At 34.4% G+C, this 57,671-nt stretch carries 48 protein-coding genes (2 of these 48 running past the window's edge); 15 read left to right on the top strand and 33 right to left on the bottom strand.

Features of this window, described 5'->3' with window-relative positions; translation table 11 throughout:
• On the top strand, positions 1 to 135 hold the 3' portion of the coding sequence (locus FYJ58_RS05045) for a DUF362 domain-containing protein (protein WP_154518172.1). It extends 33 nt beyond the left edge of the window; the window shows 135 of its 168 coding nt (coding positions 34–168); the start codon falls outside the window, past its left edge; it ends in the stop codon at positions 133 to 135.
• Between the two features lie 134 nt (positions 136 to 269).
• Here FYJ58_RS05045 and FYJ58_RS05040 read toward each other — a convergent pair whose 3' ends face one another.
• From FYJ58_RS05040 to FYJ58_RS05030, 3 genes are all read right to left on the bottom strand, one after another.
• The gene (locus FYJ58_RS05040; protein WP_154518169.1) at positions 270 to 1,658 is read right to left on the bottom strand and encodes a hypothetical protein; all 1,389 of its coding nucleotides are present in this window, start codon (positions 1,656 to 1,658) and stop codon (positions 270 to 272) included.
• 209 nt (positions 1,659 to 1,867) lie between these two features.
• Positions 1,868 to 3,217 (bottom strand): glucose-6-phosphate isomerase, encoded by a 1,350-nt coding sequence (locus FYJ58_RS05035; protein WP_154518166.1) that lies wholly within the window; start codon positions 3,215 to 3,217, stop codon positions 1,868 to 1,870.
• Positions 3,218 to 3,302: 85 nt separating this feature from the next.
• A complete protein-coding gene (locus FYJ58_RS05030) occupies positions 3,303 to 3,995 on the bottom strand; it encodes a hypothetical protein (RefSeq protein ID WP_154518163.1) in 693 nt (230 codons plus the stop codon).
• A gap of 372 nt (positions 3,996 to 4,367) precedes the next feature.
• Between FYJ58_RS05030 and FYJ58_RS05025 the strand changes: the two genes are divergently transcribed.
• Both FYJ58_RS05025 and FYJ58_RS05020 read left to right on the top strand, forming a co-directional pair.
• Positions 4,368 to 4,610, top strand: a complete 243-nt coding sequence (locus FYJ58_RS05025; protein WP_154518160.1) for a TIGR03905 family TSCPD domain-containing protein — start codon at positions 4,368 to 4,370, stop codon at positions 4,608 to 4,610.
• Between the two features lie 4 nt (positions 4,611 to 4,614).
• The gene (locus FYJ58_RS05020; RefSeq protein WP_154518157.1) at positions 4,615 to 5,679 is read left to right on the top strand and encodes an undecaprenyldiphospho-muramoylpentapeptide beta-N-acetylglucosaminyltransferase; all 1,065 of its coding nucleotides are present in this window, start codon (positions 4,615 to 4,617) and stop codon (positions 5,677 to 5,679) included.
• Positions 5,680 to 5,780: 101 nt separating this feature from the next.
• Here the strand turns inward: FYJ58_RS05020 and FYJ58_RS05015 are convergent, their stop codons facing one another.
• Positions 5,781 to 7,028 (bottom strand): adenosylhomocysteinase, encoded by a 1,248-nt coding sequence (locus FYJ58_RS05015; RefSeq protein ID WP_154518154.1) that lies wholly within the window; start codon positions 7,026 to 7,028, stop codon positions 5,781 to 5,783.
• Between the two features lie 29 nt (positions 7,029 to 7,057).
• Positions 7,058 to 8,359, bottom strand: a complete 1,302-nt coding sequence (locus FYJ58_RS05010; protein ID WP_154518151.1) for an amidohydrolase — start codon at positions 8,357 to 8,359, stop codon at positions 7,058 to 7,060.
• A gap of 178 nt (positions 8,360 to 8,537) precedes the next feature.
• On the opposite strand from FYJ58_RS05010, the gene FYJ58_RS05005 reads away from it, so the two are divergent.
• The 3 genes from FYJ58_RS05005 (at position 8,538) to FYJ58_RS04995 (ending at position 12,040) form a co-directional block, all read left to right on the top strand.
• Positions 8,538 to 10,571, top strand: a complete 2,034-nt coding sequence (locus FYJ58_RS05005) for a methyl-accepting chemotaxis protein (protein ID WP_154518148.1) — start codon at positions 8,538 to 8,540, stop codon at positions 10,569 to 10,571.
• A 30-nt stretch (positions 10,572 to 10,601) separates the two neighbouring features.
• On the top strand, positions 10,602 to 11,666 hold the full coding sequence (locus FYJ58_RS05000) for a PTS transporter subunit IIC (RefSeq protein WP_154518145.1): 1,065 nt from the start codon (positions 10,602 to 10,604) through the stop codon (positions 11,664 to 11,666).
• Between the two features lie 104 nt (positions 11,667 to 11,770).
• Positions 11,771 to 12,040: a hypothetical protein gene (locus tag FYJ58_RS04995; RefSeq protein ID WP_154518142.1), complete on the top strand. Its 270-nt coding sequence runs from the start codon at positions 11,771 to 11,773 to the stop codon at positions 12,038 to 12,040.
• A gap of 68 nt (positions 12,041 to 12,108) precedes the next feature.
• Here FYJ58_RS04995 and FYJ58_RS04990 read toward each other — a convergent pair whose 3' ends face one another.
• Positions 12,109 to 12,753: a MerR family transcriptional regulator gene (locus FYJ58_RS04990; RefSeq protein ID WP_154518139.1), complete on the bottom strand. Its 645-nt coding sequence runs from the start codon at positions 12,751 to 12,753 to the stop codon at positions 12,109 to 12,111.
• Between the two features lie 255 nt (positions 12,754 to 13,008).
• Between FYJ58_RS04990 and FYJ58_RS04985 the strand changes: the two genes are divergently transcribed.
• Positions 13,009 to 13,668, top strand: coding sequence for a rhomboid family intramembrane serine protease (locus tag FYJ58_RS04985; protein ID WP_235912557.1), 660 nt, complete (start codon positions 13,009 to 13,011; stop codon positions 13,666 to 13,668).
• A 45-nt stretch (positions 13,669 to 13,713) separates the two neighbouring features.
• Entirely contained in the window at positions 13,714 to 14,709 is a 996-nt protein-coding gene (locus tag FYJ58_RS04980) for an SCP2 sterol-binding domain-containing protein (protein ID WP_328597800.1), read from the top strand.
• Here FYJ58_RS04980 and FYJ58_RS04975 read toward each other — a convergent pair.
• Positions 14,706 to 15,470, bottom strand: a complete 765-nt coding sequence (locus tag FYJ58_RS04975; protein WP_154518136.1) for a sensor histidine kinase — start codon at positions 15,468 to 15,470, stop codon at positions 14,706 to 14,708. The two genes, FYJ58_RS04980 and FYJ58_RS04975, sit on opposite strands and share 4 nt — an antisense overlap.
• A 244-nt stretch (positions 15,471 to 15,714) precedes the next feature.
• Between FYJ58_RS04975 and FYJ58_RS04970 the strand changes: the two genes are divergently transcribed.
• Positions 15,715 to 16,134, top strand: coding sequence for an HIT family protein (locus FYJ58_RS04970; RefSeq protein ID WP_154518133.1), 420 nt, complete (start codon positions 15,715 to 15,717; stop codon positions 16,132 to 16,134).
• Positions 16,135 to 16,500: 366 nt separating this feature from the next.
• Here the strand turns inward: FYJ58_RS04970 and FYJ58_RS04965 are convergent, their stop codons facing one another.
• From FYJ58_RS04965 to malQ, 5 genes are all read right to left on the bottom strand, one after another.
• Positions 16,501 to 17,166 carry an RloB family protein gene (locus FYJ58_RS04965; RefSeq protein WP_235912556.1) on the bottom strand — a complete coding sequence of 222 codons (666 nt, stop codon included), beginning with the start codon at positions 17,164 to 17,166 and terminating at the stop codon, positions 16,501 to 16,503.
• Positions 17,141 to 18,493: an AAA family ATPase gene (locus FYJ58_RS04960; RefSeq protein ID WP_154518130.1), complete on the bottom strand. Its 1,353-nt coding sequence runs from the start codon at positions 18,491 to 18,493 to the stop codon at positions 17,141 to 17,143. Before FYJ58_RS04960 ends, FYJ58_RS04965 begins: the two co-directional genes overlap by 26 nt.
• Before the next feature lie 614 nt (positions 18,494 to 19,107).
• Entirely contained in the window at positions 19,108 to 22,485 is a 3,378-nt protein-coding gene (locus FYJ58_RS04950; protein WP_154518127.1) for an Ig-like domain-containing protein, read from the bottom strand.
• Positions 22,486 to 23,084: 599 nt separating this feature from the next.
• Entirely contained in the window at positions 23,085 to 25,340 is a 2,256-nt protein-coding gene (locus FYJ58_RS04945; RefSeq protein WP_154518124.1) for a glycogen/starch/alpha-glucan phosphorylase, read from the bottom strand.
• Between the two features lie 50 nt (positions 25,341 to 25,390).
• Entirely contained in the window at positions 25,391 to 26,893 is a 1,503-nt protein-coding gene (malQ, locus tag FYJ58_RS04940; RefSeq protein WP_154518121.1) for a 4-alpha-glucanotransferase, read from the bottom strand.
• A gap of 232 nt (positions 26,894 to 27,125) precedes the next feature.
• Here malQ and FYJ58_RS04935 point away from each other — a divergent pair, with 232 nt between their 5' ends.
• A complete protein-coding gene (locus tag FYJ58_RS04935; RefSeq protein ID WP_154518118.1) occupies positions 27,126 to 28,124 on the top strand; it encodes a LacI family DNA-binding transcriptional regulator in 999 nt (332 codons plus the stop codon).
• A gap of 114 nt (positions 28,125 to 28,238) precedes the next feature.
• Here FYJ58_RS04935 and FYJ58_RS04930 read toward each other — a convergent pair whose 3' ends face one another.
• The 5 genes from FYJ58_RS04930 to FYJ58_RS04910 form a co-directional block, all read right to left on the bottom strand.
• Positions 28,239 to 28,718, bottom strand: coding sequence for a flagellar export chaperone FliS (locus tag FYJ58_RS04930; protein WP_205839159.1), 480 nt, complete (start codon positions 28,716 to 28,718; stop codon positions 28,239 to 28,241).
• Between the two features lie 252 nt (positions 28,719 to 28,970).
• Positions 28,971 to 30,368, bottom strand: a complete 1,398-nt coding sequence (locus FYJ58_RS15145) for a flagellin N-terminal helical domain-containing protein (protein WP_154518112.1) — start codon at positions 30,366 to 30,368, stop codon at positions 28,971 to 28,973.
• Between the two features lie 24 nt (positions 30,369 to 30,392).
• Positions 30,393 to 33,686 carry a DUF6240 domain-containing protein gene (locus FYJ58_RS04920; RefSeq protein WP_154518109.1) on the bottom strand — a complete coding sequence of 1,098 codons (3,294 nt, stop codon included), beginning with the start codon at positions 33,684 to 33,686 and terminating at the stop codon, positions 30,393 to 30,395.
• Between the two features lie 247 nt (positions 33,687 to 33,933).
• A complete protein-coding gene (dtd, locus tag FYJ58_RS04915) occupies positions 33,934 to 34,392 on the bottom strand; it encodes a D-aminoacyl-tRNA deacylase (protein ID WP_154518106.1) in 459 nt (152 codons plus the stop codon).
• 21 nt (positions 34,393 to 34,413) lie between these two features.
• On the bottom strand, positions 34,414 to 35,373 hold the full coding sequence (locus tag FYJ58_RS04910; protein WP_154518103.1) for an MraY family glycosyltransferase: 960 nt from the start codon (positions 35,371 to 35,373) through the stop codon (positions 34,414 to 34,416).
• 188 nt (positions 35,374 to 35,561) lie between these two features.
• Between FYJ58_RS04910 and FYJ58_RS04905 the strand changes: the two genes are divergently transcribed.
• The 4 genes from FYJ58_RS04905 to FYJ58_RS04890 all read left to right on the top strand — a co-directional run bounded on the left by FYJ58_RS04905 (position 35,562) and on the right by FYJ58_RS04890 (position 39,395).
• Positions 35,562 to 36,899 carry an L-aspartate oxidase gene (locus FYJ58_RS04905; RefSeq protein WP_154518100.1) on the top strand — a complete coding sequence of 446 codons (1,338 nt, stop codon included), beginning with the start codon at positions 35,562 to 35,564 and terminating at the stop codon, positions 36,897 to 36,899.
• Positions 36,865 to 37,737 (top strand): carboxylating nicotinate-nucleotide diphosphorylase, encoded by an 873-nt coding sequence (gene nadC, locus FYJ58_RS04900; RefSeq protein WP_334296399.1) that lies wholly within the window; start codon positions 36,865 to 36,867, stop codon positions 37,735 to 37,737. The genes FYJ58_RS04905 and nadC overlap by 35 nt, the downstream gene beginning before the upstream one ends.
• Before the next feature lie 121 nt (positions 37,738 to 37,858).
• Complete coding sequence (locus tag FYJ58_RS04895; protein WP_154518096.1) at positions 37,859 to 38,371, top strand: transcription repressor NadR; 513 nt, start codon at positions 37,859 to 37,861, stop codon at positions 38,369 to 38,371.
• Between the two features lie 94 nt (positions 38,372 to 38,465).
• Positions 38,466 to 39,395 carry an alpha/beta fold hydrolase gene (locus tag FYJ58_RS04890; protein ID WP_154518093.1) on the top strand — a complete coding sequence of 310 codons (930 nt, stop codon included), beginning with the start codon at positions 38,466 to 38,468 and terminating at the stop codon, positions 39,393 to 39,395.
• Positions 39,396 to 39,629: 234 nt separating this feature from the next.
• On the opposite strand, the gene glgB is transcribed toward FYJ58_RS04890, so the two are convergent.
• The 15 genes from glgB to FYJ58_RS04815 all read right to left on the bottom strand — a co-directional run bounded on the left by glgB (position 39,630) and on the right by FYJ58_RS04815 (position 55,912).
• Positions 39,630 to 41,858 carry a 1,4-alpha-glucan branching protein GlgB gene (gene glgB, locus FYJ58_RS04885; RefSeq protein WP_235912555.1) on the bottom strand — a complete coding sequence of 743 codons (2,229 nt, stop codon included), beginning with the start codon at positions 41,856 to 41,858 and terminating at the stop codon, positions 39,630 to 39,632.
• Between the two features lie 11 nt (positions 41,859 to 41,869).
• Complete coding sequence (locus FYJ58_RS04880) at positions 41,870 to 43,252, bottom strand: alpha-amylase family glycosyl hydrolase (protein ID WP_154518090.1); 1,383 nt, start codon at positions 43,250 to 43,252, stop codon at positions 41,870 to 41,872.
• 143 nt (positions 43,253 to 43,395) lie between these two features.
• Entirely contained in the window at positions 43,396 to 44,805 is a 1,410-nt protein-coding gene (locus FYJ58_RS04875; protein ID WP_154518087.1) for a Sapep family Mn(2+)-dependent dipeptidase, read from the bottom strand.
• Between the two features lie 31 nt (positions 44,806 to 44,836).
• Positions 44,837 to 45,562, bottom strand: a complete 726-nt coding sequence (locus tag FYJ58_RS04870; protein WP_154518084.1) for an MBL fold metallo-hydrolase — start codon at positions 45,560 to 45,562, stop codon at positions 44,837 to 44,839.
• A gap of 63 nt (positions 45,563 to 45,625) precedes the next feature.
• On the bottom strand, positions 45,626 to 46,552 hold the full coding sequence (locus FYJ58_RS04865; protein ID WP_154518081.1) for a S1 RNA-binding domain-containing protein: 927 nt from the start codon (positions 46,550 to 46,552) through the stop codon (positions 45,626 to 45,628).
• Between the two features lie 117 nt (positions 46,553 to 46,669).
• Positions 46,670 to 47,386: a GTP pyrophosphokinase gene (locus tag FYJ58_RS04860; protein WP_154518078.1), complete on the bottom strand. Its 717-nt coding sequence runs from the start codon at positions 47,384 to 47,386 to the stop codon at positions 46,670 to 46,672.
• Between the two features lie 128 nt (positions 47,387 to 47,514).
• Complete coding sequence (locus FYJ58_RS04855; protein WP_154518075.1) at positions 47,515 to 48,834, bottom strand: DUF6382 domain-containing protein; 1,320 nt, start codon at positions 48,832 to 48,834, stop codon at positions 47,515 to 47,517.
• Positions 48,835 to 48,918: 84 nt separating this feature from the next.
• Complete coding sequence (locus FYJ58_RS04850) at positions 48,919 to 49,458, bottom strand: TadE/TadG family type IV pilus assembly protein (RefSeq protein WP_154518072.1); 540 nt, start codon at positions 49,456 to 49,458, stop codon at positions 48,919 to 48,921.
• Positions 49,459 to 49,499: 41 nt separating this feature from the next.
• Complete coding sequence (locus FYJ58_RS04845; protein ID WP_268892662.1) at positions 49,500 to 49,934, bottom strand: prepilin peptidase; 435 nt, start codon at positions 49,932 to 49,934, stop codon at positions 49,500 to 49,502.
• Positions 49,935 to 49,948: 14 nt separating this feature from the next.
• Positions 49,949 to 50,722: a hypothetical protein gene (locus FYJ58_RS04840; protein WP_205839157.1), complete on the bottom strand. Its 774-nt coding sequence runs from the start codon at positions 50,720 to 50,722 to the stop codon at positions 49,949 to 49,951.
• A 146-nt stretch (positions 50,723 to 50,868) separates the two neighbouring features.
• Positions 50,869 to 53,193, bottom strand: coding sequence for a DUF5702 domain-containing protein (locus FYJ58_RS04835; RefSeq protein WP_154518064.1), 2,325 nt, complete (start codon positions 53,191 to 53,193; stop codon positions 50,869 to 50,871).
• A gap of 79 nt (positions 53,194 to 53,272) precedes the next feature.
• Positions 53,273 to 53,446: a Flp1 family type IVb pilin gene (locus FYJ58_RS04830; protein WP_154518061.1), complete on the bottom strand. Its 174-nt coding sequence runs from the start codon at positions 53,444 to 53,446 to the stop codon at positions 53,273 to 53,275.
• A 53-nt stretch (positions 53,447 to 53,499) separates the two neighbouring features.
• Positions 53,500 to 54,789 carry a type II secretion system F family protein gene (locus FYJ58_RS15140; protein ID WP_154518058.1) on the bottom strand — a complete coding sequence of 430 codons (1,290 nt, stop codon included), beginning with the start codon at positions 54,787 to 54,789 and terminating at the stop codon, positions 53,500 to 53,502.
• A 14-nt stretch (positions 54,790 to 54,803) separates the two neighbouring features.
• Positions 54,804 to 55,319 (bottom strand): type II secretion system F family protein, encoded by a 516-nt coding sequence (locus FYJ58_RS14710; RefSeq protein ID WP_205839156.1) that lies wholly within the window; start codon positions 55,317 to 55,319, stop codon positions 54,804 to 54,806.
• Between the two features lie 164 nt (positions 55,320 to 55,483).
• Positions 55,484 to 55,912 (bottom strand): ATPase, T2SS/T4P/T4SS family, encoded by a 429-nt coding sequence (locus FYJ58_RS04815; RefSeq protein ID WP_154518052.1) that lies wholly within the window; start codon positions 55,910 to 55,912, stop codon positions 55,484 to 55,486.
• A gap of 447 nt (positions 55,913 to 56,359) precedes the next feature.
• Here FYJ58_RS04815 and FYJ58_RS04810 point away from each other — a divergent pair, with 447 nt between their 5' ends.
• Complete coding sequence (locus FYJ58_RS04810; protein WP_235912554.1) at positions 56,360 to 56,839, top strand: hypothetical protein; 480 nt, start codon at positions 56,360 to 56,362, stop codon at positions 56,837 to 56,839.
• A gap of 164 nt (positions 56,840 to 57,003) precedes the next feature.
• Here the strand turns inward: FYJ58_RS04810 and FYJ58_RS14705 are convergent, their stop codons facing one another.
• A protein-coding gene (locus tag FYJ58_RS14705) for a glycoside hydrolase family protein (protein WP_235912553.1) crosses the window boundary here: on the bottom strand, positions 57,004 to 57,671 show its 3' portion. 10 nt of this gene lie beyond the right edge of the window; only the last 668 of its 678 coding nucleotides appear in the window; its start codon lies beyond the right edge, outside the window — the gene reads right to left on this strand; it ends in the stop codon at positions 57,004 to 57,006.

Below are 57,671 nucleotides of genomic sequence, written 5' to 3'. Positions count from 1 at the left end.
TGTGGAACATGTGAAGCTGAATGTCCAGTAGGCGCTATCTCTGAAGGAGATGGAAAATACGAAATCGACGCAGATGCTTGCTTAGATTGTGGCGCTTGTGCTGCTGCATGTCCAACAGGTGCAATCGAAGGTTAATTACATACAAAGGACTATCATAAACTCTAAGTTTACGATAGTCCTTTTGTATGTTTATACTTATAATGCTAGCTGATACCTACGGATGACTACGCACTTTGTGCAAGCACAATCGCATTTTAGACTTTTGACACTTACATTATAATATTATTTTTTTTCATATTAGAAAGAATCTGTGTTTTAATCTCTTTCACTTTCTTAAACTGATCAAAAAAGTCCAACTTTTCCTGCTGTTCTTTTGTCAGCTTCTCACCTGATGGCAATACATAGAAAGAAAAACATTCTGCAAAATCTTCTGCACAGCTTGTAGATGCATATGTATCAATAAATTGATTACTATGTCTAAAATAAAATAATTGACTACTTGTATTAATATCTCTGTCAATTGCAAAATCCTTCCAATACTTATTGTAGAATTGATTTAGATAAGAATTTTTCTTCGTTATCATGGAAGGTTCTCTATAAAGATCAAAGTCATCGATCATAGAATCTTCATCCATATTTTCATTTGCATAAGTAACTTGTGTATCATTCAAAGACAGATAATGCCCATATTCATGAATTACTGTATTTGCAAACTCAACTTTATCATCCATATCAGCCGGATCAATGCTGATTTTCCATGTTTTCCCTTTTTCGTCTATATTCTGCACAAATGCAAGAACACCATACTTGCCATCTGTTGAAATATCAAACTCTTTAAAGTTCTTTAACATAGAATCCGGAATAATCTTTCTTAATTCCTTCCATGCCTGTTTATATTTTGTAATCTGCTTTTTGGTCAGTTTTTTAATCCCTGTACCGGTTGGGTCCTGATACTTTAATGTCATATTAGAAGTATTAATTGTAAACTGTGCCACAGTTCCATTATCTGCTGTAAAAATATTAAGTAATACAGCCTCCGCTTTTAGCTCTTTATATTTCGAAAGAATTTCATAAATATCATCCGCGGTCTGTTCAATATCTCCATCCGTTTTAATATAGTTTTCATATAATTTTTTTACTTTCTGGTAATCCTTTTTTGATAAAACAGATTTGAGATTTTCAATAATTGGGTTTTGAACAGAAGGAGTTTGAACATAAGCATCTTCTAATTCTTCTGCTATTTTTTTTGCATCTGGAAAATATTTTATTGTCAATTGATTTAAATAGTCATTTAAACGAGTCATATATATGTTTTCTAGCTTACTTGGATTGTATACTTTTTCTTCTCGGCGCATTTTTTCAAGGCTCACAATTTTAGCAAGCATATCATATGCTTTTTTACGTTCCTCCGCAGATACTTTCTTGTCCAAAGTCCCCAAAAGGCTTGTTAATCTTTGATTTACATTTTCTTCTGTTAATCCGGGAACAAGATATCCTACATTTCTTTGAATGTCAAAATTTTTATCCGTTGTGCTTTGAACATATAACTGCGTACTTTCAGCCTTTGCCCTTTGTGGAAGTATTCCCCCTGCTAACGATATAATTGTCAGTGCTGTTACTGCTGTTTTTATTAAAATTTTTTTTCTTTCTAAATACATCTACTCGCTCCTTCTATTTTTTAATTTCTTTTATAATTTTTAATTACAGTTTGTTATTATAGCGCAATTAATCCTTAATTTTCTTAAAAAACATTAAAGACTACCTTAATTTTCCTTATCTTATAAGGATCTTACTAATAAAACCATTTTATATGCAAAACTACCATGCAGTTAAAACACCCTGCATGGTAGTTCCAATCACTTTTATTTTATAATCTCTTTAATAATTCTTCACGCTCAGCTTCAAATCCTGGTTTTCCAAGCAGTGCAAACATATTTCGTTTATAACTTTCAACCCCCGGCTGATTAAATGGATTAACTCCAAGCATATAGCCACTTACGCCACAGGCGAACTCAAAGAAATAGAATAACTGACCTAAGCTATATTCGGATTGATCTGGAATTTTTATAAGAAGGTTTGGAACGTCACCATCCGTATGCGCAAGTAATGTACCTTTCATTGCACTTTTATTAATAAAATCCATATCTTTTCCAGCAAGATAATTAAGACCATCTAAGTCTACTGCCTCTTCTTCAATCACAATGTCACAAACCGGCTTTTCCAATTCCAGAACGGTTTCAAACATAATTCTAGAACCATCCTGAATAAATTGCCCCATCGAATGAAGATCTGTTGTCAAGTCAACTGCAGCCGGGAAAATACCTTTTTTATCCTTTCCTTCACTCTCGCCATACAATTGTTTCCACCACTCTCCAATATAGTGGAAAGAAGGCTCATAATTGGCAAAAATCTCTACTTCTTTTCCCTTCCGATTTAAAATATTACGAATTGCTGCATATTTCAAAGCATCATTTTCTTCAAAAGAACGATTCAGACACATGTCCCTCATCGTGGCAGCACCATCCATTAATGCCTTAATATCAGCCCCACTTACAGCAATAGGAAGTAAACCGACCGCTGTCAATACAGAAAAACGTCCGCCTACATCATCCGGAACAACAAATGTTTCATATCCTTCTTCGGTTGCAAGATTTTTTAATGCTCCCTTCGCTTTATCTGTTGTTGCATAAATTCTTTTTGCCGCTTCCTCTTTTCCATATTTTTTCTCTAACAAGTTCTTAAATACACGGAATGCAATCGCCGGCTCCGTTGTAGTACCTGACTTACTAATTACATTAACAGAAAAATCACGTTCTCCAATTACCTCAATTAAATGGCTTAAATATGTACTGCTGATACTATTTCCTGCATAATAAATCTCCGGCGTTTTACGAATCTCTTTCGATACACGGTTGTAAAAACTATGTCTTAAAAAACTCACTGCTGCTCTCGCTCCAAGATAAGAGCCGCCAATTCCGATTACAACCAAAACTTCAGAGTCATTTTTTATCTTATCTGCTGCCTTTTGAATTCGTTCAAATTCTTCTTTGTCATAATTAACGGGTAAATCAATCCATCCCAGGAAATCATGACCTGCCCCGGTTTTCTCTACTAAAGTTTTTTTAGCAGATTCTGCACTTGTTTGTATCATGCTCAGCTCATCATCTGCAATAAACCTGCTCGCAAGCGAATAATCAAATACTACATTTTTATCCATAACCCATTGCTCCTTTTCATATTTATTTCTCTTACTTTTAATCATTCTTATTTTATCAAAAGGAGCTTTTTTTCGCAATATTTATTTATGCCAAATACTCCCTCAGGACTTCTTCTAAAATCCGTTCCTTTTCTGCATCCGATTCTGCCTCTATTGTCTTAATTGCCTCGTCAGACTCATCTTCCGAATCTTCTGTTTTATTAAAATAAGCATTTCGATATTGCTCTAATTCTTCCGGACTAAAATATTCATTTTCCAGTTTTGCCTTTAAATAATTTTCCAGGTAGTCACTTATATTAGTCGCTAAAATATCTTTCTTTTTATTTAAATCTAACATAACTTGAAAAGCTATCAACATAGTTGACACACTAATCCCCAACCCCAATGTGAATAAAATCATATCTTTTCCACAATCATAATAGTACCCTAAAAACGTGAAAATTATAGTAATTGCAAGACAGGCTGCAATAGCTTGTCCACATATTCTCTCCCATGTGTATAACAATATCCCACAAAATTTATGCCTATAAACATATTTATCCACAAAACTATCCACATTATGCACACCAATTTTTAATTTGTAACAAGTTTCAAAGCGAAGACACATCGACTTCATTAACTTATGTTTTGAATTTCCCATATCTGCTGAAGCTTTTATTAATCTTCTGTATAACAAGCTGCTTAAAAGCGACGATAAAACCCCAATCGTGCCAAGCACCGTCATTGCATAAACCATTACATCATTTTTTACCAATTCTTTAAAAATGTCATATATCATTTTCCTTTCCCCTCTTTCCAAGATTTGTCATACAATATAGCACAAGATTTATTATTTTTAAAGGTTTTTAGCAAAAAAATCGTTAGACAAAAACCTACATTTTTTATAAAAACAAGATTCATTTTTTTATTAAATGAAAAAAATCATCCGAAAAATCAAGGAACGATATCATCGAATTATTTGTCGAACCCTTAAAACTTTTATTCAAAATTCGAAAAATCAATAGCATGATGTTGGGGTCAAAGTCATGCTTTTTCATGCTAGCATGAAAAGCATGACCTTTTGACCCTGGTATCATAGCATTGAAAAAAAATACCGGATAGTATAAAATGAGGATACGCATAAAATAGAAAAAGAAAGGATTGAATTACTATGACTTATAAAACAAAAGGAGTATGTTCAAGAGAAATCCATTTTGAATTAGATGGTGATACAGTGAAATCAGTAGAATTTGTTGGAGGCTGTGCCGGCAATACTGCAGGAATCGCAAATTTAGTCTGTGGCATGAAAGTAGAAGATGTAATTAAACGTCTAGAGGGTGTACAATGTGGATTTAAAGGCACTTCATGTCCTGACCAGCTTGCAAAAGCATTAAAAGAAACATTGGAGGCTTAGTAACATGAAGCGAATCGTCTTAACCGGCGGTGGAACTGCCGGACACGTTACACCAAATATAGCCCTTCTTCCACGACTTCGAGAAGAAGGTTACGAAGTACATTATATCGGTTCCTATGATGGAATTGAACGAAAATTAATTGAAGAACTTGATATTCCTTACTATGGAATATCTTCTGGAAAACTTAGAAGATATTTTGACCCCAAAAATTTCAGCGACCCATTTAAAGTAATAAAAGGCTATAGAGAAGCATCCTCGCTTCTAAAAAAATTAAAACCAAATGTTGTATTTTCAAAAGGCGGTTTTGTATCAGTTCCTGTCGTTCTAGCCGCAAAACGCAGAAGAATTCCTACAATTATCCATGAGTCAGATATGACCCCGGGACTTGCAAATAAAATTTGTATTCCGTGTGCTACAAAAATATGTGCGAACTTTCCAGAAACGTTAAAGAACTTACCCCAGGAAAAGGCTGTTTTAACAGGCTCTCCTATCCGACAAGAGTTATTTTTAGGCAGCAAAGAACAAGGCTTGAAGTTTTGCGGATTTTCAAGTGAAAAACCTGTTCTTTTAATAATTGGAGGCAGTCTTGGCTCTGCCGTTGTAAACGAAGCAGTTCGTGGAATTCTACCTGAACTTTTAAAACAGTTCCAGGTCATTCATCTATGTGGAAAAGATAAACTGGACCCTTCCCTAAATAATACAAAGGGCTATGTTCAATTTGAATACATAAAGCAGGAATTATGCGATTTATTCGCAGCATCAGATATTATTATTTCAAGAGCCGGTGCAAATGCGATTTGCGAAATTCTTGCTCTTCGCAAACCAAATATTCTTGTTCCATTATCTGCTGCCGCAAGCCGCGGTGATCAGATTTTGAATGCAAAATCCTTTAAAAAGCAAGGATTCAGCTATCTGCTTCCTGAAGAAAATCTATCAAAAGAGGCACTACTGGAAGCTGTTAACTCTGTCTATAAGAATAAAGATAATTATATCGAAGCAATGAAAAAAAGTCCTCTTAGTAATTCAATTGAAACTATCGTAGAACTTATTAATTCATCTGCTAAATAATCATTTAATAGAAAAGGGCTGTTACAATCTGAGTTTTTCAAACTTCCATCTTGCAACAGTCCCTTCTCTATAATTCTGTCTTTTCCAAATCCCCTGTTTTTTTACAAACTGGAATTATTCAAGTATGCTTCTTGTTCTTTTGTAAGTACATCTAATTCTTTTCCCAAGAAATGTAATTTTCTTCTTGCAACATCCATATCAACTTCTTTTGGCACAACAATTAATTTTTCATTCAAAGAATCTGCATGCTCAACAAGATATTTTGCACTTAATGCCTGAATTGCAAAGCTCATATCCATAATCTCTGCCGGATGTCCATCTCCTGCTGCAAGGTTCACAAGCCTTCCTTCTGCTAATACGAAAATCCATTGTCCGGTTGGAAGCTTATAGCCCATAATATTCTTTCTTTGCTCTCTTGTTTCAACAGCAATTTCTCTCAATCTGGCCATATCAATTTCACAGTCAAAATGACCTGCGTTACAAAGAATTGCTCCATCTTTCATTTCTTTAAAATCTTCTTCATCAATAACCTTGTTACATCCTGTTACTGTTACAAAGAAATCTCCAACCTTTGCTGCTTCCTTCATTGGCATCACTTCAAAACCATCCATGACCGCTTCAATTGCTTTCACTGGATTTATCTCTGTTACAATTACTTTCGCACCTAAGCCTTTTGCACGCATTGCAACACCTTTTCCACACCAACCATAGCCGGCAACTACTACAATTTTACCTGCTACGATAAGATTTGTTGTACGGTTAATTCCATCCCATACAGACTGTCCCGTTCCATAACGATTATCAAAAAGATGCTTACAATCCGCATTATTTACCATTACCATAGGGAATTTTAACTCCCCAGCTTTATCCATTGCCATCAATCGGATAATACCCGTTGTTGTTTCTTCACAACCACCGATTACATTTGGAATTAAATCCGTAAATTCCGTATGCATCATGTGTACTAAGTCCCCGCCATCATCAATAATAATATTAGGTCCCGGCTCTAATACTTTACGGATATGATTATTATATTCTTCTGGTGTTGCGTTATACCATGCATGTACTTCTAATCCCGCTTCCACTAACGCAGCTGCAACGTCATCCTGTGTTGATAATGGATTCGAACCCGTTATATACATTTCTGCACCACCTGCCGCCAATACCTTGCAAAGATACGCTGTCTTCGCTTCTAAGTGTACAGATAGTGCGATTTTCTTTCCTGTAAATGGCTTTGTCTTAGCAAATTCTTCTTCTAATGTGCGAAGAAGATCACAGTTTCTTTTTACCCATTCAATTTTTCGTTCACCTAAGCTTGCTAAGCTAATATCCCTGATTTCACTATTCATCTTCTTTCCTCCTATTATGGTACTAAATTTTAATATACTTTATTTTCCAAACCCATTTTTTTCAAAATCTGATCCATTTCAAAATAAATTCTTTCTTCATCCATTGTTAATACGTTGCGATTTTCCATTGTAATTGTTCCATCAATAATTACCGTTTCTACCTCTGAACCATTTGCTGAATATGCTAAACCGGCAATCAAATTGTTTTTCGGCATAAATGATGGAGTTCTTAAGTTGATAATTGCAAGGTCTGCCTTTTTTCCCACTTCAATTGAACCGATTTGCTGCTCCAGTCCAAGCGCTTTCGCACCATTTATTGTTGCAATCTGAATGGCTTCCTTCGCACTAATACATTGTGGTACTTTTGCTACACCTTTATGAATTAATGAAAGCAAATTCATCTCATGGAACATATTAAGAGAATTATTACTTGCAGCACCATCCGTTCCAAGGCACACATTGATTCCTTTTTCTAACATTTTAGCAACCGGCGCAAATCCATTTCCTAATTTCATATTACTTGCCGGGTTTGTTACAACACTTACATTTTTTTCTTTTAATATATCTAAATCCCCATCATTTACATTAACACAGTGAGCAGCAATTGCCGGAACATCAAATAAACCACAACGCTCGGCCAGTTCAATTGGTGTACAGTGATATTTTTCTGCACAGCCTTCCATCTCTGACAAACTTTCTGCAAGATGAATATGGATTCCCATCTTTTCTTTCTTCGCTTCGGATGCAACAATTTTTAAATATTCCTCATCACATGTATATGGAGCATGCGGTCCTAAAAAGAAGTTTAAACGGTCACAATCTTTAAACGCTTCCCTTTCTTCATAAGCTTCATTTAATCGGATTCTTCCTGCTTCATCATTTCCGCTTCCTACCAGACCACGGCAAATAACCGCACGCATTCCGGATTCTTTCACGGCTCTTGTTGTCTGATGAATGTTCATCTGCATATCATTAAAACAAGTTGTTCCACTCTTCATCATTTCTAAAATTGCAAGATTAGCACCCCAATAAGCATCTTCACTGCTCATTTTTTGTTCCAATGGATCAATCGTTCCAAACAGCCAATCCATAAAGGATAAATCATCGGCAACATTCCTTAAAAAAGCCATATAGGAATGTGTATGAGCATTAATCATACCCGGGATGGCAAAGCGATCCGTTCCATCTATAACCTTGTCCTCTGAAAAAGTATCCGGTCTTTCACCAATTGCTTTGATAATACGGTCTTCGATATAAATATTATCTCTCTTTACAACCGGTCCTTTCTCTGTATATAAAAGCATTTGTATATTTTTTAATAAAATTCCCATTTGATGAACATCCTTTCTTTTTTCTGTTACTGTTAATTATACAATAGGCAATATTTTCTTGCAACCGAAAGCAGCTTTTTGGTAGTTTCGACGAATTCTAGTGACATAGTTTCTATAATTTGGTATAATGGAATTACCACAAAAGAATTAAAAATCTAATCTAAAAGAGGGAATCAATATGAAATCAACAAAAAACCGACAGAAGAATCAATCTTCAAATGTTTCAAAAAAAAGGACTGGTTCTATAAAAGTCCGACTTGTAGGAACAATTGTTCCAATTATTATTCTTTCCATTGTTGTTATCCTATCATGGACTTATTCAAAATCTGAGCAGATTATCTCAGAGAATGCTGAGCAGCTGCTCACTGCTTCTACAAAAGAGCAGGCTGCAAGCGTCGGAAGCTGGGCAAAAGAAAATCTATCGGTATTTAAAACAGTTAAAAAAACTTTAGAACACGCTAACTTTACAAAGAAACAAGAATTAAGTTATTTATCAAAATTCTTAGATGAATATGAAAGCTTTCCACTTGGAATCTATATCGGTTCAAAAGATGGAGAATTTTTAGATGCCTCTGGCTGGGTACCGGACAAAGATTACGTTGTAGCAGAAACCGACTGGTACAAAGAAGGGGTTACTCATAAAGATGTAACTTATGGAGCTGCTTATCTTGATAACAATACCGGAGATTATATCTTTAGTGCCACAGCCCTTTTAGACGATGGTTCCGGCAAGGATAGAGTTATGGCTGCCGATGTATCGTTAAAATCTGCCAGTGAGATTGTTACAAGCAGTAACTCCATGGAATATTCCAAATCCTTACTTGTAGAAAAATCAAGTAATACAATTTTAGCTTCCGATAATGAAGAATTTCGTGCAAATGTATTAGATACAAGTAATTCCGATGAGTTATTAGCCGGAATCGCCTCTAAAATTTCGTCTCAAAATTACGAACCTGCATTAATTCATGGATATATGGTGTCAATGCAACCTATCGATGGAACAGACTGGCTGCTTATTTCCTATATCCAAAAAGCAACCGTATTATCAAAATTAACACAATTAAGAACTTATATTGTTATATTAGCAATCATTACAATTTTAATTTTAGCTTTCGTAACCATACGTGTTATTCATTATATAACAAAACCAATTAAATCATTAACTAACACGATTGTTGCTATGACTCAGGGAGACTTTACCCCTGAAGTTCAAGTAAATGGTAATGACGAAATTACTCTAATGTCCGAAAGCATTAAAAACTTTATCGAAGTTATGCGAAACACCATTACTGATATAATCTCAGTTTCTGAACAATTGAGTTCACAGTCTAAAAATAGTACATCTGTATCAGAGTCATTGAAAACTTCAGCAATTACTCAGGCTGACTCAATGAATAATCTGAATACTATTGTAGATGAGTTAGGTCGTGCTGTAGAAGAAATTGCAGAAAGTGCTACTTCATTAGCAATTGTAGTATCAGAAACCGGTGAAGATGGTACGCGGGTAAATGCAAAAATGCAGGAAACGGTTTCTGTCACAGAACAGGGAAGAGCTGATATGAATCATGTAGGTGAAGCTATGCAGACAATTGAAACCTCAATGAATGCTTTAGAAACGGCAATTAATAAAGTTGGCGAGTCTGCAAAAGAAATCACAAATATTGTAGAACTAATTGGAAATATTTCAGAAGAAACAAACCTTTTATCATTGAATGCCTCCATTGAAGCTGCAAGAGCAGGCGAGGCTGGTCGCGGATTCTCAATTGTAGCAAGTGAAATAGGAAAACTGGCTGCAACAAGCTCTGATGCTGTACAAAACATTTCAGGTTTAATCAATGAAATCAGTTCCTTAATTACTGACACGGTACAGCAGACGCAAAACAGCGTTCACAACATTAAAGAGAGCAGTCTGTTAATCCATACTGCATGCGACACCTTTGATACAATTTACAATACCATCAATGAAACAAACAGCATTGTAAAAGACATGATACAAAAAGTACAAAAAGTTGATGACGTAGCTTCTTCTGTTGCAGCAATCACAGAAGAACAAGCTGCAAGTGCTAACGAAATCATGACTGCTTCAAATGTTATGCTAGAACAGGCTTCGAACATAACAAATAACAGTGAACTTGTTGCAAAGGAAGCCAACGAACTATACAATACATCTGAAAAACTTTCTTCCGAAGTTGAAATCTTTAAAGTAAAATAAATATAATCACTTATGAGGGGATAACTTGCTATGAATACACTTAAAAAATTTTTAGATCGTATTTTTATTGACGGTCTAAGCGGTATGGCGTTAGGGCTATTTGCCACATTGATTATCGGAACGATTATTCAGCAAATCGCCTCCCTATTGGGAGGTTCAATTGGAAATTTATTGTTTGTAGTTGGAAAATTAGCTGCCTCTGTAACTGGTGCCGGAATCGGTTGCGGTGTTGCTTATAAACTAAAAGCAAGTCCGTTAACATTGATTTCCGCTACAACAACAGGTATGATTGGTGCTTTTGCAGGAAAACTTCTCGCCGGTTCGGTCTTAGTCGATGGCGTTGTTTCCTATGCAGGTCCTGGAGAACCACTAGGTGCCTTTATCGCAGCTTACATTGGAATTGAGGCTGGCAATTTAGTTGCAGGAAAAACAAAAGTTGATATCTTAATAACTCCACTTGTATCAATTCTTGCCGGCTCAGCTGCTGGATTGTGGGCGGGACCTCCAATCTCTTCCATTATGAACGAGCTTGGAACAATTATTAATTGGGCAACCATGCAACATAAATTTGTAATGGGTATTGTTGTATCCGTATTAATGGGTATGATTCTTACACTACCAATCAGCTCTGCTGCCCTTGGTATTGTATTAAACTTATCAGGACTTGCAGCGGGTGCTGCTACAATTGGGTGCTGCGCCAATATGATCGGATTCGCCGTTGCCAGCTATCGTGAAAACCGCTTTGGTGGTCTTCTTGCTCAGGGTATTGGAACAAGTATGTTGCAAGTACCAAATATTATGAAAAAACCTATTATCTGGCTACCTGCCATAATCGCAAGCGCAATTCTTGGTCCTATCTCAACCTGCGTATTGGGAATGACCAATAATGCTGCCGGTTCGGGTATGGGAACTTCCGGGTTGGTCGGACAAATTATGACCTACCAGACAATGGCAAAGACAAGAGGTCAGGCAGTGACAATTATTTTAATTTTATTTATGCACTTCATTCTTCCAGGCATATTAGCCTGGGTAAGTTCAGAATTTATGCGAAAAATCGGCTGGATTAAAAATGGTGATATGAAACTGGAGCTCTAATCTCCTATTTCTATTATTTTACATATATTCTCTTTATATCACGCCTATAATATGTTATGATAAATAAAAAGATTTTAATTTACTGAGAAAGAGAGCTGAGTAGTTTGTTCCGTTTATGGGGAAAAATATGGCATGAAAATCATTTAATAAAAGATATTGTTATCTGCAACGATGACATTAAATTAAATCGTACCAAAAAAATATTTGACAGTATAGAAAAAATCTGCTATGAATTTGACTTATCCCAGCCAATCTGGCTTGACTCTACCATTGAAGAATTTAAACGACATGATAAAACCAGATTCACACAAGACAATTTTATTGAACGAATTGAATTTGACTTCTTAGAAATCGAAGTAATCGAAGAAGATTAAATTTTGATATGATAATTATAAAGCAGACAGTTTATCTATTTAAACTGTCTGCTTTATAATTTAATTTATTATTTTCCTTTCTTAAAAAACCCCTTCCTCTTTTTCTCTGATTTCACTTTTGCATTTGCTTCTGTTGTTGCTGCAACTTCTTGCCGGTTTTTCTGTATCTCACGAATCACTTCGTCTAACCTGCGAAATCTTTCATCCTCTCTCTCCTCTCTATCGCGAGCAAGATAATCCATTTCCTTCACTACATGTTCGGCAACGCTGCTTCCAACTGCAGTTGACAGCTCCTGATTATTTTCCCTGATTGCCTGTCCAATCAGCTCACTCATAATAAGCCGAAACTGAGCCATACGGTCAGCCGCCTCTACCTCTGTTTTCTGTTGCTCCTTGTGTGTAACCAGACTTGCCTCCTGTTTACTCTCCTGATTCCCCTCAACAACCTCAAATCGGCGTTCGACAGGCCGGTCTTTCTTTTCACCGTCCATCATTGCATCAACTTCCATTTTTATTGCCCGAAGCTGATATCCTTTATCCTTTAATGTCTTCACCATCTTTAGTATTTCAATATCCTTTTCTCTATAGTACCGATGCCCCATCTCATTTCTTGGTATTTTAAGTTCCAGTTCTTCTTCCCAATATCTTAATACATGAGGTTCTACAGCAACGCGTTTTGCCGCATCTGAAATTATGTATCGCGTTTCGCTCATATAACTTTCCTCCTATAGATTTGTTTATGGATTTGTTTTGTTTACATTCTACATTAATACAATATAACAACAAATATTGTCATTGCAACAAGAACTTATCGACCGATTATACCCCGAAATTCTTTCGTTTTCCGTAAACTGACAACATTCTATCCGAGTCTTTTTTTTCCGTTGTTTTTTGCTCCTTTTATTTACAGAAAAAAAGTGATATACTTAAAAATATTATTTTACTTTAAGCAGAAAGGAATTCATTTTATGTGGGAACCTGACAAGAATTTGGATATAGACTACACAATGGAAAACAAAAATCTTCCAAAACCAGAAAAGGATATAAGTGACTATTTTAGTCCTGTAAATACCGCTATTATTATTCTCAATGTCCTAATTTTTTTATATGTAGATTTGACTCATTCTTCGCTTAATTCCGAATGGATGCTTCAATGTGGTGCAATGTATGTTCCGAATATCCTTGAAAAACACGAATATTACCGTATTATTACAAGTATGTTTCTTCACTTTGGTATATGGCATCTTGCGGGAAATATGCTCGTTCTATGGTTTATCGGAGGTACTTTAGAACCTCTTATCGGAAAAATTAAATATTTCATTGTCTATCTTCTTTCAGGAATTCTTGCAGGTATTATCTCTATCAGTTATAATGTAGTAACAGGTGATTTTCCGATCTCCGCTGGTGCTTCGGGTGCCATCTTTGGAGTGACAGGAGCTTTGCTTTTTGTTGTTTTAATTCATAAAGGACATATAGAAGGTTTAACCAAAAAACAAATGTTTTTATTTGTTTTTTTAAGTTTATTCAGTGGTGTTTCCGATCAGGGAATCGACAATATGGCTCATTTTGGCGGTTTTTTTATTGGCCTTCTATTAGCAGCTCTTCTTTACCGTAAACCAAAAAAATAAATGTTTTATTTAACTATAAAAAGAGAGGACAGGTGAATACAACCTATGATGACAATTAATATTTATTACGGCGGCCGCGGATTGATTGAAGACCCCACAATATATGTAATAAATAAATTAACAGAAGTACTGAAAGAATTAAGAGTTGTCGTAAATCGTTACAATCTTTTTGAGGAAAAGCACAGTATTTCTACTTTAACACGTACATTAAAAGACTGTAACGGTATTATTTTGGCAACTACCGTTGAATGGCTTGGTATTGGTGGACTTATGCAGCAATTTTTAGACGACTGCTGGCTATATGCCGATAAAGAGCATTTAAGTAAACTCTATATGATGCCTGTCGTTACTTCAAGCACATATGGGGAAAAAGATGCTTCTTATTTACTTACAAAGTCATGGGATATGCTGGGTGGAATTTCTTGTACCGGAATCAGCGCATATGTAGAAAATCATGTAGAATTTGAAACAAATCCGGATTATATGTTTATAATTGAAAAAAAGGCAGAATCGCTTTATCGGACAATCAGTCAAAAAAAGCTCACTCTTCCAAGTAGTTCACAAGTACTAAAACAAAATGTACTTCGTAAAAATACTTTAGAATTGACACCTCAGGAAAGTGAACAACTCTCCATTTACGTTTCTGATGACACTTATGTCAAGAAACAAAAAGAAGATATAGAAGAACTGACCCAATTATTCAAAGAAATGTTAGGTGATACAGAGGCCGATTCCAGTCAGGAATTATTAAACCATATTAAATCCAAATTTGATACAAATTCTGAAATAACCGCCAGTTATTCAATTTTCTTGACTGATATTGATAAAACAATTGTAATAGAGGCAAATGCGTCAAATTTAAAATGCTATTATGGCCAAAAAAATGACGCTGATGTTATTGCCAAAACAACACTAGAAGTTTTTCAAAATATCCTTGATGGGGAATTGACATTTCAAAAAGCTTTTATGTCTGGCGTATTAACTGCTAAAGGTAACTTCAAAACCCTTAGAGCTTTTGATTCTATCTTCCAGCTCTCCTAAACTGGAAGATAGATTGAAAAAGAGGTTTCTTTTTCAGTAGATTGCATTGTTATCGTACCATTATGAGCACAAACTATCTTGTAAGCGATTTGAAGTCCCATTCCACCAAAAGATAGCTTATTTGAAACAAAAGGTATAAAAAGGGGTTCCTGCTCCGTTTCTACAAGCGGGCGACCATTATTGGAAATCTCTATCTTAATATATTCTCGTTTATTTCCATCGAACTCCAGCCTGACGATTTCTGTTGGAAGGTCCACATGAATATAATCTCCCGCCTCTGTTGCTTCAAAGGCATTCTTAATTATATTAGTTAGTACCTGACGCATCTTAACTTTATCACAAGCATACATAAGCAGGCAATCCAATGGATTATCTAACTGATCAATCTTAATACTAATCTCTTTTTCCATTGCAACCACTTCGAAACTTTTCACTGTATTTTCAATTAATTCTAATAGATTAATTGGTCTTATTTGAAGTTTTGCACAATAATTATAATTTGAAAAATTATGTAGTAACTCAGAAAGACTGGTAATATCATTTTTCAGCTGAGTCCAATACTTAATGTTGTGAACCTCCGGATATCGGCTATCAATAAGCTGTGCGGTACTGTCAATTAATGTTAATGGATTTCCAAATTCATGTGTCACTTTGAGTAACAGTATGTTATTTTCCTCTCTAAGTCTTGTAACATACTTTGCAAACACCTCGTTTTCATTACATAACTGATCCAATTCGCAAATCTCGTCATAAGTAAACATGTATCTTCCTCCTTTTTGTTTTTTCTTGTTTACATTCTATAGTTTACCAATATGTTACAAGGTCAACAAGTTATTTTCATTTTCATAAATCGACTTATTCCGCATCAAATTCACATATAATGACAGGCGTTTACACATCTTTACACATACTGACACAAAATCAATTGATTTGAATGAAAAAAATTTTTATGGTATGATTGAAAAAAGCAAAATAAACCATACTAACTTATTAGGAGGAACAAAAATGAGTGATTCAAATTGTATTTTTTGTAAAATTGCAGCAGGTGAAATACCATCTAAGACCCTATATGAAGATGATAGCTTTCGTGTTATCTTAGATATATCACCTGCATCAAAGGGACATGCCATCATACTTCCCAAAAAACATGCTGCCAATGTATATGAGCTATCAGAAGAAGATGCATCAAAAATTTTTGTTGTAGCAAAGAAGGTTGCCACCGCAATGCAAAAGGTATTACAGTGTGATGGCATGAATATTTTGCAGAATAATGGGGAAGTTGCAGGGCAAAGTGTTTTTCATCTTCATGTCCATTTAATCCCTCGTTATAAAGACGATAAGCTAACAATTAAATGGACACCGGGAACAGCAGAAGATGTACTTGCTGATAACCTAATAGAGGCGATAAAAAGAGAAATTAAATAGCAATTTTTCTAAGATTAGAAAAGGAGACTGCCATGGCAGTTGTACCGACCCCCAAAAGTTAGACCTAAAAATCTAACGATTGGAGGTCGGTATTTTTATGTCCAAATATTCTTACGAATTCAAAAAGAAAGTCTCGTTACAGCTTACTTAAATGGTGCAGGTAGTTATTCTTACCTTGCTAAAACATATGGAGTGCTTTCACATAATAACATTGAGAAATGGGTTCATAATTATCAGACATTTTATAATGAAGGTTTGAAGCGTTCTATTGTAGAATTATATTTATCAAGCAAAATCTCTTATCCAGATTTAGCTCTACAAAAAGGCAACACCAACCCGAGGATGTCAAGTCATTGCTACTTTTTTCTATCCTAATACTTCAATATTTATCCCTACTTTTGCAAATAAAAATTGTAACAATACATGCATTTGTGTATCCGGATTGTCATAATACCTGTTTTCTTTCGGCGTTTTGTTCGCCTCTTTACTCTGATTATCCTCTGATATTTTTTTACCCCTTTGAATTGCACTCTTTATATCTGATAATCCGATTTGATTGACCATCTCCGTTACCCTTTTTTCTCTTTTTATATTTGCATCTGCAGCCAAACCATAAACTTGTCGAAGTTTATCAGCATAAGCATCCTGATTTTCTACGACCCCAAAATAATCTTCTTTATGAAGAATCAACCACAAATCAAAACAATAGTTTGAATATCCTAGTTCAATCTTATTTTCCTTTGCCAAATCTATTGCTTCTTCATATTTTTCTTTTTTTCCATCATAGTCAAAAACAGATACTTTATTTTCCTTACCAATAGATTTTTGAACGGTTCGTTCTACAACACATTTAGGATCTCCACCATATGGTTCCGCATAATCAAACACCAAATCATGTGTTCTTTCTTCAACACAATTCACTAATTCTGCTACTTTATCAAAATATATCCTTTCCTGATTCTTTCCCTCACAACCAATAATGCAAAGAAATTGTGGTCTTCGTATTTTATTGCTCTTTGGACGATTCAACATTATTCGCCTCTCTTTCCAGTATATGCTTAAATGCAATTTCCAAATCCATATGTGGCAATGCTCCATATTTTCCATTTAAGTAATTTTTCAATATTCTTTCTTCCGGGCGTAATTTGTAGTCAGCTAAAGAATATATCTCACTCACCATATCATTCTTTCTCTTTTCAACCATTACAATTTGGTCATGTCTGAGCAATTCACCATCTAAATATATTGGATTATGCGTATTGAAAATTAACTGAGCATTATTTTTGTTGGTATCTTTATTATTAAAAACTCTTATCAACGATACAACAATTTCAAAATGCAATGAAGCATCCATTTCATCCAGAACAATCACCCCTCCATTATCTAAAACATCTATAAATGGTTGTAACAATCTAATCAAATGAATAGTTCCTCTTGATTCCATTAGTTCTGAATCTACAATCATCGATATCGCATATTTTTTTTGTGGTTGTTCATCTTTTCTTAACGGTACTTGATACATCGAGCACATGGATAATTCATCATTATCTGTTTCTGTCATAAAGCCAATCTTTTGATTTCCAAACTCAGCTATATTCATAACTTCTTTAACTGAAGCGCTTTCAAAGATATTTCTACGAATATCTTTATCTGGTTTATTATTAAATATCGTCTTTAAATCTCTTTGTCTAAAATTCATGTCATTTGCGTTCATAATAACATTGAATTTTTCAAACCATAAATTGAAATCTTCAAAATAACTTTTATCAAATAAATTGCTAATTGCACCCGCTACAACTAGCTTTTGTCTATCCAATGTCTGATTCAATTTGTCAATCAAACGTTCTGAAAAATCCACATCATCTTTATTAATATAACCTTTTTTTACTAATTTCCTTACATCCACATGTATTTTATTTTCATTATCTCGTGAAAAAAATAAATCATCATTGACAAAAAAAATCTCTTCTTCGATTTTATATACATCAATATCCGTAAACTTTATTCCATATCTATAAATATTATTTTGAGTAGAAAACGTAATTTCTAAAGAAACCGGATCATACCAACTTGTATCTCTGATAAAAGACAACATGCTTTTATATGGTTCCAGTTCTTTGCAATTTAAGGTGCCTTTTATAACCATTTTTTTTAATATGTCCATTGCCAACACAATGTTGGATTTTCCACATGCATTTGCTCCATAAATTACAGTCATTGGTAATACTCTTAACTTATTATCATTTACACTTTTATCTATCACATAGTCATTATGCGTTTTTTGTTTACTTGAAAGCATTGTAAAAAAAGTCTCTTCTTTAAACGACCTGAAATTTTCCATTTTAAAGTTTAACAACATTTTTTTTGCGTCTCCTTTCTATTTCTTTATATAATTATACATCATAATTGCCAGTTATCAACAGTTTTATTGTTATTATATGTTGATTTATTGCTATTTATACTCCATCTCCACTCTTCCATCATCATACAGGTAGTGCCAAAAACTACCTGTTTTTTATTGTGTTAAATCCTTTAAAACCCTGAGTTTTCGGAGGTTTGCAAATAAAAAGAGCATTTACCTCCCATTTTTGATATAATGTCCTCGACCAAAATTCCAAAATAGCAGAAAGGATAAATGCTCATGGACATTATACTTTATTTGTTTCAACTAATTCAATGCTAACATAAACAAATCTGCTGGCTTTTAAATTTTATCTGTAGATACATCCCTCTCAAATAGTGGGCTTTTGATGATTCCCATTCTCCCAAATATCAAAAATTCAAGATTGATAAACTCCCAAAGATGATCCATGTAGCTCCTAGCAGAATACATAGACGTTTTAACGCACATATACAATCTAAGCTTAATTTCTTATCGTAAGGTTACTTTCATAAAAAGTTAGAAAAGGAGACTGCCATGGCAGTCTCCTTCTCCTTTTATCTTTAGAATGCAAACTAACAAATTATAAAATCTTATTTTACAGTAATTTTAACTTTCTTTACTAACTTACTTCCATCTGTTGTCTTTACTGTAATTGTACATGTTCCTTTACCTTTTGCAGTTACTTTACCTTTTGAATTAACTGTTGCAACATTCTTCTTAGAAGAAGTAAATGTTACTTTTTTTGTATCAGCTAATGCTGGTTTTAAAGTAGCTTTAATTGTGAAGGATGCACCTTTTTTCAAAGTTTTCTTTGTAACATTTGTTTTCAAAGAAGTAGCTTTTTTTGTTAATGTATAAGTTTTTCCTAATGTCTTACTGAAAATTGCATTTGAAGCATAACGATAATCATCTTGTTGATGAGCTTTATTTGTTAATGTGTTAGCAAATACAGTAAGATCAAGTTTACCCTTCTTATATTCAATTGCTTGAACAGAGTTTTTGTATTTCTTTAAGCTGCTTGCCATCATAAATCCTTCTAATGGATCATCATTTGTAGTCTTAATTAATACCTTTGCTCCTTCTGGAACCTTTGTAATAGATCCACCGCCGTAGCCATACATAATGTTATCTTTATCCATTACATATTTGTCTGTTACCATACTGGAATCAACGTATTTAACTGTTGTTAAAGCATCTTCAATCCAATATGGATGACCAATGTAGTAATCAAATCCAGATGTAATAAGATCTTTTTTAACATTTTCTAATGTATCTACACCCGCACAAATATATGGTGTACCAGCTTTGATTGCTTTTGTTTCTTCTTCATTGATTGGTTCATTACCAATAATTACATCTGCTTTGCTTAAATCATGTGTAATTTCAAATCCAAGTTGTTTACCATATGCAAAGAAGTCCCAATTGTATTCCGGATTATCAAGGTTTCTGTAGTTTCTCAAACCAAATGGTGTTCCATCACTCTTAGTGATAAATTCACCTTTATCACCAGGAATATATAATGTTGTTTTTGCAAGTACTTTTGCTTTTGGAACAGTTGTTGTTCCTTTTGCAATTAATACAAAGTCATCTTTTACTTTTAAGTAGTTTTCATAAGATGTAACAAAATCACCTTTGTTTGCACCAGATGTAATGTATCCAACTTTTGCTTTTTTGTTAAGTAATGTATTAACTGCTTTTACGGCAGCAACACTGTTGTTAGAAATAATAACAGCAGCATTTTTGCTTCCTGTAAATGTAGTTTTTCCTTCTAATGCTTTTGTAACCTGTGTTAATGCACTATCAGCAAAAGCACCTTTCTTTGTAATAACATCACAGTCAAATCCTCTACATTGACTAAATGCAGTAATTGGTTCAGAATATAAGTCTGTCCATCCTGTGATTAATACACCATCATACAATGCACCATTTGCTACATTTCTCTTAGCCTGATGCATATTTACAACATAAGAACCTTTCTTATATGTTGTATTTCCAACTTTAACATCTTTGTTTAATTTATGTAACTTAACACCATTACGAAGTAAGAATTCTCCCATTTCGTAAGCAGCATCTGTATTCTTCTGATATTTAGCATCCAATGGAATTACATAATATTCAGGGAAGAAGTTATCATTTTCTTTGTATTTTGGACGGAATGCATCAGCTTCTGCACCTTGGTTATCATAAATATCTACATACCATGGTCTGTTTGCATCATCATCAATGTTCTCAATACCTCTTCTGTATCCTTCTAACTGATTTAAGAAGAATTCATCTTTATGATCTGCTACATATTTACCTTGACCAATTAAACCATATGTTAATGCTTTTGTTGCTTCTTCATTTCCTTTTGGAACTTCGATTGTAAATGCAACTGTTCCATGAAGCAAAGAATATTGTGGTGTATAACTTGTGGACATATCATCCCAAGGAGATACCCAGCAAGGTTTTCCATTTTCGTCTTCTGTCATGTAATCACGAAGTGGCATTGCATAACTATTGAAAGAATCATTATTTGCAATTGCTACATTACCAAATGCTTCTCCTGCATGAATACCATTTTTAGCAAATAAATCATATTCGATATTTGGTTCATGTGTTGGAGAACATGGCTCAATTTGGAAACCACTAACAAATCCGTGTAACTCAATAAATGTAGCCGGATTCCAGCTTGCAATCATTCTTGCCATATTTTGAGTTTCAACCTGTGTCTGGAACATGTTATCACGGTTCAAGTCAAAACCATTACCATTTTGTCTTGTATTTACTGTTCTGGCATCCGCATTTTCTTCTGGAACAACAATGAAAAATACATTCTTTAATAAATCTTTTACATTTAATTTTATTGTTTCAATTTTATAGTATTTTTCTAAATCAACTTTTCCTGAAGCTTCATTACCGTCACGGATAAAGCCAATTCCTGTTGGCCAATCTTTAATTAAAGAAGACCAGTGAGTCTTGCGTTCTTTCATTTCTTTTTCAAATTGAGCTTTACCGGCTGCTGTAAATCCTGTAGCCATTTTATACTCAATTACGCCATTATTCTGATCACTCTTAAGTAATTTCCAAATAAACTGCATAGGAGCATCCGCACCTGGATTTTCATCAGCATGAACGTTACTATAAAGTACTGGAATCTTATAATCTAAAGTACCAGCTTTAATCTGTTTGATTAATGTTGCTGGATCTGTTTCAGCTTTTTGTTTTAAATTCTGGTAATCTGTAAGAGTCTGTTTGCTATCTGAAATTATAATGTATGGCATATCATAACCATTTGTAGTTTTACCCATACTTCTTACTTCAGCATAAATATCGCTGTTCTTTGCTGCATAAGCCTCAGCTTCATTTAACTGAGTCTGGAATTCAGCATTTAAACAATAAGAATCATAAGGATTAACACGTACTGTTGTTTGTCCTAATACATTTCCAGATTTGTCCTCACATTTTAATTGATAATCCCCTACATAATCAAGAATTGTGCTACGGATGTAACGTGGTCTGCTGTCAATACCATCTGCACCAAATAAGTATTTATTCTTTAATGTAAGCTTTAATACATACTTTCCATCCTTTTCTACTGCTTCTGTCTGGGCTGTGAATAATGCAGTATCTTTATCAAATACTTTCCATTCGTCTAATTTTCCACCTAAAAACTGATATGGATAAGCTTTTGTATCCTGAATCCCCTTAGTTCTGGAAAGTGACCATGTCACTTCTTTCGCAAGCTGTTCTGCCTGCTCTTTTGTTGTGTTGTCTGCTAATGTTACGATAGATTCAAATGTACGTTCATCAGTCATGGAGATTTTGTCTTCTCCATTATCACTTACGTTTTCAAAAGTAAGTGCTGTTGTTGCGGCCTTTACTTCTTTTGATGTAGAAGCTGCTACACTTGGATTAATCATAGTTACCATTAGAACGATTGCCATTAAAATAGCATAAGATGATTGTCTTTTTTTCGTTTTTCTCATAACTACCTCCTAATAATACATTCCTTTCATTTTTTTCATGATTTATGCATTTTATTGCATTATTACACCCACTACTAAGATACCATTTTCAAAAGAAAATTGCAAGAAAATTTTAATACTTTTTTAAAACTTTTCTGTCTATATTATAATTATACGAATAAATATAAGCAATTTTACTGTATATACACTAGTTTATTTTTCCCTGTTTTTTCCTTTCTTTTCAGTTTTTTTCATTTTCAGCCAAAAAACGAGCTTTTGAAAAAATTACATAAAACAGATTGTTAAAATTTTATTAATATTTGGTATGTATATACACTAAAATCCTCCAATTTTTATGAGTTAATATGAATATTTTTCCATCTGTATACATACAAATATTCTTATGACTTTTCTATTATCCCCTTTTTTGACTTCCTAAAACACCTATGTTTTTTACAAAATTTCCACAATTCTTTATCTTTGCAAATTTACTAATCTTTTTTCATTTTTCTAATTTAAATTTTCGATTCTGCTTTTTTCCTTGATAATATTATCACAATAATTTAAACAAATACTAAAATTATAATAATACTAATTTTTTTTACTATATCAAAAGAAAACTATAATTTCCAAATTTCCTCCTGATACTGCCGGATTGTTCTATCGGAAGAAAAGAACCCTGATTTTGCAATGTTAACAAGCATTTTCCTTGCCCACTGTCTACGATTTTCATAATCTGCAAATGCCTGATCTTTAACACGAATGTATTCTTTTAAATCAAGCAGTGTCATAAACCAATCCTTTGTCACAATCTCCCTATGAAGTCTTGCCAAATGATCGTAATCGCCTGCTTCAATCATCTCCGGACTAAGCAAAAATCCAACCAGACGGGCAATTTCTCTGTCATTCTTTATATAATCCATAGAACGGTAATCCGCATTCTTATAATGTTCTATTACACTTTCTGAAGATTCTCCAAAAATATAAATATTTTCATTACCTACTAAATTAGCAATTTCCACATTAGCCCCATCCATTGTACCTAACGTTACAGCTCCATTTAGCATAAACTTCATATTTCCAGTTCCGGATGCCTCTTTTGATGCAAGAGAAATCTGCTCGGATATATCACAGGCAGGGAATAATTTTTCCCCTGCAGTCACGTTATAGTTCTCCACCATAACTACTTTAATGTAAGGAGAAACTTCCGGATCCTGATTAATTAATTTTTGCAAGCATAAAATAGCATGAATAATTTCTTTTGCAATAACATAGGCAGGTGCGGCTTTTGCTCCAAAAATAAATGTAATCGGAGTTGTTGGCTTTTTTCCTTCCTTTATTTCTAAATATTTATGAATAATATAAAGCACGTTTAACTGTTGACGTTTATATTCATGAAGCCGCTTGACCTGAATATCATAAATCGAATCTTCATTTACATCTTCTCCTGTATTTTCCTTTAAAAATTCCTTTAATGTAATTTTTGCTTTTTTCTTTATGTTCAACAGTTCTTCTAATACTTCCTGATTATCGGTATATTTCATCAATTGCTCTAATTCATCTGCATCCCTTTTAAAACCATCTCCAATAAGCTGTTCAATATAGGAAGACAATTCAGGATTACTGTGAATCAGCCAACGTCGAAATGTAATTCCATTTGTTTTGTTATTAAACTTTTCCGGATACAACTTATAAAAATGATTTAACTCACTGTTTTTCAAAATATCTGTGTGTAATGCAGCCACACCATTTACACTAAAGCAGTAATGAATATCCATATGTGCCATGTGTACAAGGTTCTGCTCATCAATAATCGCAACGGATGGATCCTTATAAACCGCCTTTACACGCTTATCCAACTCACGGATAATTGGAAGCAGATGTGGCACTACCTCCTCCAAATAATCAACCGGCCATTTTTCTAATGCTTCTGCTAAAATTGTATGATTTGTATAAGCACATGTTTTCTTTACAACTTCAATTGCTTCCTCTGTTGTCAATCCCTCTTTTGTCAATAAACGTATAAGCTCTGGTATTACCATACTTGGATGAGTATCATTAATTTGAATTACTACATATTCCGGAAGTGTTCTAAGGTCTTCACAACCACGCTCCTTTGCTTCCTCTATTGCAAGCTGGGCACCATTGCTTACCATAAAATACTGCTGATAAATACGAAGCAGTTGCCCTTGTTTTGTACTATCGTCCGGGTAAATAAATAATGTTAAGTTTCTTTTAATATCTTCTTGATCAAATTGGATTCCATCACTGACAATCGTTTCATCAACCGTCTCCACATCAAATAAATGCAATTTTACCGATTTGCTGTTATAGCCGCTGACATCAATATCATATAATGTGGATTTTAAAGTAAAATCTTTAAATGGAACTTCATAAGAGCGATTCACCACCTTATCTTCCCAACAGCAGTCTGTAATCCAGTTATTAGGAATTTCTTTTTGTAAGCCATCTTCAAAAACCTGTTTAAAAAGACCTAAATGATAATTTAACGTAACGCCGGCACCATTCATTCCCAAAGTAGCAATTGAGTCAATAAAGCACGCGGCAAGGCGACCCAAACCACCATTTCCAAGAGATGGCTCTAACTCCATCTCCTCAAGGTCAGATAGACATTTTCCATTTTCTTTTAAAACTTGCTTTACTTCATCATAAATACCTAAGTTAATTAAATTATTTGATAATAATTTACCAATCAAAAATTCAGCCGAGATATAATAAACCTTTTTTTTGCCTTCATTATACCCCTTACCATTTAACTGTTCTTTCACAAGCTTTAATAACGCCCCATAAATTTCTTCATTTGAGCTTTCCTTTATTTCATTTCCTAATAACTCTTCTAATCGTTCCGCAACCATATTTGACCTCCAATATCCGCTTTCCATTCTCAGCTTTTTTATTACCTTATCTACTCTCTTCCAAATACTCCTACCAGTTTAGCAAGACTTTTTACATGCTCTTCCGTAAACTGACCTTTTTTCATTCGCCATCTCCAGTTCGCACCTAATGTCCCCGGAAGATTCATCCTCGCTTTATTGTCAAGATGCAATATATCCTGCATTTGGAAGATAGCCGTATCTGCTATACTTGCATATGCAAGGCGGATAATCGCATCTGGAATATCTTTCTTTCTCTTTATATTTAAATAGCTATAAAGATAGTTTAGTTCTTCTTTCTTTTGTTTTTCAAAAAAACCAACTAATGTTTCATTATCATGTGTGCCACCATAAACAATACAATTGCTTGTTTTATAATTGTGAGGAAGGTTATCATTCTCTGCATTTCCATCAAATCCAAATTCTAAAATCTTCATGCCCGGCCATCCTGTCTTTTTAATCAGACGACGAACGCTTGGCACAACAAGTCCTAAATCCTCTGCAATAATTTCACTATCCCCAATGGATTCTTTAATTGCATCCGTGAGCTTTGCACCCGGACCTTGCCTCCATTTTCCAACCTGAGCAGTCGGACAGGAAACCGGAATGCTATAATAACGCACAACTCCAATAAAATGGTCGATTCGAATAATATCATATAATTCTGCATTCGTCTTCATGCGTTCTCTCCACCAGCAAAAATTTTCTTCCTCCATTGCTTTCCAGTCATATAACGGATTTCCCCATCTTTGACCAGTATCAGAAAAAGCATCCGGTGGAACACCCGCCACATTTATCGGATTTTTTCTTTCATCTAACTCAAACAACCGTCCATGCACCCATACATCGGCACTGTCCATTGCTACATATAATGGGATATCTCCAATAATTTTTACCCCTCTCATATTCGCATACTGCTTTAGTTTCTTCCACTGTTCATGAAATTTATATTGGCAGAACTTCCAAAAATCAATTTCGTCCTTTAATTCTTTCTGGTATTTTGCAACCGCTTCGGGTTCCCTATTTCGAATTGATTCTTCCCATAAAGACCATTCCTGATTATCAAATGTACATTTTACCGCCATATATAAACTATAATCATCTAGCCAATAAGTATTTTGGGCACAAAATTCTTTGTATTCTTCTATATCCTTATGATTGCTTCGCTCAAATGCCTTTCGTAAAACTTTGAAACGATTCTGGTAAATTGTTGCATAATCAATATCACTCTCATTTTCTCCCCAATTATATGCCAAAACTTCATTTTTTTCCAGTAAACCCTCATCAATTAAAATGTCCAAATCAATAAAATAAGGATTTCCAGAAAAAGCAGAAAATGACTGGTATGGACTATCTCCATAACTGGTAGGTCCAACCGGAAGAACCTGCCAATATTTTTGCTTTGCCTCTACCAACTGGTCAACAAAGCGGTAAGCCTCTTCTCCAAAAGTTCCGATTCCATAAGGAGATGGCAGACTGCTGATTGGGAGCAGAATTCCTGCACCTCTTCTTTTTAGTTTTAATTCTTTTTTCATAGATTTCTCCTGCTTCTTTCTATCTTTAAAATTAACGTTGTTCTGAAAATACTAAAACTTTATTTTCGAAAACTTTCGAAATATTTGTTTTTATTGTATCATTTCACCCTAATATTGTCAATAAAATATTTATTTATCGCATATCAAAAAATCAAAGAAAATCCACAAATCTATTTGACATGAATTTTTTCTAATACTATACTGTTACATAGAATACGACTAGGAGGTAAATATGGCAACAATTAAAGATATTGCAGAACGTCTGGGCGTTGCTGTCAGCACAGTTTCAAAGGGATTAAATGGTGCAAGTGACATCAGTGATGAAATGCGTCAACTGGTTCTCGATACAGCTGTAGAAATGGGCTATACCTCTAAAAAAATGAGAAGTCAGGAACAAAAGAAAGTATGTATTTTTGTCGAAAATATGGATTATGAAAATATCGACCAATTTGGTTATGATATTATAACCGGTTTTAAAAAAGCAGCTGCAAGAAAACGCTGGGATGTATCGGTTATTCCGGCAAATTTAACACTCCAGACAGAAGAAAATTTTGATACTTATATGTTAAAACATGGTTACTCTGGTGCATTTTTAATTGGTTTTGCATTACACGAAGACTGGTTAAAGCAACTAACCAAAACAAGTTTCCCAACAGTTTTACTTGATAATTATATTAGCAACCATGCCCACACCGGTTATGTTGGAACCGACAGCTTCGAGGGAATTCAAAGTGCCGTTTGTCATTTAGCTTCTCTTGGTCATACCCGGATTGCCTTTTTGAATGGTTCAAAAAATTCGATGGTTTCAAATCAAAGATACCAGGCATTTGTCCAAAGTATGTCTGCCTGTGGTTTAGAACCTCAAAATGAACTAATCGAATATGGTTACTATGTACCAGATTGTGCAAAACATTATGTTCCCACATTCTTAGAACATGGAGCGACTGCAATCATGTGTGCCAGTGATTTAATTGCAACTGGCGTAATAAATGAACTTAACCGTAGAGGACTTCACGTGCCGGAGGATGTCAGCGTAGTAGGATTTGATGACCTTCCAATTGCTTCCCAACTTAATCCTTCGCTTTCGACCATTCGGCAGGATCGAACTGATCTTGGAAAAAGTGCAGTCTTTCTATTAGATGGTTTACTGAATAACGTTGCAATCAGCAAAATATTACTTCGGGCAAAATTTATCGAACGCAATTCGACCGGACCGGTAAGAAAAAAATAAGGTAAAACAAAGCGGGCTGGAAATAATAGCTATTACTATCGTTCCTAACCCGCTTTGTTTTATTATTATTCTTATTGGCATGATAATCTATCCATACCAGCTAATGCTTTCCCTTTATGCCTTAAATCCTCTTGTGGCTTCATCCACATTAATTGAAACTTCCTCCAGTGAATTTCTTCCATAAGTAAGTCCGGCATAAAGTTTCTGTGTATTCTGCATAACAGCGGCAGACTGGTCTTCTTTTGCTACCTCTTCAAAACCAACCCGAAGTTTTTCAATTACTGAAGTCACAGAATCCAAAAGCTTTGGTTCTTTTTGAAAGAAAGCTTCCACTACCCGCCGATTCGAATATGTATAAAGCTGCATTAAATCCTTTGAAATCGGGTATTGGTAATCCAAAGATCCCATTAATTCATTGAGTAACTTTTGCACTCGCTTCAATTCCGTTTCGTATACAACGTGATTTGCTTCCTGAAATGCTTGTTTTGCACATTCTATACTCTCTAAAATCAAATCATACGTAATAACAACAAGTTCGCTTCGATTCGCCTGTGTAATTCTTGCTGTGTACATCTGCAGTTTTTCCCGCTCCATACTCATCTGCTCCATTCTTCTTACAAGTACAAACTACACCTTGCATTTTTATAGAAAGTTATTATGATGTTGGGGTCAAAGCATATTTGGACCCCTGATACCTGCGGATGACTACGCACTTTGTGCTCCCGTCATCCTAAAAACATTCGAAATCCGCCCTGTTCGGTCTACTTTCTCATGTTTTTGCGGGTCTCAAAGTCATGCTTTTTCATGCTGGCATGAAAAGCATGACCTTTTGACCCTGGTATTTTATTATTGTAGTAGTGACAAAATTGTCTGTGGGCGCTGGTTTGCCTGTGCGAGCATAGAAACACCTGCTTGAGATAATACATTTTGCTGTGTATATGTTGCCATTTCCTCTGCCATATCTACGTCTTCAATACGTGATAATGCCTCTGTTAAATTTTCACTGGAAACATCTAAATTTGCAATTGCATGCTCCATACGATTTTCATAAGCACCCAGTTTTGCTCGGATACTTGAGACTTTATTAATCGCAGAATCTAATAAAGTAATTGCCTTTGATGCTCCTTTTTCCGATAATGTATTCAAATTCTCAATTCCTAATGTTTTTGGAGATACTTCAGGAATGCTTAAATCGACAACCTGTCCTTCATTGGCACCAATCTGTAACGTCATTGGACCCGCATCCAAGATTGATATTTTAATTGGATTTGCACCAGCACCACCTGGAGCAGCCGGTGCATAGTCATCTGCAATTTCTACTTTCATTTCAAACCCATCGCTATCTGAAATTACAACAATGTTACCATCTGCATGAACAGTCGTTGTCGCTGTATATTCAGGTTTTGTTGTATCAATTGAAACTTCGGCATCTTTACCTGCTGCCTCTGTTTTTTGATTTATATGTAAATAATTTGCTAGTGCATTATCACAATAAATCTCTAATTTTTCATTTTTACCGGCTTCTAAAGAAGAAAAGGTTATACTGGTAGCTGCAACTGATACAGCAGCCCCAACCTTCTCTGCCGTACTGCGAATTCTCGCAACAATTTCATCTTTTGTTGAATTAGCAGGAATTGTCACGCTTTCTCCATTAATTATAAATTGAGTTTCAACTGCCGGTCCAGTTGCATTCAATGCACCCGTTCCGGAGATAGAAGCTTTCTCTCCTTTTTTTGTAACCGTAATATTATACTCCTTGGATGGAACATTATCGGATGCAGAAAGCAATTTCACCTGTGTATTTGTTGAATAAGATTTTCTATCTACATTTCCATTTAACAAAGTCTTTGTATTGAATTCTGTATCATCTGAGATACGTTGAATCTCCTGTAAAAGCTGGTCAATTTCTTTTTGAATTGCTTCTCTGTCTTCAGCGGTATTTGTTCCATTGGCCGCCTGTACAGATAGTTCTCTTGCTCTTTGAAGCATTGCTTCTACTTCTGTCAACGCACCTTCCGCAGTCTGAATAACTGAAATTCCGTCAGAAGCATTTCTGGAAGCCTGCTCCAATCCTGCTATCTGGGTTTTCATTTTTTGGGAAATTGCCATACCCGCGGAATCGTCAGCTGCATGGTTAATACGATAACCGGAAGAAAGTCTTTCAAGACTCTTGTCTAATGCTTTATTTGTTGTCTTTAAATGTCCGTTTGCAATTAATGCGGAAATGTTATGATTAATCTTCATGTTCTCACCTGTTTCCTCTCTGAATTAATTTAGTTCTGCTGCCTTAAAGTTCTGTACAAAAACTTTCGCAACCTGATATAACAGCTTTGTATCTGTTCGTCCAGATGAATCTAATTGCTGATGCTTTATATGTTTTATTGCCTTTTCATCTGTCCCCACTGATAATTGTTTTACTTCCAAACCTAAGTTTTTCAGCTCACCTGTCATCGGCTCCAGGCATCCTTTTATAGTTTCTGTTCCTTCCATGGTTTCACACAAGATAAATCCTTTTATCATATTTTCCTTTGCAGTAACTTCCGCTTCCACTCTGCCAAAACGCTCTGAATCCATTCCAATCTGCACTTTTCCACTTTCCTTTGTGCCATTTACGATTGTAAGTTTTATATTTGTTATTGTATCTTCGCTTACACGGATTGGAATTTCATAATGCTCTTGTCTGCTAAGCATTCCCGTAAGGCGTATTCCTGCACCAAGTATTTTTAAAGTCGCAAGTTCACTGCTTGAAATTTCTGTTTTTTCATATCCTTTATTCAGAATCTTTTCTGCCTTCTCTTCCAATGCTTCATAAGCTTCTTCTAACTGTTCCCTACTATCTGCCACTTCCGCTAAAGCATCACAACTCTCTTTCAAAGATTCTTTTTCACTCTCAGAAATTGTATCGGCTTTCTTTTGCAATTCCTTAAATATATTTTTATTTCCTGTGTAGTACTCACCAGCTGCCATAATATTTTGAATTGTAGCCGGAATATTAAATTTATCTAAGAAATCAATTGCCTCTTCACCACCCTGCAATGTTTCTCTCAATGCTTCTGTTACTTGCTGACGATAGGCTTCTTCGATTTTTTTATCCCCTTCAGCTAATTCTAATTTATCCTTTAGCACATCCAATGGCTGATTTAAGAGCTCGGTTATATTTCCATCGCTTATCTCCATAAGCTTTGATGGCGTTATTGTTTCCATGATTTGTTCCATTACTTGCTTCATATAATCCATTGTATACTTGGCGGAGCTTACATCACTTTTTGGATTTTGGCTTTGAACGTTTTCTCTATCTGTTTCATATGCAGAACTAATTTGCTCTGTTATTGTTTCTTTCGCAAATGTAAGACTTTCCAGCCCGCCAAAGGAGTCATCCACTTCCGTATCAATTCCTTTTCCCTTCATTGTTCGAACTGCCGTAAGAAGATTGTTCATCGTAAGTTCCCCACCGGCATTCACAACCGACCCGATTGCCGCACCGTTTGTCTGTTCTACATTATTCAACAGTCGATAGATTCCTATATAGCTCCTTCTTTCCTCTTCCGTGATTCCATTTTCTTTTTCTAATTTCCATAAATAAGTACTATACTTTTCTTCCTTTGATATACCTAGCTCATCCCGAATTTGTTGTATTTGATTATTTAATTCATCAATTGGCATATTTAATGGATTAATGCCCCGTTTAATCAGCTCAACTGTTACGGCCGGATGAAGCTTTTCCATCAATGTACTTACCTTAGAATCATATGCCTTCATTTCCATAACAGAATCTTTTGTAATCTCCATTTGATTATAACCAAGTATTTTTACTGCACGTTGATTGTCCTTCGTGGTTTCTATATCTAGCTCTGTTAAAATAGAATCAACCGTTTGAAATGCCCTCTCGATAGAATCCCCTAAATCTTTTCGCGGTGCAGTCATCATAGTTTCATACGCTGTGCCCGCCTTATCAAAAGAAGATTTCAATTCCGTCGCAATTTCATGTATTGTATCAATTGTTTGGATTATTCCTTGTTTTGCAACTGTTCCAATAAAATAAATTGGTGCTTGTTTTATATCATTAACTTTCTCTGCTGTTTCTCGCAATAATGCTACATTTGCGTCATTTTCTGTTGCGCCAGCTTCTTGAAGCAGATTTTTATAAAACTGATCTTCGATATTTCTTAGCCCTTCGACTATATCCTGTAATTTAGAAGTATCAATCCGTATTCCATTTGCAGCTAATCTCTGACTTGATTCCAATGTTAATTTCAGACGAATCTCCTGTAATTGACGATAAGCTGTGATTTCTTCCCTTGTCGTTCCCATATTTTCTAAAATAGAATCGTCCAAAACAACTTGCTTTTGGAAATTATTTTGTGCCTCTTTTAAATTTGGAAGTGTCAAATCTTTTCCAGCTTTTAGTGTTTCTCTGACAGCTTCTTTCGAAATAGTTGAAAAGTCCTCTACTGCGGTCTGAAGTTTTCCATCTATGTAAGAATCTAAACTAGCTTCTTCCGGATTTTTGCCCTGACTCATTGCTTCAATTATTTTATCAAAAGCAAGCTCGCCTGTCATATTATTTCTTATATCAGAAAGACTTTTGTATTGCTCTAATGTTTTTCCTGTAATTGGAAGCTCATGTTCAAACAGCCATTTTGCATCTTCCATATTTTCCTTGTTTACAGAAAGCTGATTGGATTCCAGCACACCTTCCACCTGTCCTTTAATTGCCTGCCAGGTTTCTTCCGCAAATGTCGCCTTAACTGTGCCAGAATAACTGCTATGATAAATATTACTAATTGTTGGTTCTAATTGCTGTTGAATCATATATGCCATACCGGAATCCGATAAATGGTTTGCCGTTTGAGCCATACTCATGCCTTTTATAAGCTTCTCAATATTCTCATCTGTTAATGGAATATCAGATTCAATTAACTTTTTTGCAAGGTTCTTAGCATTAGAATCGGAAATTTTATTCGAAACAGCAATCTTCTCAATTTCTTTTTTCCACTGCTCTTGATTTTCTATTCGCATATCTAAATTTTCAGACCGGAATTCTTTGTTCTGCTTAATACGCTCCAATGCCCTCGCTAATCTTCCTGCTTCGAATGCTTCAAGTGAAAAACCTTCTTTCCATATCGCTTCACAGTCCTCTTCCGTTATTTGATTCGCAGAGTCTTTTGAATCCTCTTTATTCTTATTATTCAATTGCTGGTCATAAATTCTCTCGAAACGGTCTGCATAAGTACCGGAATCAATCTGTATTAAAGTAGAATAAATAACGGATTTCGACCTGCCTGACGGATTATCTCCAACTTCCCTTAAAGCAATTCTATTCTTTGTTATATCCATTATCTGGAATTTTCTTACCTGTCCTTCTTTTGCATCAGGGACAGATTGTTTCGCTGTTTTTATCTCTGTTCCCTTAAAGTCAATAGAAACTTTGTCAGATACTTCAGAAATAACGCCTTCAATGATATCTCCTTTTTTTCCTATAGATAAAATATCACTGGATTTTTTCTCGTAGCTACTGACTGTTTCCTTTGAACCGGAAGCATTTATATTTGTAATATTCATAACATTCACGCTCCATTTTCTCTCATTCTTGTGTAAACTCCCATTGGCGAAAGCCGGCCAAATTGCGGTCGTCCTATTTCAAAAACCTATATTTTATTTCGACAAATTATAGGTCAGACTTTAATCTTAAAACTATACAATCGGAGCGTTTTTACTTTATAGGGGACGAAGTTTCCTATAAAGCAGAAAAGAACCCCTCACACTCTACGCTTATCTGCTAAATATAAGGGATTCTTTTTCATTTCATTTATTTACTTTTTAATACGGTTGCATCATCCAGTACAATTGTAAATGGTCCATCGTTAACAAGAGAAACTTTCATATCAGCTCCGAATTCACCATGCTCTACGGCGCCCATTTTCTGTCTGCATAACGCTAAAACATATTCGTAAAGTTCTTCTGCCATTGCAGGAGGTGCGGCGTTGATAAAGCTTGGTCGATTTCCTTTTTTACAATCTGCATATAAGGTAAATTGTGAAATCACCAAAAGCTCACCAGAAACGTCTTGCAGTGATAAATTCGTTTTACCATTTTCATCTTCAAAAATACGCATTTTTGTTATTTTATCTATAAACTTTTCTGCAATTTCTTTCGTATCATTTTCGCCAACGCCAACTAGTAAAAGAAGACCTTTTCCTATCCTGCCTTTTACCTTTCCTTCAATTGACACAGACGCTTCGGTTACTCTCTGAATTACTATTTTCATACCTGACTCCTTTTCTATCTGCTACACTAAAAACAATACTGCCATTGATATCATAATCTGTATAATTGCAAAACGGAATACTGTCTGTGTATTCGACCATCCTTTTACTTTTCTTACATGATCATGAATCGGAGTTCTAACATTAGTAAGAATTCTAATTTTTAGAAACCGGAGTAACGATACTTTAATCAGACCAAGTCCACCATCAATAATTAAAACAAGAGCAAATAGGAGATATAAAAATGGACTGTTTGTCTTTAAAATTGCAATGCTGATAAATAACCCCATTGCCCTTGAACCGGCATCTCCCATCATCATTTTACTTGGTGTTGCATTAAACCATAAATATCCTAAAATACATACAATAAATAATAGAATGATAAACCGGAAATCAGAATCGATTTTTCTTATTGTATCAAAAGCATAGATACTGGATAGAGTGATAACTGTAATTGTACCTGAAAGTCCATCGACCCCATCAGAACAATTTGTAACGTTAATTGATACCCATACCAAAATAACCGCTAAAACTCCAAATAAAATCGGATTTAAAGTTACTTCTGATTTAGTAAATATAAGATAAATTGTGCTGGAATTAAAGTTTAAGAATGTGATTGCCACCATAATCGCAATAGCAAAATCCAACAAGCCTTTTTTCAATTCTCCCCATGGCGTTCTGGCACAGTCATCCAAAAATCCTGTCAGCATGGCAGCCAGTGTTAAAATAACATAAATAATTACTTCATTTCCCATTTTTCCAAAAAGTATTGTCGAAACGGCAAACACTAAAATGAAAATAAATCCGGCACCTCTTGGTTTACCAGCCGATTTCTTTCCATCATGAGCAAAATCTCTTCCCAAATCCTTTGGCAAAAAACCACTCATTGTCTTTAAAAAAATGCAAGTTAAAAGGAATGCAAAAAAAACACCTCCAAATGCTAAAAGTTTCATTTCCATTCCGTTGCACATATACTGTATCATTTGTTTCTGTTTTCCTTTCTATATATTTCTTAATGAACTCTTCTCATTATATAGCAAAGATAAGGAAAAATCCATTCCCTTTGAAGGAAAAATTATATTTGTTTCTTTTTTTCATGTTTTCTCTGTCTTGTCATTTGTCTTTACATATGCTATGATTGGTTTATTATTGCTTAAAGGAGGTCTGTTATATGTATGAAGAGCCTGATGTCACCATCGTTGGTACTGGTGTAGCCGGATTATTTTGTGCTTTATCTCTACCCAAGCAGTTACATATTCAGATGATAACAAAAGAAGCTGTAGAAAACAGCGATTCATTTCTTGCCCAAGGCGGTATATCCACTCTAAAAAATAAAGAAGATTTTAATTCCTACTATGTGGATACTATGAAAGCAGGTCATTACGAAAATAATCCCGAATCGGTCAAAGTAATGATTTCTTCCTCGCCTGCTATTATTTCTGATTTAATTTCCTTTGGAGTTGAATTTACAAAAAAAAATAACGATTTTTCCTACACAAGAGAAGGCGGACATTCCACGTTTCGAATTCTTCATCATGATGATATCACAGGAAAAGAAATTACTTCAAAGCTCTTATCGGCTGTTCGCAAACTTCCAAATGTCGATATAGCAGAATATACCTGTATGGTTGATTTAATAGAAAAAGAAAATTGTTGCAAAGGTATCATTGTAAAAGAAAAAGACGGAAAAGAGAAACTCTTATTTTCAAAAGCCGTTGTTCTTGCTACCGGTGGCTTAGGCGGATTATTTGAACATTCAACTAATTTTTCTCACCTTACCGGCGATAGTATCGCTCTATCCCTTCGGCACCATATTGAACTAGAAAATATTAACTATATTCAAATACATCCAACAACACTTTACTCCAAAACCCCCGGAAGAAGCTTTCTTATTTCTGAATCCGTCAGAGGAGAAGGTGCAATCCTTTTAAATCCAAACAAGAAACGCTTTGTCGATGAATTATTACCACGAGATATCGTTACTTCTGCTATTAAAAATGAAATGGCAAGATACCACACAGATTATGTCTATCTTTCCTTAACTCATATGAGCAAATCCCAATTGGAAAAACGTTTTCCAAATATCTACAAGCGTTGTCTGGAAGAAGGGTATCGGCTAGAAAAAGAACCCATCCCTATTACTCCGGCACAACATTATTTTATGGGTGGCGTAAAAATTGATTTGAACGGAAACACTTCAATGAAACAACTCTATGCAGTCGGTGAAACTGCCTGCAATGGTGTTCATGGGGCAAACCGTCTTGCCAGCAATTCTTTGCTAGAAAGTCTTGTCTTTGCAAAACGGACAGCCCGGGATATTGAAAATCATATTTCCTCATTTTCCTACCCTAGACTGAATTTATCAGTGCAAGAAAAAAATGACCTTTTATTTTTACCCGCCCAATCTGACTGGGAAAAGGAAAACAAAAAGCTAATATTAGAAGAAATTAAACGAAAGGACTATGAATTTTATGATAAATGGTGTAACTATGAAAATCAATGTGGATGAGTGTCTTTTAAATGCTCTCAAAGAAGATATTACAAGTGAAGATGTAACAACGAATGCGATTATGCCGGAAGCCAAACAGGGAAAAGCAGAACTTATCTGTAAAGAAAGCGGAATAATCGCAGGGCTTCCTGTTTTTACAAGAGTTTTTGAATTATTAGATTCAAGGGCTCATTTTGATACCTCTATAAAAGACGGTGACTCAGTAACAAAGGGACAAGTTATCGGAACCATTCATGGTGACGTCCGGGCATTATTATCAGGCGAACGAACTGCACTAAATTATTTACAAAGAATGAGCGGTATTGCTACTTTGACTCACTCTATGGTAATGGAATTAAAGGGCACGTCTGCTACACTGCTCGATACAAGAAAAACCACACCAAATATGCGCCCATTTGAAAAATATGCGGTTACAATAGGTGGCGGAAAGAATCATCGATATAATTTATCGGATGGTATTTTAATTAAGGATAATCATATTGATGCCGCCGGCAGTATAAAAAGAGCAGTTGAACTGGCAAGAGATTATGCCCCATTCGTCCGCAAAATCGAAGTAGAAGTAGAATCGCTTTCTATGTTGGAAGAGGCTTTAGAAGCAGAAGCGGATATTATTATGCTTGATAATATGGATACAGAAACAATGAAAGCGGCTGTCAAGAAAGTCAGGGACAAGGCATTGCAAATTAACAAAAAAATATTAACCGAATGTTCCGGTAATGTCACAAAAGAACGTTTAAAAGAAATTGCCACCACTGGTGTAGATTATATTTCCTGCGGGGCAATTACCCATTCTGCTCCAATTATGGACATTTCATTAAAAAATTTAACAGTAGTATAATTTAGTCTGTTACGCTATAATTGGGTGTAAGGGAATTCGCCAAAATCATAAGCTTAAAATTTATATCTTATTTTAAGTTTTGCAATTGCCCGAATAATCACAAGACGAAAGGAGAACCGTTATGACTGGTGAAACACGCAGAACTAAGATTATTGAACTTCTTAGTAACTCTTCATGTCCATTAGCCGGAGATAAACTGGCAGAACAACTTGGGGTTAGCAGACAAGTAATTGTACAAGATATTGCACTACTTAGAGCAGCCAATTATATGATTATGTCTACTAATCGAGGTTATTTAATGTATCCTCAACATACTTCCAGCTATTCAAGAATATTCACGGTTTCCCATACAACTGACCAAATAGCTGATGAACTATACACAATTATAGACTGTGGCGGTCATGTCAGAAATGTTATTATTGAACACAATATATATGGAAGCATTACCGCAAGCCTTAACCTGTCTTCCAGACGCGATGTGGATGCTTTCATTGATAAATTGAAAAGCTCAAACTCTGCTCCGCTTAAAGAATTAAGTAATAATATCCATTCTCATACTGTAGATGCCGATAACAATGAAACATTGGATCTTATTGAGCAATCTTTAGTTCAAAAAGGATATTTTATTTCGTAATTATAAATTATACTTTTTGTTTGAAGCCAGACAATATCTATGCTACTATAAACTTATAGAGATTGGGGAACTTATTTTTAGGAGGAGGATTCTTATGAATTATACGAAGGAAGTACATAAAACTAAGAGCAGTAACGGAGAAACAAATATTACCTATTATATTTATAAACCGCTAAAGGAGCCAAGGGCAATCATACAGATCTCACATGGCATGTGTGAATATTTAGAACGTTATGAAGAATTTATTGATTTTTTAACTGCAAATCAAATTCTTGTATGTGGAAATGATCATTTGGGACATAAAAACAGCGTAACGTCCAAAGATAAACTTGGATATTTTGCCCCAAAAGATGGCTGGAAATATCTTGTCAAAGATTTAGCAAAAATAACTTATATAATGAAAGATACCTATCCAAACCTGCCCTATTTTTTAATCGGTCATAGTATGGGTTCTTTTATTGCAAGATTATATATCAGTCAATTCAGCTCATTTGTTGATGGAGTAATCATTTGTGGTACAGCAGGAAGCAATCCTCTTATTGGCTTTGCATCTTTGTTGACTTCTTTTGTTTATAAAGTAAAAGGTGAGTTCCATCGAAGCACTTTTATTAATAAGTTAATGTTTGGTTCTTATAATAAAAGATACAAAAATGTACGAACACCTTCCGACTGGATTACAAAAGATGAGGCAATTGTTGATAAATATGTGAACGATGAATACTGTACATTCATTTTTACAGCTTCTGCATTTCGCGATCTAGTAAAATTGTTGAAAATAGTTTCTTCAGACGCTTGGTATAATGCTGTTCCTCAAAATCTTCCTATTTTTTTAATTAGTGGAGATATGGATCCTGTCGGTAATTACGGAAAGGGCATCTTAGAGGTTGAACGCAGGCTAAAAGAAAGAAGCTTAAACGATTTAACAACAAAATTATATAAAGATGACAGGCACGAAATTTTAAATGAACTTGACAGACAAACTGTTTATCAGGATATTCTAAACTGGATTAACGATAGAATATAAAACAAAAATAAGGTTAATCGATTCCTCATTACTTCCAGATGGTAATGACCAAATTGATTAACCTTATTTTTCTAAGTTACCCTCTCACGTTCCCCAACGTAATAATACATCTTCTCCTCTACTATCCTAACGACTTCTTTATAATAACACGATTTGTGATATTTGTCAATATTTTCTCGTCTTTTTTTAATAAATTAGTCAACTTGATTATCCCATATCCATAATTTTTCTTTCCTATTCAACATAATCATAACAAAATACAGTTGCACTTAGCGGTAATAGTGTATATTCTATAAACCATTCTTTTTCTTTATCCTCTTTCACCCCGGCTTCTACTACTTTCACTATATTTTTCCCGATTCCCCCGTATTCTTCACTTTCTGAATTCAATAAAATCGTATAAGTTCCCTTGCATGGTACCTTTACATTATAGTCAACATATGTAACCGGTGTAAAATTACAAACAAATAACAGTTGTTCTTTTTTCGAATCCCCTCGTCGAACAAACGCAACTACACTTCGCTCTGCATCCTCACAACTCATCCATTCAAATCCAATTTCTTCTGAATCATTATAAAAAAACGCTGGATATTTTCTATATAATTGATTTAAGTTCTGGACAAACTGTCTCATTTTCTCATGTCTAGTTTTACCAAGCAAATCCCAATCCAATCCTCGTTTCACATTCCATTCACTGCATTGAGCAAACTCCTGCCCCATAAATAAAAGTTTTTTTCCCGGATGTCCGTACATAAACGTATAGGTAAGTCGAAGACTGGCATATTTTTCTTCCTCGGTACCTGGCATTTTTTCTATCATTGAACCTTTTCCATGCACAACCTCATCATGAGAAAGTGGCTGAATAAAATTCTCATGATATGCATAAGCAATGCTAAATATAAGTTTATTATGGTTATATTTTCTAAAATATGGGTCTAATTTTATATATTCTAAAAAATCATTCATCCATCCCATATTCCATTTAAACAAAAATCCAAGTCCAGCGTCTTGAACCGGTGCCGTAACACCAGGCCATGCTGTTGATTCTTCCGCAATCAAAATTGCACTCGGACACCGCTCTTCCAACACCTGACTCAATTGACGAAACAATTGAACTGCTTCTAAATTTTCCTTTCCCCCAAATTGATTTGGCAGCCACTGTCCACTTTCTTTTCCATAATCAAGATATAACATTGACGCCACCGCATCGACCCTTAAACCATCAATATGATACTTTTCAATCCAAAACAAGGCATTTGCAATTAAAAAATTAGCTACTTCCCTTCTACCATAGTCAAAAATTAAAGTCCCCCAATGAGGATGTTCGCCTCTTCTAGGATCCGGATGTTCATATAATGGTTCTCCATCAAACAATGCCAGTCCAAATTCATCTTTCGGAAAATGTGCCGGAACCCAGTCTAATAACACGCCAATTCCCTTCTGATGCAAATAATCTACAAAATACATAAAATCCTCGGGCATCCCATACCGCCTGGTTGGTGCATAATATCCTGTTACCTGATAACCCCATGACCCGTCAAACGGATGCTCCGCAATCCCAATCAATTCAATATGAGTATATCCCATTTCAAGTATATAATCAGATATCATTGGAGCCAGCTCCCGATAAGAAAAAAATCCATCTTCCGTTCCATCAAACTTCTTTTTCCACGAACCAATGTGCATTTCATAAATCGACATTGGTTCCCTCAAGCGACAGCTTCGGTTCCTCCCCTCCTGCTGTTTTCTCCACTCTGAATCATTCCACTCATAACTATTTAAATCGACAATAACAGAAGCATTTCTTGGACGCAATTCACTACAGTTTGCATATGGATCACTTTTATATAAAATAGTGTCTTTATTGGTTGTAATTTGATATTTATAGATACCTCCTATATCTGCACCGGGAATAAATAATTCAAATATAGCAGAGTGTCGACTTTTTCGCATATAGTGTAACCGTCCATCCCACATATTAAATGACCCTGCTACACCAACTGCTTTTGCATGTGGTGCCCAAACTGCAAAATAGATTCCCTTTACACCATCTATTGTCATTGGATGTGCTCCCAGCTTGTTAAATATCTGATAATGCGTACCTTCTGCAAATAAATATTCATCCAACTCACCAATATTCGATTCATATTGATAAGAATCCTCTACATCTACAATATCATTCTCTCCATACTTAACTCTAAAATAATACTTCTGATAGATTCTCTTTTCTTTATATATTCCAAAAAAGCCATTTTCTATAGATAAGCATTCCATTTCCTCTTGTGTATTTGTCTGTTTATCAACTAGAAAAACCTGTTTCGCCATTGGCCGGTAAACAAATATCATTTGACTTCCATCGCTATTAATATGAGAACCAAGTATACTTTCCGGATGCTCCAACTCTCCCCTGATTAATTTAAAATACTCTTCTTTTTCCAGCCACTTAGTTAACGCCCTCTGCATATTTTCCACCTCTATTTTGTAATATAAACAATTTCACCTCTATTTCCCGGAATAGTAAGTTCCAATTGATTGCCTTTTATAATCGCCTGATTTTCTGGGTTCAAAAGACACACGGCTTTTCTTCCATCAAATGGCATTGGAATCGTCATATTCGACACATTATCATCATTATTAACAGCTATTATCATACAGCTATTATCCAGGCAACGGGCAAATGCAAATTGGCGATTTGTCAATAGCAGTTCTTTATAAACACCATCTGTTAGTTCTAAATAATCTTGTTTTAACTGACCCAGTTTTATAATCAATTCCAAAATATCCTTATGAGGAAACTCTTTATAATTCCATTCCATTATTCCATTATTTTCAAATAGCTGTGCATAAGTCCGCAAATCAATACACGGTCTTAAATTGTCATCGGAATTTTGCTCCTTAACACCTTCAATTGAAAATTCCGAACCATAATAAATTGAAGGAATTCCATAAAGTGTATACAATAAAATCGTAACAGGATACAAATGCTCTTTATTATTTAATTTACTATAAATTCGAGCCACATCATGATTATCAACAAATGTATAAAGTCTTGTATCTCTGCATATATCAAGTAAACGTTTCACACTATGAGCAATTTCAAAATAATTGTGGTCATTATGCCCCGAATAAAGTCCCTTGTGCAATTCATAATTTGTAACACTATGAAGCATCTCTTGATTTGCCCAACGACTATAGTCACCATGAATCACTTCGCCAAGCAGCCAAAAGTCTTCCTTCACTTCATCTGCAACTTTACGCAGCCCTTTCATAAAATCAAAATCCAATACATCAGCTGCATCTAATCGAATACCATCAATATCAAATTCCGTAACCCAAAAGCGTACAACATCATAAAGATATTCCTTAACTTCGGGATTTCTCTGGTTCAACTTTGCAAGTAGGTTATAACCACCCCAATTTTCATAACTAAACCCATCATTATATTCTGTATTTCCATTAAAATTTACGTTACAATACCAGTTAACATATGCTGACCGTTCCCTGTGTTCACGTAAATCTTTAAAAGCAAAAAACTCTCTTCCGGTATGATTAAACACTCCATCGACAACAACATGCAAGCCTGCTTTATGACATTTCTGAACATATTTTCTAAAATCCTCATTCGTTCCCAGCCTGCAATCGACCTTTTTATAATCTGTCGTTTCATACCCATGACCCACAGATTCAAATAATGGTCCAATATAGATAGCTGTGCATCCAAGCTTCTTAATATGAGGAATCCATTCTTCTAACTTATCAAAATGAACCTCTTTTATTCCTGTATTTTGTTTCGATGTTCCACACAATCCAAGTGGATAAATGTGATAGAATACAGCTTGTTCATACCATGTTGCCATAATAACTTCCTCCAATCTATTATTGTCTTGCAAAAGTATCGTTATATTATATATCTTATTATTTCTTGTCCTTTATATACAAAATACGCCTGCAAAACGAACAAAACCTCATCTTACAGGCGCATATCATAATACCTTTTATCTTACTGTTCTATAGCCAGCTTTTTAAATGCATTACGGAAAACTTCAGATGCTCTCACTAATTCATCAATAGAAGCTCTCTCATTTGGCTCATGCTCAGTCATAACACTATCCGGGAAACAAGCTCCAAATGCAACACAGTTATCAAATGCTCTTGCATAAGTTGCTCCAGCTGAAATAGTTGGTTCTGATGTTGTATCACCTGTAACCTCTTGATAAGATTCCATTAACGCATGAACTAATTTGCTTTCTAATGGAACATGTATTGGTGCAAGCCAATCAAACAACTCAACTGTTAATCCATATTTTTCCGCCTTTTTCTGCATTAAATCCATAACCGTATCTTTCTTTAAGCTTACCGGTAAGCGTAAATCAACACTCAATACTACACCATTCTCATCTGCCTGCATCTTGCTAAAGCATACTGTAACAGGACCGGTAAAATCAGATAAATCTTCATCCGTAAATCCTTCAAAACGATATTGTTCTTCAAACGCATCTAAAATAAATGAAATTGTATTGTCTTTATAACCTGCTTTTTCTAATGCACGAATCAAATGTAAGTTGGCACTGACACCTTCCCATGGATGTCTTGCATGTGCTGTAAGACCTGTAGCAGTAATTGTATCATTTTCAACATGATAAGCAAATCCAAGTTCTTTTAATGCCTCTTCAATTTTTTCATCGTATGCACATTGAGCAGTTGCTGATACCGCATTAAAGCTATCTCCACCAACATAGTTATATACTGATTTCTCATTTCCTTTAATCAAAACTTGTAATAAGCCTTTTTCTGCATAAGTTAAAGGGAATTCAGAATCTGGAGAAAATCCCATTGCCGGTGCTTCTTCTCTCTTTGTATATTCTGCAATCGAACGCCAAAGAGTTTCTTCATCCAAACCAAAGATAAAACGTACCCTTTTCTTTAATTCATAACCTTCATCTAACAGAGATTTAAGACCATACACTGCAGCCATCATAGCTCCTTTATCGTCTTGAGACCCCCTACCACAAAGATGACCATCTTTTACAATTGGGTCAAATGGATCATGATCCCATCCATCTTCTTTTCTGGCATTTACAACATCCAAATGACCTAAGACACCAATCATTTCACCTTCGCCGATTTCTGCATAACCATATGCTCCATCTTCTGCCTTAAATGTGCGGAAGCCCAAATCTTTCATAATTTCTAATGCTTTATCCAGACACTTATCAATTGGCTCTCCAAATAAATATTTATCACTTTCCTGATATACCGATGGAATTCTCATCAATTCACTTATTTTTTCAATCATTTCATCACGATATTTTTCCATTTTTTTACCCATGCATATCGCAAGCCGTCTTGCGATACTGCCCAGCTGTATAAACAAAACTAATGCAAGGCAGCCAGCAATTTCCTTTCTCACTTTTTTCTATAATATTTTTTATTTATCTCTTTTATATTTGAATATAAAATTGTTGACCCTTTCCCGTTATTGGAATAATACGCTTTCTATAACTTTCTGATTCTTTTCTTGTTAATAATTTCCAGATGATTGAATAATCTTCCCAGCAATGCATAGGAAACACATACCTAACATCTATCTTTCTCATAAAATAATCAAATCCCCACCAATAACAACTCTCTTGCCTTGGATCGAGAGGTAAAAATGCTACATCTATAGAACGTCCTGTTATTTTCTCAATCTCATTAGCAAAACATTTCTCCATCGTCTTCGACTCTTCCTCCGATTCTCCTTCCCAGGTCCACCAATTTAAATCCCCTGCATGATAAATCACTTTATCTTCACAGGTTACAACAAAAGCTACTCCCTGATCCGTAGATGTCAACGTGTCGATTGTCATACCTTCCAATTTAACTTGCTCATTTCCTCTAACATATTGAATCTTATCAAAAGCTTCCTTGGGTATATTTTTTTTAATCATATACGTCTGATTCATCTTCGCATCTTTTGAAATAAAAAAACGGATATTAGGATATATATGCACCAAATCAAAAATTTTATGATTAAAGTGGTCATGATGTTTATGACTCACAAACACTGTAACCATTTTTTCTTTATTTTCACATTCTGGAATCTCACCTTTAAAATAGTCAAAAAGAATACAATGTCTCTCCAGCTCTAAAAAAAATCCACTATGTTCGATATAATTTACTATCATAGTTTCAAAACCTCTTTTAAACAATTTGGGAAATGATATAATAACAACATCGTCAAAAGAAACTTAGTCTAATTTAAGATTTGCTAATAATGTCCCTAATCCTGTCGAAGCCTCTTCACCGGAATTATACTCAATTGGTGCTTCCTCTACTTCTTCAAGCACATCTTCTTTTTCCTCTACTGCTTTCATACTAAGACTAATTTTTCCATCTTTCACATCAATAATTTTAACCTTTACTTCTTCTCCCATTTTTACAACTTCATTTGGAGATTTAATATGCTTTCCACATATCTGGGAAATATGAACAAGCCCCGTTAAGCCTTCTCCAATATTGACAAAACAGCCATATGGCATGATCTTCTCAATAGCACCTGTTGTCACAAGACCTTTCTGCAATTTCGAGATTTTACTATTACGATCTTGTTCTTCTTTTTTTCTGGCAACCTCTTTACCAGATAAAACTAATCGACGCTTATCCTCTTCCACCGTAATGATAGTTGTTTCTATTGTCTTACCAATCCATTTTTCCAGATTTTCAACATAAGATAACGCAAGCTGTGAAGCAGGAATAAACGCTCTTATCCCTTCCAAATAAGTAATCATACCTCCATTTACAGCCTCAGCAAGCTTCACTGTAAATACTTGATGTTCTTCCATTGCCCGTTCTAACTTGTCCCATGCCAAAACATCATCTGCCTGCTTCTTCGATAAAAGAATATTTCCATATCCATCATCTTCTTTTATAATCATAGCCTCTATCAAATCCCCTGTCTGGATGTCTGCTTTAATAGAAAATCTAGGATCATTACTCAACTCTTCCAATGGAATAATACCTTCTGTAAAATATCCCAAATCTACTACTACTTCTGTGTCAGAAACCCCTATTACAGTTCCTTTTATAATATCTCCTTCTTGAATTTTTTTAAAAGAACGATTAATCTCATTCTCAAACTCTTCCATAGAAGGAATAATTTCTTTTTCCTCTTCCATCTCACTACTCCTTATTCAAAATCTCCTCTTAATCAAATTCAACCAGCCCAAACAATCAATTCCATCGTTTTCATAAATAAATTATACCATTATACCAAAGATTCTTGCAATGATAATTTAATCATCAACAATCGTCCCATAAGTTTCCTTTGGAATCTTATGACAAGATTCCAGTACGGCTTCCCTTAGTCCTTCTTCTTCCTCTTCTAATGTATGTTTTTTAACTGCCTCATTTAACGATAACATCTTTTTGTCTAAATAAGACACTATCTTAGAACATTCCTTTAATTCTTTTTGAATACCTTCCGGTGCGTTCCCTTCAAATTTATAATAAATCTTATGTTCTAAACTTGCCCAAAAATCCATCGCAATTGTCCGAATCTGTATCTCAACTTTTGTATTTACAACCTCATTCAATAAAAAAATAGGAACAGCTACAATCATATGATAGCTCATATATCCGTTTTGCTTTGGCTGTGTAATATAATCTTTGACCTTTAATACTTGTACGTCATTTTGTCTTGCAATTGCATCAGCAATTCGATAGATATCCGATGTGAAAGAACATATAATTCGAATTCCTGCAACATCATTTATATATTTTACAATATTCTCAACTGTCAGCTCTCTTTCACTATGACGAATCTTCTTAGCAATACTCTCAGGTGATTTGATTCTTGAAGTAACATGCTCAATCGGATTATACTGATGCGTTGTTTTAAATTCATCACTTAATATATCTATTTTTGTATTAATTTCTTTCAATGCAGCATTATAAAGTAACAAAGCATATTTCCATTCTTCTGCCTCGTCATAAAACATTGGTAATTGCATACTTGTTCACCCTTCTTTCGTAAAATCACTTAGGAAAAGCTAAATAATTTTTGTCCTAAATTATTATATCACAAAAATTTTAACTTTTGGCGAAAACAATCTTAACAAATCATAAAATAAATAGTAAATTATTTAGAAAGAAATTTATACTTTATATCAGCTAAAGCAATTTCATCGTTTATCATTATTTTTTTGCTTTGATTTGGCTTTATCCGACAACCATTAATAAATGTGCCATTTGTAGAACCTAAGTCTGTAATATAAAAACCTCTTGTATTTTTATCAATTCGGGCATGGTATCTGCTAATGCTATGTGCCATTATTCTAGCATCAACTTTTTCTTTTATCTTCCCAATAAAAAAAGGGAATTCTTCAATTAAAATTTCTTGATATAAATCAGAGTTAATTGGTATCAGGTAAAATTCTGTTTCTTCTGTCGATGAAAGCACAACTGTTTCTTCCTCTTCCTCCCAATAAACCTCTTGTTCTTTCTCCCCATGTGATTCACATTGCAATTTTTTTATTTTATGTTTTTCCTGAAGAATCCAGTTCAATAAACCAACTTCCAAAACACCAACTGCACCAAACAGTATTACTAACTTAATAAGGTATAGCTCGCCCGTTTCTCTGTTGAATAAATACCCGCTTATTCCTGCAACAATAAGAATTATCAGACATATAATGACAGAACAAACAAAAGTAATCCACACCCACATTGGATATTTTTCTTTGTTTTCCTCTTTCGACTGCCACAATGAGTCTTCTTTTATCTCCTCATTAATTCCGCTCTTTTCCTGCTCAAATGTCCTCACACCGTTTTCTTCACTATAAAACTGATCCGTTTTCTTCCCCTCATTTGTTTGATACTGCTCTCTTTTCTCTTTGTCCCACTCTTTATTTCTATCCCAACAAAAGCACTCGGAATCACCCAAAATCTCCGAGAATTTTTGATAAGTAAATTCTTGCTTACTAATTTTATATAAACTATACACCATTACAACCGCTTCTTTATCTTCATAATCAATATAATCAAGAATATACTCTATCACATCAACAATTTGTTCTTTTATATTTTTCTTATAATTATGGCAATAGCAAAAATAAAATTCTTGTTTTTCATAATTGATAAAAATAGTTTCCGGTGTAAAAACAAAATCATCTTCGTTTAAAAGAAACTTCTTACTCTCTTCTACTTGTTTTAAAATAGAATGAAATAAATTCTTTACTATTTGCTTTCCTAACAAATTTTTCTCTACAAACTCTTTGATTGATTGCAGACCTGTAATATCATAACAATAGCTGACCTCCTCATTCAACTGTTGCACTTTCAACGGTAGTACATACGGCACAGCTTTCTGAAGAATCATTTGCATGCTATAATGCTCTCCTTCTTCCGCCTTTCCATTTAAAAGCAAATAGTTCTTATGAAAGTCCTTTTTATACTCCATCCTTCTCCCCTCTTATTCTACCTTTTCTTACTTATTTCATTTTCACTCTGTTTCCTCGAATTTACTTCAAAACGATACTTTGATTTATCTCATCAAATCTTTTATCCGTTCTATTTTTTTCTGCTCATATTCTAATTGCTTATCGATAACCTTATCTTCTGTTTCATCCTCTAATAAACTCTCTTTAAACCTTAATAATTCAGTCGGATTGTATAAGACCATTCGCAAACTTCGTTTAAACTCCAGCCTTATCGACTTTAACCATTGTTCCAAATAAACAATCGAACATCTTCCTTTCATTGTTATTTTCTCTTTTATAAAAATAACACCTTTTTCATTGCTCTCACTTTCTTTTCTAAGTAGAAAAAAACCTTGGTCAAATAAAAAGTGCTTATCTTCCCACTTATACCCCATTTTTCTTACATATATTTCCTGCTCTGTCGCCCGAAGCGTTTGATACAATCCCGTTTCTGCCCTCACTTTATCATGTACATAAAATACTACATAGAAAAGCGAAAAAATAATACTTAAAATAATGGGAAGAATTAATGCTGCCTCTACTGTAAAACTTCCTTTTATTTTTGTCTTTCTTTTTTTAATCCAATATTCTTTCCGTGTTTTCAACCTTACATTCCTGTCTTTCTAATTCAACCTCTTATTTTTTGTTATAGAAATCGATTAAAAAATATTTCAGCAACAAAACTTGCCCAAACAAATGGAATAAAGGGCAATGCAGTTTTTCTTCCTATTTTTTTTGTTGTTAACAACACCAAGCTGGTTAGACCCGTTATACATAAACTGCTTATAAGTAAAATAATATTTTCAATCGTTCCAAGTCCAATTCCTGTAAGTACAAACAAAATACCATCACCAATTCCTATCTGCTGATTCGTCACAATACTTATTAAAACCAATACAATTCCTACTGACATGCCACCCAAGCAATCCCACCAGACCTTATTTCCTTCAAAAATCTGAATTATAAGAAGTAAATTAGCACCAATTGCTCCAAAGCACAACGTAATACGTGGAATTTCCCTATATTTCAAATCAAACCACCCGCAAATACTTAATAAACAAAAAATAAAATAATATTTCATTTTACCTTCTCTCTCTATCCACATCGTTTACAACAATTCCAATCTTTTACCTTTTGCAAGCTAATCCCTATAATTGTTCTCTTTAGTCCTGAACATTGTAGTGAGGTATGATATCTGTCACCATCTAATGCAATAAATACAATATCCTGTTTCTTTTGTCTTTTTCCACAACGCTCACAACTTTTATATTTTCCCCCTTCAATATTTCTAGCCTGCTCTATTGCATCAAACAAAATAGGTTTTATGGATAATTTTAAGTGACTACAATTTTTGTTTTTATGATAAACTCCTCCCGTTTCCGTTATATATACAATAACATCATTTTTTTCTTTTTCCGTTTCCACCCCATCACCACTATTGTTCTTCATATTCTTCCCTATAAATAATCTGGTTTTCAATGTCTGCTTTGCAGAAATGGATGAAACCTTAAAAACGAAAACCGGTATCCGAATTTTATATACTGCGGATATTACTATCTCTTCTTCTTTTATTCCCGAACGCTCACAAATAAGTCTTATTCCTAATCTTCCGCCTTTTATACAAGACGAATTTAAAGAATTAAGGCTCAAATTCTTTTGAAACTCTACTTGTAATGTTGGTTTATTTATTTCCCTTACCGTTCCATACTTCGATAAAAATCTACCTGTCTGCAACAAGCTTTCTCCGACAATTGTCTGAACCGATAAAATAAGAAAGAAATAAATAAAAAACATAATTGCAAAAAAGAAAATTGGAAGTACAAAAGAAGCTTCAACCGTCATGGAACCTCGATAATCTTTTGTTCTCATAGTTTTCCTTCTTTCTAAGGCGAGGATAAACAGAGACATCCTTTCGGAAAATTAAGGGATATTCTGTGTTGAGAGTGCTTCTTTGTAACTATAGTTTTTTATAGGAATCGAAAGGATGTCCCTGTTTATCCCCGCCTCTTTTTTCTTCAATAACATTGTGTCTTTGATTCTTCTATTGTCCAACCAGAATTATCACACTTTATAAAGTTGACCACAAAAGGCAACTGCAAAAATTTTGGTGCTAAATAATATTTTTCAATTGCACAAAATCCATAAACACAAGAAGAAAATTTAAAATTTTCATCATAGCGAATACGCATATTGTCTTCAATCTCGTCCATTGTCCGTTCCAGTCTTGCTTTATACTTTGTAAAATTTATTAAAAATCCCAAATATGACTGGTAATCGGACAAAATCATCTTTTTTCCTTTTGGAATCTCTTTTATTTTTTTGTGTACGAATTTTTTATTAAATCTCAAAAGTTCTTCATACTTCATCATAAATGAAGCCTTATCTTTCCATAACGCTATTTGTTTTCCCGCCAACAATCCACCTGCATCAATAATTGCTTCTTCTACTGCCCATACTAATAAAATCAACTGCTTCGTAAACTGAACAAGAGGTTCCATACATGTAAATCCCACTATTCCCTGTGCCGTTATATAAGCTTTTGTTGACGCCTGCTTGTCAGTAAATAAATAATAGTAATTAAAGATAACTCTCATTAAAAGTAATCGCATAACTACCGTTTCCAAGTTGTCCCAATCGCTCTTTTTACCTCCGACTATATATTCTTGCTCATAATCTAAAATTGTTTCTTTTTCATTTTTATCTATCGTATCTATCTTTTTCTTTGCTTTTTTTGTTCTTTCACCTGCTTTATGAAAATTGTTAAAATGGGATTTGATATACTTTGATAAACAAATTGAATCCAGTTTTTCTTCTACCAGCTGCTTCAACCATTGTTCTCCATTAAATATTTTGTTAAATTCATTTATGCTCCCTAAATCACTAAAATTATTCATTTTGCAATCAGTTGTTGGATTGTCTGTGTCGTATTGTTTTTCCTTTTTAGAAATTAAATTAGTATCTTCAATTACATATGGCAAGACCCCTTTTTTCATATCACTTGGTATACTTTTTATTGGATTTTTTTCTTTTTTCTTTATAAAACCTTTATAGTCAAAAGCTAATTCCTTTACATGATATTTGCTTATTATATTTTTTACTTCAGCCACTAGGCGCAGATTATCTTTAATTTCTTGCTCTCCATCTCCCCATGTTACGCTTCCTATCACCTGTGCCTGCTGTAAAATTTTTTTATTTTCAATTAAATAGGGCTTTATATTCCAAATATTATTTTTAATTCTTGACAGTTCCCCACTCTCATTACTAATGCAATTCATTTCTTTTTCCATAGAGCTCTGAAACTCAAGTGGAAGTTTTTCTCGTTCTTGATTATAAACATTCTTCCACTGCTTCATAAGTTTCGTTTTTTCTTGTTCTTCTTTTTCTAAGTCAGAATATAATTTTTCAATCTGCTCTATTATGTTAATAATTTCTTTTATCTTTGTTACTAATTTATTTTGTTCCGCATTTTTATGTATTAATTTGTTAGGAAAATCCAGTTTGCTCAATCGGATAAAAGTTTCTTCTTTTCTTTTGTCATTCTGTTCCATTTTTTCATTTTCTTTTGCCTCCCGTTCTCTGCGCTTTTCATCTAAATTGCGTAATTCCTTCTCCATATTTTCAAGCAATACAATTGGATTTATATAATATGACTTTAATAGTTGCCATATCTCATCATTTGATATACCGACATTTCTTTTCGTTGGTACATCAGGACAGATCTGTTTGACAAAATCCGGCTGTGCTTTAAGCTTTCCGCTCCAAGAACGTTCTATACCATTTTTTCCAACAAAAATCCCATCAATTGCTCCGATAATCTGAAGAATCTTTTTATTATATTCCCCCATTTTCTTTTCTGCTTTTAACTGTTCATGAATCACCTTCATCGTATGATTCATCGTAGAAAAATCTTGAAAAAATTTCTGTTCCTTTATCGTTTCATTTTCCAACAAATGATATTTCATGTATTCTGTAACTTCTTTTCCAAAGACAGCTCCATCTTTACTATCTGCATAAATAAAATCTCCTATTTCTGTTTCTAATTTTTCCAACCCAAGCATATTAAGCTTCAAAAAATTTTGTTCCTGATTCTCCATTTCCAAAGAAAATTTTTCACACTGGTCAAGAATAGGAATTAATTTTTTCTTCATAAGTTCTTCCGAATCCTCGCCCTCCAGAAAAAAAACATGGTAATCTTCCCATAAAGGTCTGCAATATTCCGAAAAAATGTAATTCATAGAATTGTCCAATATCCGAGAGGCTTTTCCCTTTGCTACATCAATTCGTGCGGACTCTAATAATGTACCGATTAGAGATAGCATCAGTATAAGAACAATGCTCAAAAAAACCGTAACTTCTCCACACAAAAATTGCTGTTTTGTAAGAGTATACACATTCTGCACCAACTTTCTGTGAATTTTACTATGAAATAATAGATTTTTTATCTTCACCAATCTTTTTAAATGCTTCATCAACCAATGCCTTTACTTGCTTTTTAAATATTAATACAAGTGCAACTAATACTGCCAAAATTAACACGATTTCTACAACACCAACTCCATCTTCTTCATTCCAAAATTCTTTCCACTGATTCATCCATGTGCCTCCTTTTTTTATAAACTATTTTGCATTTCTCTTCTATAGCATAATTAAAATGTCATAAAGACAGGTACGATAATTATTGCTAATACAATTATCAACATAATTAGCATAGGAATTAAAAGTTTTGTACCTGCTTCTTCTCCTAATGTCTTTACCATCTCCTTTCGCTCTTCATATGCACTATAAGCTTCTATCTCTAGTAAATTAATTAAATCTCTGCTTCCCTTTTTTCCATTTTGGGATAATAATGTCATTAATTTGCGATAAGACATTATCTGAATTCTTTCTCCCATCCGTTCTAATGCTTCTGCCTCTGACAGTCCATTCTGCATCTCATAATAGGTTACTGCAATCTCCTCATAGCCATAATTTCTTTTTCCCTTTTTTCCTTTTTGTTCATATTGTTCTGCTATTTTTTGAAATACTCCACGAATTGTCATCCCTGCACTCAACAAGATTGCAATCTGGTTCATAATTTCCGGATATTCTATTTTTAATTGCTGATTACGCCTTTTTTCCGCTCGTTTTAACTCTTCTTTTGCACCTTCAAAAATTATAAAAGCTATTAAAACTGGTATAAAAACAAACAATTTGCAATCAAGCTTTGGTTCTGAATATATCATTTTTCTTCCATCTATTTGCTTTGGAAGTGAAACCATCTTATTCGTTCGTTCTTCCTCGGCTAATTGAATTGCCCGTCTTAATTTGTACCGAAAATCTTCCTTTATTGATAAGTCAGGCGGATATACGTAAATCATTAAAAGGTAGGATGCCTCATATTTTTTATATAAAAAAGTCACCGTAATTGTAACCAGCTCTTTAGTTTTTAAGTTAAAATTATTTACTTCTCCTTCTGAGGATACAACTGCTTCTTTGTCTGTATGCCACTGCAATTGTAAAAAAGAATTCTCAACCCGCTCCGCAAAAAACAAATTACTTTTAACTTTCTCAAATGATTGATTATTGTTTAAAATCGTTTGATTCACGTATTGTTTTCCTTTTTCTACTTCTCTTTTAAATTCTTCATAGTTATATTCTCTAGGCGATATTTCAAATGTAATCTGTTCTTCTTCAATTGCTTCATCCTCTGGTTTTATCAAAAGCGTTACTTGTTTGTCCGCTTCTCCATATGGTGGGCGTTCAATTTTATTTTTATAACAAAGTTCTTTCTGTCTTCCAGAAAAAAGAATCAAAAAGCTAAATAGAATTCCTCCCAGACAACACAGTATAGCGCGAAATGCCTGTCTTTTTAAAAATCGCTGAAACACCTCCGTTGGATCATCTAAAGGACTCAGTTTTTGCAGCTTTTGTCTTAAATAATTTATTCTTTTTTCCACTCCGCCACCATCCTTTATAGACTAATTTCCACTATCCGTATAGATAATAGATAAGCACTGATATACAATAACAAAAGCACACTCATGATTCCGATACCAACTATATTGTGATATAAGACTCCCATAATATCTTTTGAAAATAGCTTCATATAGATAATAATTCCTGCCGGAACACTACTCATTATTTTTACTTCTAATTTTTTTGCGGCCGTCATTGTTGCAATTTGTCTTTTCACTTCAATTCGATCTCCAATGTTTCTAGCCGTATGTGAAATCACCTGTATCATATCACCTCCTGTTCTTTTTGATATTGCAACTACTTCTGCAAATGTTTCAATATCCTCTACTTTACTGCGTTTCGCAAAATCAGTAAGTACAGATTCAACCGTCTGATTCATCTTTAGTTCATATATTATTCGTTTCAACTCTTTCATCATACGATTATTGTCAGAATACAAAGGCTTTAAATCCAAAAGCGCTTCTTCAAAACTGCTTTCTAATGAATATCCCGCATTTAGTGCTCCTGCCATAGCAGTTAAAACTTCCCGAAACTGTAAATTTAACTCCCATTGCTCCCGTTTTAAATCCTGCTCTTTTTTCTTTTTTACATATACAAAAACAAAGGGTGAAAATAATATAACTGCAATCACACTTTCATAAAAAAGATACGCTAAAGAACATACTAGTAAAATCCCTATAAAGAAATGCCTGCCTTCACAATTTTTTGAAGATTTTGAAGCTGGTTCCCTGTCGCTTCTAATCTGCCTTGTACCCGTCCATCTTTTTCTCCATCTTCTTTGAATTGAAATAATGTGTTTTCGATATATTCTCCCTCTTCCCATCCTAATACCTCACTAATCTCCAATACCTTTCTGGTCTTGTCCCTGATTCTTCCAAGATGTACTATAATATCTATGGCAGAAGCAATTTGCTTTCCAATTGCAATGAAAGGCATCTCTTGATATGCTAATATTAAAAGTGATAATCTCATAAGCATATCTTGTGCGGAATTCGCATGCCCGGTAGAAATACTTCCATCGTGACCGCTTGACATCGCATGAATCAAATTCCATGCAGCAGTCCCATCTCTTATTTCGCCAATTACAATTCGATCTGGTCGCAAAATAAAAAAGAGAGGGAAACGCTTGTCATTTCTTCTCTCTTTTTTATAATAAAGTCAATGTTTTTCTATTTCTTTTTCGACGCACTCTACTATAAATTGCGTCATACTCATACCTCTTTTTTTAGCTTCATTCCTATATTTTTCTTTTAGCCCTTTTTTCACCCTCAGACGTATATCATCTGTCTTTTCCTTTATATGCTTCATGCTTGCCCTTTTTTGGGCTTCTGTGTATGGCATTTTATCACCTCGCTATCCACTATATAATATCACACCTAGCTATATGTCCACTATATAAAATGTGCACAAAATATGTTCTCTATATCTGTACAGTTTCACTATTGCATATATGTCCACTATATATTACAATAAAGTTACAAGATCAAACAACCAAAAGAAAGCGAGTGAACATCATGAAAGCAAATCTCAAAAATATAAGGACGGTTACATATGGATACGAAAATTATTAATGGGGGGTATAACAAAATGAAAGAGGTAATTAAAAAGATAAAAGAATTGCAAGAGGAAAGAAATAGAAATCTTGGAGTGAAAGGAAGTAGGCATTTTGACACGATTGGTCTTCGCCGCTTGTGTCCGGACGAATCTGAAAGTTATTCCATTGGCAGTTATTGCAGGAATTCCTACGATTGGAATATAGAATATGATTGTTCTTCATATGATATTGCAGAATACGATATAGATGAAGAACCAGTAGAATTGAGTGGTGTGTGTACAATTGATACATATATTGATCTCGGCTTTGACGATGAGGATGAAATTAAAGAAAAATTAGAAATAGCCGCAAAGAAAGTCTATAGGTACGGGAGTGATTGTGACACATATGCCGTTATATGTGGCGATATGCCACGAGGCGGCAACGATGAGGATGAAATAATTATCAGCAATGCTTTTGTTGTTGATTTTTTGTAAATTTTTCTTATAAACAAAAAGCCTTGAAGTACATCTCCAAGGCTTTTAAACAATACACGAATCCTATATGGATTCGACTTTTTATTTTTATATATTTGTTTCAATCCACAACTTTCGTTGACAACATCATTATATATCAACGAACTAAAAATGTCAACTCAAATTTATTCCAAATACCGACTACTACAATATCCAACAATTACTTTTCCGGCAACACACTTTCCTTTGACTTTATACCAAATTTCTTTGTTTCCATCTAATAACTCTACTTTTGTTCCTTTTGTAAATGTCCCTAATACTTGTCCATTTATAGACGCTGTTTTTCGGCATAATAAGCCACTATTTGCCGTAACTGTAAGATAAGTTGTCTTATGCGTTTTTGATGGCTCTTTCGCACCGCTAGAGGCTAGAAACAGCTTTCGTTCTGCTTCTCTTCTTCTAGCAAGACCAGCAAGGACCTTTCCACCGGCTTTATTCCATTTTAAGAATTCTTCCGCCGCCCCTTTATAGTCTTTCTGATTCAGTTTTCTTAACAGTGTACTTTTTCTTAATGCACTAGATCCGCAGTTATAAGAAAACGATACCAGTGCATCAAACTGGTTTTGATTGATTGGAACTTTTACAATAGCACTTACCGCCTTTTCAAATTGTTCCAGGTCTTTCTTTAACAACTGCTCTGCTTTCTGCTTATTTATCTTCATGCCACTGCAAATTTGCTTTCCGTCTACTTTTCCAGTCGTACCATAGCCGATTGTCCAAACACCAGCAGGGCATTTATATGCAGTTAAATAACACCCCTCAAATTGTTTGATTAAATTGATTCCTGTTTGAC

Source organism: Velocimicrobium porci, from assembly GCF_009696045.1.
GTDB classification, from domain to species: Bacteria; Bacillota; Clostridia; order Lachnospirales; family Lachnospiraceae; genus Velocimicrobium; species Velocimicrobium porci.
This window is presented reverse-complemented; position numbering and strand designations above follow the sequence as displayed.

Excerpts from the sequence above, each read along its gene's own strand:
- FYJ58_RS05040 (WP_154518169.1), bottom strand. The coding sequence starts at position 1,658 with ATGTATTTAGAAAGAAAAAAAATTTTAATAAAAACAGCAGTAACAGCA.
- FYJ58_RS05020 (WP_154518157.1), top strand. The coding sequence starts at position 4,615 with ATGAAGCGAATCGTCTTAACCGGCGGTGGAACTGCCGGACACGTTACA.
- FYJ58_RS04950 (WP_154518127.1), bottom strand. The coding sequence starts at position 22,485 with ATGAGAAAAACGAAAAAAAGACAATCATCTTATGCTATTTTAATGGCA.
- FYJ58_RS04895 (WP_154518096.1), top strand. The coding sequence starts at position 37,859 with ATGACTGGTGAAACACGCAGAACTAAGATTATTGAACTTCTTAGTAAC.
- FYJ58_RS04960 (WP_154518130.1), bottom strand. The coding sequence starts at position 18,493 with ATGTTGTTAAACTTTAAAATGGAAAATTTCAGGTCGTTTAAAGAAGAG.
- malQ (WP_154518121.1), bottom strand. The coding sequence starts at position 26,893 with ATGAAAAAAGAATTAAAACTAAAAAGAAGAGGTGCAGGAATTCTGCTC.
- FYJ58_RS04910 (WP_154518103.1), bottom strand. The coding sequence starts at position 35,373 with ATGATACAGTATATGTGCAACGGAATGGAAATGAAACTTTTAGCATTT.
- FYJ58_RS05000 (WP_154518145.1), top strand. The coding sequence starts at position 10,602 with ATGAATACACTTAAAAAATTTTTAGATCGTATTTTTATTGACGGTCTA.
- FYJ58_RS05030 (WP_154518163.1), bottom strand. The coding sequence starts at position 3,995 with ATGATATATGACATTTTTAAAGAATTGGTAAAAAATGATGTAATGGTT.
- FYJ58_RS04920 (WP_154518109.1), bottom strand. The coding sequence starts at position 33,686 with ATGAATATTACAAATATAAATGCTTCCGGTTCAAAGGAAACAGTCAGT.
- FYJ58_RS04845 (WP_268892662.1), bottom strand. The coding sequence starts at position 49,934 with ATGAAATATTATTTTATTTTTTGTTTATTAAGTATTTGCGGGTGGTTT.
- FYJ58_RS05005 (WP_154518148.1), top strand. The coding sequence starts at position 8,538 with ATGAAATCAACAAAAAACCGACAGAAGAATCAATCTTCAAATGTTTCA.
- FYJ58_RS04860 (WP_154518078.1), bottom strand. The coding sequence starts at position 47,386 with ATGCAATTACCAATGTTTTATGACGAGGCAGAAGAATGGAAATATGCT.
- FYJ58_RS05015 (WP_154518154.1), bottom strand. The coding sequence starts at position 7,028 with ATGAATAGTGAAATCAGGGATATTAGCTTAGCAAGCTTAGGTGAACGA.
- FYJ58_RS04975 (WP_154518136.1), bottom strand. The coding sequence starts at position 15,470 with ATGTTTACTTATGACGAGATTTGCGAATTGGATCAGTTATGTAATGAA.
- FYJ58_RS04930 (WP_205839159.1), bottom strand. The coding sequence starts at position 28,718 with ATGGAGCGGGAAAAACTGCAGATGTACACAGCAAGAATTACACAGGCG.
- FYJ58_RS14710 (WP_205839156.1), bottom strand. The coding sequence starts at position 55,319 with ATGGCAGGAGCACTAAATGCGGGATATTCATTAGAAAGCAGTTTTGAA.
- dtd (WP_154518106.1), bottom strand. The coding sequence starts at position 34,392 with ATGAAAATAGTAATTCAGAGAGTAACCGAAGCGTCTGTGTCAATTGAA.
- FYJ58_RS04980 (WP_328597800.1), top strand. The coding sequence starts at position 13,714 with ATGATGACAATTAATATTTATTACGGCGGCCGCGGATTGATTGAAGAC.
- FYJ58_RS15145 (WP_154518112.1), bottom strand. The coding sequence starts at position 30,368 with ATGAAGATTAATCATAACATTTCCGCATTAATTGCAAACGGACATTTA.
- FYJ58_RS04890 (WP_154518093.1), top strand. The coding sequence starts at position 38,466 with ATGAATTATACGAAGGAAGTACATAAAACTAAGAGCAGTAACGGAGAA.
- FYJ58_RS04870 (WP_154518084.1), bottom strand. The coding sequence starts at position 45,562 with ATGATAGTAAATTATATCGAACATAGTGGATTTTTTTTAGAGCTGGAG.
- FYJ58_RS04865 (WP_154518081.1), bottom strand. The coding sequence starts at position 46,552 with ATGGAAGAGGAAAAAGAAATTATTCCTTCTATGGAAGAGTTTGAGAAT.
- FYJ58_RS04880 (WP_154518090.1), bottom strand. The coding sequence starts at position 43,252 with ATGGCAACATGGTATGAACAAGCTGTATTCTATCACATTTATCCACTT.
- FYJ58_RS04810 (WP_235912554.1), top strand. The coding sequence starts at position 56,360 with ATGGATACGAAAATTATTAATGGGGGGTATAACAAAATGAAAGAGGTA.
- FYJ58_RS04970 (WP_154518133.1), top strand. The coding sequence starts at position 15,715 with ATGAGTGATTCAAATTGTATTTTTTGTAAAATTGCAGCAGGTGAAATA.
- glgB (WP_235912555.1), bottom strand. The coding sequence starts at position 41,858 with ATGCAGAGGGCGTTAACTAAGTGGCTGGAAAAAGAAGAGTATTTTAAA.
- FYJ58_RS04905 (WP_154518100.1), top strand. The coding sequence starts at position 35,562 with ATGTATGAAGAGCCTGATGTCACCATCGTTGGTACTGGTGTAGCCGGA.
- FYJ58_RS05025 (WP_154518160.1), top strand. The coding sequence starts at position 4,368 with ATGACTTATAAAACAAAAGGAGTATGTTCAAGAGAAATCCATTTTGAA.
- FYJ58_RS04945 (WP_154518124.1), bottom strand. The coding sequence starts at position 25,340 with ATGGTTGCGGAACGATTAGAAGAGTTATTAGGAAATGAAATAAAGGAA.
- FYJ58_RS04985 (WP_235912557.1), top strand. The coding sequence starts at position 13,009 with ATGTGGGAACCTGACAAGAATTTGGATATAGACTACACAATGGAAAAC.
- FYJ58_RS04830 (WP_154518061.1), bottom strand. The coding sequence starts at position 53,446 with ATGAATCAGTGGAAAGAATTTTGGAATGAAGAAGATGGAGTTGGTGTT.
- FYJ58_RS05035 (WP_154518166.1), bottom strand. The coding sequence starts at position 3,217 with ATGGATAAAAATGTAGTATTTGATTATTCGCTTGCGAGCAGGTTTATT.
- FYJ58_RS05010 (WP_154518151.1), bottom strand. The coding sequence starts at position 8,359 with ATGGGAATTTTATTAAAAAATATACAAATGCTTTTATATACAGAGAAA.
- FYJ58_RS04935 (WP_154518118.1), top strand. The coding sequence starts at position 27,126 with ATGGCAACAATTAAAGATATTGCAGAACGTCTGGGCGTTGCTGTCAGC.
- FYJ58_RS04855 (WP_154518075.1), bottom strand. The coding sequence starts at position 48,834 with ATGGAGTATAAAAAGGACTTTCATAAGAACTATTTGCTTTTAAATGGA.
- FYJ58_RS04965 (WP_235912556.1), bottom strand. The coding sequence starts at position 17,166 with ATGTTGAATCGTCCAAAGAGCAATAAAATACGAAGACCACAATTTCTT.
- FYJ58_RS04840 (WP_205839157.1), bottom strand. The coding sequence starts at position 50,722 with ATGAGAACAAAAGATTATCGAGGTTCCATGACGGTTGAAGCTTCTTTT.
- FYJ58_RS04990 (WP_154518139.1), bottom strand. The coding sequence starts at position 12,753 with ATGAGCGAAACGCGATACATAATTTCAGATGCGGCAAAACGCGTTGCT.